The sequence below is a fragment of the Pseudomonas sp. NFPP07 genome (assembly GCF_900115645.1).
GTDB lineage: Bacteria > Pseudomonadota > Gammaproteobacteria > Pseudomonadales > Pseudomonadaceae > Aquipseudomonas > Aquipseudomonas chlororaphis.
In genome coordinates this window covers 89,417-147,087 of sequence record NZ_FOXG01000010.1, presented here as the reverse complement: position 1 = coordinate 147,087, position 57,671 = coordinate 89,417, and the positions used below count along the sequence as shown (strand labels likewise).

Genomic DNA, 57,671 nt, shown 5'->3' with positions numbered 1-57,671 from the left:
ACCTGCTGTTCGCACTGCTGGGCGGTGGACTGGCTGTGCACTTCCAGGCCTTCGCTGATGATCTGCGCCACCGACATCCGCGGGCTGAGGCTGCCGAACGGGTCCTGGAACACCACCTGCATCTGCTTGCGCCACGGCCGCAGTTGCTTCTGGTTGAGGCCGTCGAGGGCCTCGCCCTGGAAGCGGATGCTGCCTTCGGAGTCCAGCAGGCGCAGGATCGCCTGGCCGAGGGTCGACTTGCCCGAGCCGGACTCGCCGACAATGCCCAGGGTCTTGCCCCGTTGCAGGCTCAGGCTGATGCCGTCCACCGCCCGCAGGTAGTGCTTGCGGCGGAACAGCCCGCCGCCGATCTGGAATTGCACGTTGAGGTCATCCACCTGCAACACCACTTCGCGCTCGTCCCGGGGCAGGGCTTCGCCTTCCGGCTCGGCATTGAGCAGCACGCGGCTGTAGGGGTGCTGGGGCGCGGTGAACAGGGTTTCGCACGGCGCCTGCTCGACAATCTGTCCGGCCTTCATCACACAGACGCGCTGGGCGATGCTGCGCACCAGGTTGAGGTCGTGGCTGATCAGCAGCAGCGACATGCCCAGGCGTTGTTGCAGGGATTTGAGCAGCAACAGGATCTTGCGCTGCACCGTTACGTCGAGGGCGGTGGTCGGTTCGTCGGCGATCAGCAGTTCCGGCTCGCAGGCCAGGGCCATGGCGATCATCACCCGCTGGCGCTGGCCGCCGGAAAGCTGGTGCGGGTAGGCCTTGAGCCGTTCCTCGGGTTTCTGGATGCCCACCAGGCGCAGCAGCTCGAGGATCCGCGCCTGGGCCGCCTTGCCGCCCAGGCCCTTGTGCAGCAGCAGGGTTTCGCCGATCTGCTTTTCGATGCTGTGCAGCGGGTTCAGCGAAGTCATCGGCTCCTGGAAGATCATGGCGATGCGGTCGCCACGCAGCTTCTGCAAGGTCCGTGCTTCGGCACCGAGCAATTCCTGGCCACGGTAGCGGATGCTGCCGCTGCTCTGGGTGTCGCAGTCGGGCAGCAGTTGCAGGATCGAATGGGCGGTCACCGACTTGCCCGACCCCGACTCGCCGACCAGGGCCAGGCACTCGCCGGGGCGGATATCCAGGCACAGGTCGCGCACCACTTTCTGACCGTTGAAGGCCACATTGAGGTCGCGGATTTCGATCAGGTTGTCAGTCATTTAACAGTCCGCTTGATTCAGGAGCGTGGATCGAAGGCATCGCGCAACGCCTCACCGATAAACACCAGCAGCGAGAGGATCAGCGCCAGGGTGAAAAACGCCGTCAGGCCCAGCCAGGGCGCTTGCAGGTTCTGCTTGCCCTGGCCGATCAGTTCGCCCAGGGAGGCGCTGCCGGCCGGCATGCCGAAGCCGAGGAAGTCCAGGGCGGTGAGGGTGGAAATCGCCCCGGTGAGAATGAACGGCAGGTAGCTCAGGGTGGCGTTCATCGCGTTGGGCAGGATGTGCCGCACGATCACCTTGCGGTCGTTGAGGCCCAGGGCGCGGGCGGCCTTGACGTATTCCAGGTTGCGCCCGCGCAGGAACTCGGCGCGCACCACGTCCACCAGGGCCAGCCAGGAGAACAGCGCCATGATCCCCAGCAGCCACCAGAAGTTCGGCTCGACGAAACCGGAAAGGATGATCAGCAGGTACAGCACCGGCAGCCCCGACCAGACTTCCAGCAGGCGCTGGCCCAGCAGGTCGACCCAGCCGCCGTAATAGCCCTGCAGGGCGCCGGCGGCGATGCCGATCAGGGCGCTGATAAAGGTCAGGGCCAGGGCGAACAGGATCGACACCCGGGCGCCGTAGATCACCCGGGCCAGCACGTCCCGCGCCTGGTCGTCGGTGCCCAGCCAGTTGACCGCGGTCGGCGGGCTTGGGGCCGGGCGGCTGAGGTCGTAGTTGGGCGTGTCTTCGCTGAACGGGATCGGCGGGAATAGCAGCCAGCCGCCGTCCTGGCGGATCAGCTGCTGCACGTAGTCGCTGCGGTAGTCGGCCTGGAACGGCAGCTGCCCGCCGAACTCCTGCTCGGTGTAGCGCTTGAACACCGGGAAATACAGCGAGCCCTGGTAGCTGACCACCAGCGGTTTGTCGTTGGCGATCAGCTCACCGCCGAGGGTGAGGATGAACAGGCCGATAAACAGCCACAGCGACCACCAGCCACGGCGGTTTTTCTTGAAACGGTCGAAGCGCCGGCGCGCCAGCGGGGAGAGCTTGAGCATCAGGCGTTCCTCGCGGCGAAGTCGATACGCGGGTCGACCAGGGTGTAGCAGAGGTCGCCGATGAGTTTTATCAGCAGGCCGAACAGGGTGAAGATGAACAGCGAGCCGAACACCACCGGATAGTCCCGCGACACCGCGGCCTCGTAGCTCATGCGGCCGAGGCCGTCGAGGGAGAAGATCACCTCGATCAGCAGGGAGCCGGCGAAGAACACGCTGATAAAGGCCTGGGGAATGCCCGAGACCACCAGCAGCATGGCGTTGCGGAACACATGGCCGTAGAGCACCCGGCGTTCGCTCAGGCCCTTGGCCCGGGCGGTGACCACGTACTGGCGGGTGATTTCGTTGAGGAACGAGTTCTTGGTGAGGATGGTCAGGGTGGCGAAACCGCCGATCACCAGGGAGGTCACCGGCAGCACCAGGTGCCAGAAGTAGTCGGTGATCTTACCCAGGGTGCTCAGTTGCTCGAAGTTCTCCGAGACCAGCCCGCGCACCGGGAACCAGTTCAGCGAGGTGCCGCCGGCGAACATCACGATCAGGAACATGGCGAACAGGAAGGCCGGCATGGCGTAGCCGATGATGATCGCGGTGCTGCTCCAGATATCGAAATGGCTGCCGTGGTGCACCGCCTTGCGAATCCCCAAGGGGATCGACACCAGGTAGGTGATCAGCGTGGCCCAGAGCCCGAGGGAAATGGTCACCGGCATTTTCTGCAGGATCAGCTCGGTGACCGTGGCGCCGCGGAAGAAGCTCTTGCCGAAGTCCAGCTGCGCGTAGCTCTTGAGCATCAGCCACAGGCGCTCGTGGGCCGGCTTGTCGAAACCGTACTGTTTCTCGATGTCCTTGATCAGCTGCGGGTCGAGGCCACGGCTGGCCCGTGAGTTGCCGCTGATGCCGTCGCTCGAACCACCGAGGTTGCCGCCACCGCCTATGCCTTGCAGGCGGGCGATGGCCTGTTCCACGGGACCGCCGGGGGCGGCCTGGACGATGGCGAAGTTGACCAGCAGGATGATCAGCAGGGTCGGGATGATCAGCAGCAGGCGCCGCAGGATATACGCCAGCATCAGTGCGGCCCTCCGGGCTTGCCGCGCTGGACGCGCTCGGCCGCCATTTGCTCGTTGGTCAGGGGCGTGCGGCTCATTTCCCACCAGCTTTCGATGGCTTCGTCATTGCTGGCGGGTATGGCCGGCATGCCGAAGCGGTTCCACCACACGGTGGAGGTGCCCGGCGGGTAGTAGTTGGGGATCCAGTAGTAATTCCATTGCAGCACCCGGTCCAGGGCGTGGGCGTAACGCAGCATCTGCGGTTGGCTGGTGGCCTTGACCAGGCCGCTGATCAGGCTGTCCACCGCCGGGTTCTTCAGCACCATCAGGTTGCTGGAGCCGGGGTCGTTGGCCGCCGCCGAGCCGAAGTAGTTGTACAGCTCCAGCCCCGGCGAGGTGGTCACCGGGTAGCCGGTGACGATCATGTCGTAGTCGCGGGCCATCAGCCGGTTGACGTACTGCGAGGCGTCGATGCGGCGGATCTCCAGGGTGATGCCGATCTGCGCCAGGTTGCGCTTGTAGGGCAATAGCAGGCGTTCGATGCCGTTCTGGCTGTTGAGGAAGGTGAAGCGCAGCGGCTCGCCGTCGGCGTTGACCAGCTGGTCGCCGTCGGGTTTCCAGCCGGCCGCTTCGAGCAGGGCCAGGGCTTGCAGCTGTTTATCGCGGATCAGGCCGCTGCCGTCGGTTTTCGGCGCCTCGAAGACCTGGGTGAAGACTTCGTCGGGAATCTGCCCGCGCAGCGGTTCGAGGATCTTCAGTTCTTCGGCATCCGGCAGCGCCCGCGCGGCCAGGGCGCTGTTGGAGAAGAAGCTCTGCTGGCGGATGTACAGGTCGCGCATCATCTGCCGGTTGCTCCACTCGAAGTCCCAGAGCATGGCCAGGGCCTGGCGCACGCGGCGATCCTGGAACATCGGTTTTTGCAGGTTGAACACGAAGCCCTGGGCCGGTTGTGGCGCCTCCTTGGCCAGGTGGGCCTTTTGCAGGCGGCCGTCGCTCAGGGCCGGGCTGTCGTAGCCGATGGAGAAGCCGGTGGCGGAGAACTCGCGGTTGTAGTCGTAGGCGCCGCCGCGCAGCACCTGGCGGGCGACGTCGGTGTCGCCGAAGTACTCGATGCTGAAGCGGTCGAAGTTGTACAGGCCGCGGCTGACCGGCAGGTCCTTGCCCCACCAGTCGGCATCGCGGGTGAAGGTGATGCTGTTGCCGTTATCGACCTTGCTCACCTTGTACGGGCCGCTGCCCAGGGGCGCTTCGTAACCACCGCCGCCGGCGAAGTCGCGACTCTTCCACCAGTGCTCGGGCAGTACCGGCAGGGTCGCGATATCCAGGGGCAGGGTGCGGTTTTCATTGCTCTTGAAGTCGAAGCGGATCACCCGCGGCGACTCGACTTCGACGTCCTTGACGTCGGCGAACTGGGTGCGATAGCGCAGGCTGCCCTGGGTCATCAGCAGGTTGTAGGTATAGCGCACGTCTTCGGCGGTGATCGGCTGGCCGTCGGCGAAGCGCGCCTTGGGGTTGAGGTAGAAACGCAGCCACAGGCCGTCGTCGGCGCGCTCCATCTTTTGTGCCACCAGGCCGTACACGGTGTAGGGCTCGTCCAGCGAGCGCTGGGCCAGGGGCGAGTAGATATAGCCGTCGAGTTGCGAGACGCCGATGCCTTTGTCGATGTAGGGCAGCACGTGGTCGAAGCGGCCGATCTCGATGGCCGAGCGGCGCATGCTTCCGCCCTTGGGCGCCCGTGGGTTGGTGTAGGCGAAGTGGCTGAAGCCGGCGGGGTACTTGGCCGGTTCGCCATAGACGGTCAAGGCGTGTTGCGGTGCGGCGTCGGCACTCGCGGTGCCCAGCAGCAGGGCCAGGGCGGTGAAGATCAGGGAGGGGAAAAGCAGTCGCATTGTCAGCCTTAAGAGCCGGGTGATCGATGATCACGATTTGTACGCTACCGGCGCGCTGCTGACCAGCGCGGGCCGTAGCCCAAACACAACGGCCCACCAAAGGGCGGGCCGTCGTTTACGCAAATCGCGACAGGATCAGTCCTGGCGGCTGGTCACTTCCAGCAGGTGATAACCGAACTGGGTTTTCACCGGGCCTTGCACGACGTTGACCGGGGCGCTGAACACCACGGTGTCGAATTCCTTGACCATCTGGCCTGGGCCGAACGAGCCGAGGTTGCCGCCGTCACGGCTGGATGGGCAAGTGGAGTTCTTCTTGGCGACTTCGGCGAAGTCGGCGCCGGCTTCGATTTCGGCTTTCAGTTCGTTGCACTTGGCTTCGCTGGCAACGAGGATGTGACGGGCAGTGGCTTTGGCCATGGGGAGTTGCTCCTTTCAAGAAAGTGGTGAGCCTACCGGATTGTGTAGCCTAATTCTCGTCAAAGTTCCGTCAAAGCGTTGCAGCAAAGGATGGCCGGCAGCTCCACCTGTAGCCGCTGCCGAGCCCTGGCGAGGCTGCGATCGACCGCCCGGCGGTCGCCTGGCCGGACGAGCGCGCAGCCCAGGCATGCCGCATCCTCAGGTTTACGGGGCTGCACCCCGATCGCAGCCTGCGGCAGCGGCTACAGGCCCAGCTCTTGCCCGCGATATAGGCGATGCGAAAGGTCAGTTACACCTCGTTATCGTTCATCGCGGGCAAGCCTCGTTCCTACGGTGCAGGTTCAGGCGGAAGCCGGAATGGCTTGCCGGCTGTTGCGCAGTTGCCGGGCGGCATTGCGCAGCAGCTGCTCGGTGGCGTCCCAGCCCAGGCAACCGTCCGTCACCGAAACCCCGTAGCGCAGCGTCGGGCTCAGGGGTTGGCAACCCTCGAACAGATGGCTCTCCAGCATCACCCCGACCAGGGACGAATCGCCCTGCAGGCGCTGCTCCAGGACCTCGTCGAACACCGCCGGTTGGCGAAGCGGGTCCTTGCCGCTGTTGGCATGGCTGCAATCGACCATGATCCGCGCCGGGATCTTCAGCTTCTGCAGGTCGTGCTGGACCTGGGCCACGCTCTGGCGATCGTAGTTCGGGCCGCGATGGCCGCCACGCAGCACCAGGTGAGTGTCGGGATTGCCCGGGGTCTGGATCACCGCCGGATGGCCCTGGCTGTCGACGCCGAAGTGGCGGTGCGGGTGCGCTGCCGAGCGCATGGCGTCGCAGGCGATGCCGACGCCGCCGTCGGTGCCGTTCTTGAAGCCCACGGGCATGCCCAGGCCGCTGGCCATTTCCCGGTGGATCTGCGATTCGGTGGTGCGCGCGCCAATGGCGACCCAGCTCAGCAGGTCGTCGAAGTAGCCGGCGGCCATGGGTTGCAGCAGCTCGGTGGCGATCGGCAGGCCCAGGCGGAGGATTTCGCGCATCAGTTCACGGGACAGGGTCAGGCCGCCGGCCATGTCGTCGCTGCCATCCAGGCGCGGGTCGTAGGCCAGGCCTTTCCAGCCGACGGTGGTGCGCGGTTTTTCGACGTAGGCGCGCATCACCAGCAGCAGGTCGTCGCTGACTTCGGCGGCCAGGCTGGCCAGGTTGCTGGCGTATTCCAGGGCGGACTGGGGATCGTGGATCGAGCAGGGGCCGACGACGACCAGCAAACGGGAGTCTTCACCGTTGAGGATGGCGCGCACCGCCTGGCGATGGGCGGCGACTTGCTGGCCGAGGGCCGGGCTGAGCGGCAGTTGCTGCTTGAGCTCCAGCGAGCTGGGCAGGCGCTGGCTCAGGGTTTCGTTGGCGCAGTGGCGGGTGGACAGCGGCAGAGCGGAGACGGACGAGTTCATGTTCAAGGCTTCCTGGGCAGGCGGCGGGTAGTGTCCCGCGCGCGGCCCTACTGGGGTGTTCGACAATTGGCCGGATTGGCTGTGCAGGTGTGTTTGCCACCAGTAGGTGACCGATCGGAGGCGGCAGGCTGTCCCGAACGGAGGCTGCTAAATCGCCAGGTGGTGCAAGTGTCGTAACGGTAATAGGTGGCGTAGTTCATGGTTTCAATCCTCGGTAAGTTCGGTGTGTTACTGAAAGTCGTGGTTAAAAATCGTTGGCCCAGAAAAACAAAACCCCCGGTCGGGAGGCCGACCGGGGGTGAGATTTTCTCTGGTAGGCGACCCGTTCAAGTGGGCGCCGTTTGGGTATCAGGCGCGCCAGTGGCTAAACCAATACCCAAAATAAAAGCTCGCCGGAGCGCAGGCGTTTTTCACCCAGGCAGCCGCACCGACGCGCGAGGCGCTGGCAGTGTGACGATGCATGGAAAGGGTGAGGGACGACATGCTGTTTCTCCGTGAAGTGGGCCGAGCTTACTAGAGGCCGGGGTGGTGGTTCAATCAGAAATTCCTATTACATGACCAGTAAGTGCCTATGAGTTAAGCGCTTTGAAGTTTTATGACAAACTCGCCACGCCCTCATTTGTGCTCATTCAGGATGAATCATGACCTCCCTGACCCTTGCCGCCGCCCAATCGATTTCCGTTGCCGGAGACCTGCCGGGCAATATTGCCCGGCACCAGGCCTTTATCCGCACCGCGGCGGAGCAGGGCGTGCAATTGCTGGTGTTTCCCGAGCTGTCCCTGACCGGTTACGAGCCCACCCTGGCGGCCGAGCTGGCGGTCTTGCCCCAGAGCCCGTTGTTGCAACCGTTGCGCGATCTGGCCCGGGAGCTGGGGGTGACGGCGGTGGTGGGCATGCCCATTCGCCTGTCGGCCGAGGGCCCGCTGTTGATCGGCGCCCTGGTGCTGGCGGCCGATGGGTCGTTGGCGGTCTATAGCAAGCAGCATCTGCATGCCGGCGAGGAGTTGGTGTTCAGCCCAGGCGCGGGTGGCGCGAACCTGAGCTTCGCCGAGGACCGGGTGGCCCTGGCGATGTGCGCCGATTTCTCCCAGGCCAGCCACGCGCGTGCGGCGGCGCAGTCCGGTGCCGGTATTTATGCCGCCGGCGTGCTGATCAGCGAAAACGGCTACGCCGCGGACAGTGCCTTGTTGCAGGGCTATGCCGCGGAGCATGCAATGCCGGTGCTGATGGCCAACCACGGCGGACCGACCGGCGGCTGGGTGTCGGCGGGCCGCAGCGCGATCTGGGGGCCGGATGGCGGGTTGATCGTAGTCGCGGCGGGCACTGGCGATGAGTTGCTGATCGCCCGGCGCGACGCCGGTCGCTGGAGTGGTCAACAAGTGACGGTCGAAGCGCCTTGAACAGTTTCCAACTGCGTCCGGCCAACACCCCGGAGGATCTGCTGTTCGCCCGCGACCTGACCCGCAGCACCATGCTGGGCTACTACATCCGTCACGACCTGTTGTGGCTGGACGAAGCCTTCGATGTGGCCTGGGCCGGGCGGGAGAACCTGCTGATCTGCCAGGGCGCCGAGGTGCTGGGGTTCGTCAGCCTGAGTCGCGATTCCAGGGCCTTGTATATTCGCGAGCTGCATGTGCTCAAGGCGTTTCGCGGGCAAGGTGCCGGGGCCTGGGCCATCGAACAGGTGCGGGCGATGGCGCGCGGCGAACGGCGCGGGCTGCTGCGGCTGACGGTGTTCAAGGACAACCCGGCGCAGGCGCTCTATGGGCGCATGGGGCTGAAGGTGGTCGGGGAAGACGAGTGCTTTCTACGGATGGAGCGAAGCAGCGCCGCGGATGCGTAGCCGCTGGTTTTTGTGCGGGGCGGCGGTCGTCCCGAGCAGTGTGGCGACAGTCGAGGATCAGGCGGGCGCCTGATCGGGACCCTCCGGCTCGGCGAGGATGATGCCGTCTTTCATACCCAGCAATACGGCCACCTTGTGCGCCTCTCCGCGTCGTCCTTTCTTGCGGCCGGCCAATACCTGGTAGGTGGTGGCTGGGTCGACCCCGTGTTCACGGGCGAACTGTTGAACCGATTTACCTTGATGTTCAAGCCAGGCCTTGGCTTGTGCGGCAGTGCGGATACCGGGCATAGTTCAAAACCGTTCAAATTTGTTCAATGCTTGAAGGGTGTAACACCCCTAGGGGTGCATAAAAAAGGATCATACATCCAAATGAGTGGAATCGGTTCGCGGTTAAGACAGGAAAGGGAACGCCTGGGGTTGTCGCAGAAAAAATTTGGTGAAGTTGGCGGCGTGGAAGCCAATGCCCAAGGCAGATATGAAAATGGAGACCGTGTGCCCAAGGCGGATTACTTGTCCCGGGTGGCGGCAAAAGGGGTCGATGTCCTTTATATAGTGACCGGCAGGCGAACCCCGACCAGGGCCGATAACCTCAGCCAGAGCGAAGAGAAAATTCTCGTCAGTTATCGGGCTTTGTACAAGGAAGATCAGGACGCGATCCGGCACCTGACCCATACCCTTGCCGAGCTTTCGGTTTCCAGCCTCATGAAAAGAAAGGCGGACGCCCGAGAGCCTTAGGGCAGGGCGTTCGCAGCGCATCAACCATCCACCGGATACCCCTGGTGAACAAGTGCTTTTTATATGGTGTTTGTCATTAGGTCAGCACGCTGCTTTTTTGCTAAGGTGTCCGGCAACCTATAAGACCAAATCGCGAGGTGTCTGCTTGATTAGGGTGCTAGTAGTCGATGACCATGATCTCGTTCGTACAGGTATTACACGAATGCTGGCTGACATCGATGGCCTGCAAGTGGTCGGTCAGGCCGAGTCAGGGGAGGAATCCCTGATCAAGGCCCGGGAATTGAAACCCGATGTGGTCCTCATGGACGTCAAGATGCCCGGGATCGGCGGTCTTGAAGCCACGCGCAAGTTGTTGCGCAGTCACCCGGATATCAAAGTCGTGGCCGTCACCGTGTGTGAAGAAGATCCGTTCCCGACTCGCTTGCTGCAAGCCGGCGCGGCGGGTTATCTGACCAAGGGCGCGGGTCTCAACGAAATGGTGCAGGCCATCCGTCTGGTGTTTGCCGGCCAGCGTTACATCAGCCCGCAAATTGCCCAGCAACTGGTGTTCAAGTCATTCCAGCCGTCCAGTGATTCACCGTTCGACGCCTTGTCGGAGCGCGAGATCCAGATTGCGCTGATGATTGTCGGCTGCCAGAAAGTGCAGATCATCTCCGACAAGCTGTGCCTGTCTCCGAAAACCGTGAATACCTACCGTTACCGTATCTTCGAGAAGCTCTCGATCAGCAGTGATGTCGAACTGACGTTGCTGGCGGTTCGCCACGGCATGGTCGATGCCAGCGCCTGACAATGACCGACCCGTTTGATCCCAGTGCTTTTCTTTCCACCTGCAGTGGCCGTCCTGGCGTGTATCGCATGTTCGACGGCGATGCACGTCTGCTTTACGTCGGTAAAGCCAAGAACCTGAAGAGCCGCCTGGCCAGCTACTTTCGCAAGACCGGCCTGGCGCCGAAGACCGCTGCCCTGGTGGGGCGCATCGCACAGATCGAAACCACCATCACCGCCAACGAAACCGAAGCCCTGCTGCTGGAGCAGACGCTGATCAAGGAATGGCGGCCGCCGTACAACATCCTGTTGCGCGACGATAAGTCCTATCCCTATGTGTTTCTGTCGGACGGCGAGTTTCCGCGTTTCAGTATCCATCGTGGGGCGAAGAAGCAGAAGGGCAAGTACTTCGGCCCGTACCCCAGCGCCGGGGCGATTCGCGAGAGCCTGAGCCTGTTGCAAAAGACCTTCATGGTCCGCCAGTGCGAGGACAGCTACTACAAGAACCGCACCCGGCCGTGCCTGCAATATCAGATCAAGCGCTGCAAGGCGCCGTGCGTCGGCCTGGTGGAAGCCGAGGTGTACGCCGAGGATGTGCGCCACTCGGTGATGTTCCTCGAAGGCCGCAGCAATGCCCTGACCGATGAACTGTCCGCCGGCATGGAGCAGGCGGCCAGCACCCTGGACTTCGAGAAGGCCGCCGAGCTGCGCGACCAGATTTCCCTGCTGCGGCGGGTGCAGGACCAGCAGAGCATGGAAGGCGGCAGCGGCGACGTCGATGTGGTGGCGGCTTTCGTCAACCCGGGCGGCGCCTGCGTGCACCTGATCAGCGTGCGTGGCGGCCGGGTGCTGGGCAGCAAGAACTTCTTTCCCCAGGTGGGTATCGAGGAAGAGGTGGCCGAGGTCATGTCGGCATTCCTTGGCCAGTACTTTCTCAGCAGCCCGGAGCGCGACCTGCCCAGCGAGTTGATCGTCAACGTGGTCCATGAAGATTTCCCGACCCTGATCACTGCGATCCAGGCCTTGCGCGGCCGTGAGCTGAGCATCAGCCACCGGGTGCGCGGCACGCGGGCGCGCTGGCAGCAACTGGCGGTGACCAACGCCGAGCAGGCCCTGAGCGCGCGGCTGGCCAATCGGCAGCATGTGGCCGCACGTTTCGAAGCCCTGGCCGAAGTGCTGAACCTGGACGAGCCGCCGCAACGCCTGGAGTGTTACGACATCAGCCACTCCAGCGGCGAGGCGACCGTGGCGTCCTGCGTGGTATTTGGCCCGGAAGGTCCGCTGAAGTCCGATTACCGGCGCTACAACATCGAAGGCGTCACCGCCGGCGACGACTATGCGGCGATGCACCAGGCCCTGACCCGACGCTTCAGCAAACTCAAGGACGGCGAGGGCAAACTGCCGGACATCCTGTTGGTGGACGGCGGCAAGGGCCAGCTATCCATGGCCCGCGATGTGCTCAACGAGCTGGCGGTGCCCGACCTGATCCTGCTGGGGGTGGCCAAGGGCGCGACGCGCAAGGCCGGCTTCGAAACCCTCTACCTCAACGATGCGGCCCATGAGTTCACCCTCAAGGGCGACTCACCGGCGCTGCACCTGATCCAGCAGATCCGCGACGAGGCTCACCGTTTCGCCATCACTGGCCACCGCGCGCGTCGCGGCAAGACCCGCCGCACCTCGACCCTCGAAGGCGTGGCCGGCGTCGGCCCCAAGCGCCGCCGCGACCTGCTGAAACACTTTGGCGGATTGCAGGAACTGTCTCGCGCCAGCATTGAGGAGATCGCCAAGGCGCCGGGGATCAGTAAAAAGCTCGCTGAACTGATTTATGCGAACTTGCATAGCGAGTAGGGGAGAGTTCAGGGGCGGAAAGGGTCGGGCTGACCGGGGCACTGTTTCAGACGGGCAATAACATCAGGGGCTGTTTTCGTGATGTCGATCTTAGCGCTCCCATCAAGGTAAATGCCCATTGTTCTCCACCGTTTTGGCGTGATGTAGATGCAACGGGCCGGGGTCGTATCGGCCCACCAATCGAACATCATAAAGAAATCCTTATCGGGGAAAATATGCCCTGCATCACCGGTTGTCTCACCCGGCATCAAGTCTCGTCGAAATATTGAATGCTGCGTATTGAAGACGTATTTGAGTTCTTTTGAGCCATCGTCTGAGTAGTAAATGACGACCCTTGGCAAAGCCAAATACCAGCATGCAATGAGGACGCAAACGAATCCTGTAATCCACCGCCCTAAGTAGCGCTTTTTCTCACTTGCAGACATGTGGTTGAACTCCTTTCGCCCAGTCGCTTATGGGTACTGCCAACACTTTGTCCATAATGATTTTCCCTGTGAGGCCGCCATTTGGATATTCCTTGTATAGGCTCATCCGGATAATAATCGAGACCCTGTCGGGTACATCATCCCATGCGCGCATACCTTCAACACCCTGGGTCCTTTGCGGGCCATCAAATCTCTTAGGGTTTTTGATGAAGCGCCAAGTGTCTGATCCAATTTGCTCTACACCAGCACCGTCCAATAAGACACTCTCAGAAAGCCCACCTGCGACACCAACATATCCGTAGTGGATGTTCGACCAGATATCGTAGAAATATTCATAGGCACCTTGCTTATGCCAAGGGTATTCACCAAAGAGATTTTTCAGCTTTGGCTTGTGGTCCCAAGGCCGGTTCTGCCCCACTCGCTCAGTCCAGATAGCAAAAGCCTTGGCTTTCTTTCCGAGCGCCAAACTGTAGAAGTCTGGGCCGGGACCGAGCCGCATGTAGAACGGAAGCTCAGCGTATTTTCGTGTTTCCATTGCTGGGTCAAAGTTATTCAAATCCTTCATCTGTCGCACAGACGGGCTGTTGATATTGGTATTCATCTCGCCCGCAATGTAGCTCGCCAGTTCCTCCATGCGGTCGGGGTCGGTACAGACCTTCTCCTTCGGCTTCTCTTCAGGCGCCTTAGAGGCCTCATTGGGATCAACCAAGGCATTTGCCGCGGTCGCCTTCTCGGTCAGCTTCGGATCAGCCAACAAGGTCGCCATCTTTTCATCGTCCACCGAGCCATCCGGGCGAAACACGCCGAGTGCTGCGAAGTTGATGATGGCAGCCCCAGGAGCAGGCCCCATGACAAAACCACCGAAAGTATCACCCGACCCCGTGATGATCGTCCCACCGTGACTGGTCGGGCTCCCTAAGTGGGCCATAGGGCGGCCATTCAGGATGATCGAGGGAACCCCCGTGGTGATGACTGCGCCACAACCGCAAGTGTCACCGACTCGGGCTGCTCCCATGAAGTTGATGTTGATGTCACCAGAAGCGGAAGCAATAGGAGTGGTGCCGTGACCGGGAAGAGGGCAGACGTGTTTGTCGCCCAGGCGAGCAGAAGAGAGCATTTTATCGTCCCTGCGTTGACTGATCCGCGAGGCTCTTTGTAGAGCCGCGCAAACCTAGCAAGCGGCGATGGGCAAGGCTTTAGGACGATTCTGAACTTGGATAGAGTCTAGCGAGGTCTGAGAGTCTGGCTGGAAAATCTGCATGGCCACCGCACTACGTCTACATACGACGGTTCCAGCAGACTTGCGAACTGAGTCTGATACTGCGCGCGCAGGCCCCAGGAAGTTGCGCTTTCGAGGGGCTCAACGTGTTGGAACAGTGTTAGACACGCTGTGCGAGAAGCCCGTAGAATGGCCGTGCCTAGCTCATCTGCTGTCTTTTTCGAGTAGATTGCCAACTCACCTCGTAGCCAGTTGTGCCGATGAATATCCCTAATCTGATCACCGTTCTACGCGTTCTGCTCATCCCGATCTTCATTTTGCTGTTTTACCTGCCTTACTCCTGGAGCTACATGGCCGCCAGTTCCGTCTTCGCGTTCGCCGCGGCTACTGACTGGCTCGATGGCTACCTGGCGCGGCGTCTGGAGCAAAGCACACCGTTCGGGGCCTTCCTCGATCCGGTGGCTGACAAGTTGATGGTGGCGGTGGCCCTGGTGCTGCTGGTGCAAGAGCACGGCAACCTGTGGCTTACCCTGCCGGCGGCGGTGATCATTGGACGTGAAATCGTCGTTTCCGCCCTCCGCGAGTGGATGGCCGAACTGGGTGCCCGCGCGCAAGTGGCGGTGTCCAACATGGGCAAATGGAAAACCGCCGCGCAGATGCTGGCGCTGGTGATCCTGCTGGCCAACCCGCCGGCCTTCACCTTCTGGGTGCTGCTGGGTTATGCCTTGTTGCTGATCGCGGGAGGCCTGACCCTGTGGTCCATGCTGCAGTACCTGCGCGCTGCCTGGCCGCACCTGAAGACCGATGTAGAAAAGAAATAAAACTTTTTTGAATCAAGGGGTTGACGCAGTTTCGAATTTCTATAGAATGCACACCACCAAGACGCGGGAATAGCTCAGTTGGTAGAGCACGACCTTGCCAAGGTCGGGGTCGCGAGTTCGAGTCTCGTTTCCCGCTCCAAACATAGCGCTACAGAGCTCCACTGAATTCTGCAGCGATCGAAAAAAGGACCTTCGGGTCCTTTTTTCGTTTGTGCGGTATTCCACTGACGTCGGCTGCGTTCCAGCAGTATCCAGTGGTTTTAAGTGCATTTCTCTGTCTGTTTTCCGTCACCCCTTGGTTCAAGACTCGTTTGGACGTAGCAGCCTTGGCATGACGTGACTTTTTACTAGAGCGGATTTGAGGAAGGGCGCTTTTCCCTCGATAGCCTACGACGATCTTGCTTAGTTGTTCCGAGGCTTTTTGCTTCTTTCCCTTTTGCCACGCTGGAGCGGACCTGACTCGCGGAAGTGGAGATCGGCGACTAAAGGCCCATTACGGCTGTGAGCAGACAGGCTATCATCTCGCCATCAGCTCAAGCGGGGCCCAATTGACCGGGCAGTCGCCTGCACTCCCTTGGGCATTACGACAAGGATAGTTGCGTATGGACGACATCGTTCAGTCTGTCACTCCCCTCGAAGAACAGCCAAAAGAGATTAAGATCCTCGCCACTTTAGTGGCGAAGCTGAACCTCGCAGATTTCCAGAACGCCATCCCGGTGATTCGAGAGCTTCGTATTTCGAATGAGACTAGTTATCGCTTCGTCAGCGCCACCCTCACACTTACTTCATCTCCTGAGATATTCAAGTCGAAGGTTTGGCGAATTGATGAGATCGCTCCTGACACCTTTCGAGTAATACCAGGTATTGATCTGGTTCTGGACGGTCCTCTGTTGACCCGTCTGACAGAAGCCGAGATGTCCACCTTCACGTTTGTTCTTGAGGTCGATGACAAGGAAGCTGAGGGTGGCCGGAGGGAAGTTGCTCGGCTTGAGCAAATTGTCGATCTTCTTCCCAGGAATCAATGGGGCGGCCTCAGGCATATCCCAGATATGACCGCTGCTTTCGTCCAGCCCAATGACGCAGCCGTAGAGCGTCTGCTTAAACAGGCCGCTGAGCTGCTTCGCCTGAGCGATAAGTCATCTGCCCTCAATGGTTATGAAGGTGGCCCCAAGCGTGCCTGGCAGTTGGCTTCGGCAGTCTGGGGGGCAGTGGCACGGATGAAGCTGGACTATGCATTACCGCCAGCGAGCTTCGAACAGTCAGGGCAGAAGGTTCGCAGTCCCAGTCAAATTGCCGATTCCGGCTTGGCCACTTGCCTAGACCTCACTCTGCTCTTCTGTGCGGCATTGGAGCAAGTTGGCCTCAACCCGGTTATTGTCTTCACCCGTGGGCATGCCTTCGCAGGTTTGTGGCTCAAGCCTGAAGAGTTCACGACTACGTTAGTGGATGACGTCACTGCCGTGCGTAAACGTGTGAAACTCCAGGAGCTTGTGCTGTTTGAGACCACGCTGATTACTCACAGTCCAATACCACCATTTTCGTACGCAGTAGAGCAGGGCAGCAAACAGATAGCTGAAGACACCGAAAGCGACTTTGAAATGCTGTTGGATATTCGTCGCGCTCGTTTGCAACGCATCAAGCCGCTAGCCAGTTCAGAGGCGCAGATAGCGCGTGCAGCTATTGCTGAGTCAGATGAAAACTCATTGTTGTTGGTCGAGGAAGGCCTCGACATTTCGGACGATAACGGAGAGGTTCAGGTTGAGGATCTGTCCAAGCTTGACTCGGCAGATCGCCTAGGTCGGTGGCAGCGCAAACTCCTAGATCTTTCACTCCGAAACAACTTGCTCAACTTCAAAATGGGTAAGCGGGCGCTGAAACTTGAGTCTCCTGATCCAGGAGCGCTGGAGGACATTCTCTCCAGTGGACAGGCATTGAAACTGTTGACCAGGCCTGATCTCATGGATGGAGCAGACCCGCGCGAGCGTGCGCTCTATGAGCAGCGCGAACGAGAGGATGTTCGTCGCCGTCATGCTGAGGATGCCCTGAAACGCAAAGAGGTGTTTGTGGCACTGACTGCCACGGAGATGGATGTTCGACTTACCGAACTCTATCGAAGCGCTCGAACCGCGTTACAGGAGGGCGGTTCCAACACCTTGTTCCTGGCCATCGGTTTCCTGAGCTGGACGCGAGAGGATAGGGCTGGCCAGAAGTATCGAGCGCCCTTGGTCTTAGTACCAGTAACCCTGGAGCGCAAGAGCGCTCGTTCCGGTTTCACCATGGTGCTGCATGATGACGAACCACGCTTTAACCCGACGCTGATTGAGATGTTGCGTCAGGACTTCGAGCTTGGTCTTGGATCGCTAGAGCACGAGCTGCCGCGGGATGATTCGGGCCTGGACATCGCAGGCATCTGGAAAAAGGTCGGTCATGCGATCAAGGACATCGCTGGATGGGAACTGAGTGAGGACGTCGTGCTCTCGATGTTCTCTTTCGCCAAGTATCTCATGTGGAAAGATCTTGCCGAGAACGCAGAACACCTTCGGCAGAGTCCTGTTGTCCAGCACCTGCTCGATACGCCGCGAGATTCGTTCATCTCCGACACTCCTTTCCCCGAAGCTGAGTCGCTGGATCGCGACTATGGCCCAACCGATGTGTTCTGCCCGCTGCCATCGGACTCATCCCAGCTTGCTGCAGTGATGGGCGCAGCAAAGGGTAAGGACTTCGTTCTTATAGGCCCGCCGGGTACCGGTAAAAGTCAGACAATTTCCAACATGATCGCTCAGTCGATAGCACAGGGGCGGCGTGTACTTTTTGTGTCAGAGAAAATTGCAGCTCTGGATGTTGTATATAGGCGTCTACGTGAGATTGGTCTCGGTGAGTTTTGCCTCGAGCTTCATTCCAGTAAGGCTCGAAAGACTGATGTTCTGGCTCAATTGCAGTCCGCTTGGGAAGCGAAGGGGCAGGTCGACTCTGCTGCGTGGGAAGTGGAAGCGCAGCGACTCGCCTCGCTTCGAGATGGCCTCAATATTTATGTCGAGCGTCTGCACCGCCGGCATCGCAACGGTTACTCAATTTACGATGCGATTGGTGTGGTTACATCAGGTACTGATGAGCCAGTAGCTCCACTCGGCTGGGCATCCCCTGACGTACATGACCAGAAAGCCATGCTTGAGCTCCGAGAGCTGGGCGACCGTCTTGAGGTTAATGCTCAAGCCGTGGGTTATGGTCAGTTAACTGGCAACGCCTTGTCGGCTGTTGGCCAGGCGGAGTGGTCGCCTCATTGGCAGCAGCAATTCGTACAGGCGGCCCGTGATGTACTTCCCGCTGTCCTTGAAACACAGCGATCTGCCGATCGCTTCGTCGAGTTGTCCGGACTGCCTGCTACGGCATACACACCTTCTACCCTTGAGGGGCTGTCGATACTCTCGCAAGTGCTACCTACGGCTGCCGGCCAGGATTGGCGCTTCGCTTTGCGGCCAGATGCCCGCTCATTGTCTCAGCGGCTGAGTGACGGTTGCGCCTGGGTCGAACAGCATCGTGACATCAATGCCAGGCTCTCACCTATTTGGTCTTCCCGCGTTGTTTCTGAAGTCAAACGTGGTATCGACCTTCTGAAGCAACGTCGCGCGACCTTTGCAGAGCTGGGCCCAGCCTGGCCGCAAACCGTCACAGAGGTACTCCATCAAGCGTTGGAGATGCTGAGTCGGATTGACGGTCTCAAGCAGCAGCTAACAGTTAAATATGGAGACGCAATTGAGGCTCTAGATGTAGAGCTCCTGCAGCGCGAGTGGAAAGAAGCAGAGGAGGCTTTCTGGCCTAAGTCTTGGTTCGGCAAGCGCAGGATTACCGGAGTAATGACCTCGACTCAGACCGCCACCGATGAAGCAGATATTGGTAAGGATCTCACCACATGGACTGAGATCCGCTCGGTACGCAGAGCGATTGATGAACTGGAACCGGGTCATGAGTGCGTTGCTGTTTGGCAAGGTGCGAAATCCGAAGCGGCCCACCTCGCAGCGGCAATCAAACTACAGGAGGCCATCAGGCATCAGAAAGATGATGACACTTGGGTGAATGAGGAGTTCCAGCTGATTGAGCAAGGCCACCTTGGTGAAGCTTTGAAGGCAGAGCTCGCCCGGCTGCGTACCATCACTCGTTTCGACATTGATCTCGGCGAGCTGGCAGATCTGAGTGCTGATACTGCTGAACTTTGGAAAGGCCTGCACTCCGACACCGAGTTGCTGGCTGCAGCGCTACGCTTCCAAGCTGAACGACGTGACATTGAGGAGCGTGGCCGTCTGGTTGATGATCACCCTCAAGTGGAGGAAGGGGGCTGCGGATCCTCTTTGAAAGGCGACCTCGAGTTACTGAAACAAAGGTCGGCGATTGAACGAGAGCTGTCGGAACTGGTCGACCTGCGTGAAGTTATTCCACTCTGGAACGATTTGCAGACAAAGGTCGAGCCTGCTCGACAGGCGATTGAGTTCCAGGGCCGGCTGGCCATCGCGATTGCCAAACTAGCGCTCAATCCTGAGCAAGTCGCTGGCTATAAATCGCCGCTTCACACTCTGCTGGGGGATGGCAACGCATTACTAGAGCCAGAGGGTGCCATTGCTATTGCGGGCGTCAGTCTTCGCGAGAAGCTTGAGCAGTTAGGCGGCCGGTCAGAACACTTGATGGCAGTAGGGCACTTCACTGAGTCGGGTATCAACGAAGCAGTTGATCTGGGGCTGAGTGAGCTCAAGCAAAACTGCGAAATTGTTGTCTCGTCCGAATCACGACTCAAAGCATGGTGTGCCTGGCGGAAAGTTCGCGACGAGGCATATGCCGTTGGCTTGGCACCGATTGTTCAAGCGATGGAAACCGGTGCTATCTCCTCAGGCAAAGTCCGTCGCGTGCTGGAAGTTAACTATGCTCGCTGGTGGCTGAACACCACGGTGGACAACGAGGAAGTGATCCGGACATTCGTCAGCGTCGAGCACGAGCAGCGCATTCGCGATTTCCGGACATTGGATGATAAGTTCACAGCGTTGACCAAGGATTGGCTTCGTGCTCGTTTGTGCGCGGATCTTCCAAGCCAAGACAGCGTGAGTCGTTCTTCGGAATGGGGGCTGTTGCGTCACGAGATGGGCAAGAAGACGAAGCACATCCCATTGCGCGAGCTAATGAATCGTGCACCGGAGGCGCTGACCAAGCTGACGCCGTGCTTGCTGATGAGTCCGCTATCCATCGCCCAATACCTGCCTCCTGCTTCCAGTCCATTTGACCTCGTGATCTTCGATGAGGCCTCTCAGATTCCTGTTTGGGACGCTATCGGTGCAATGGCTCGAGGGCGTCAGGTGGTGATGGTAGGTGATCCCAAGCAACTTCCTCCGACGTCCTTCTTTGACCGAGCTGAGTCGACGGCTGATGACGAGGATGTTGAGGCTGATTTGGAGAGCATCCTGGACGAGTGTATTAGTGCGAATCTCCCAATGCGTAATCTCAACTGGCACTACCGTAGTCGTCATGAAAGCCTGATTGCCTTCTCGAATCAGCGCTACTACCAGTCTAAGTTGGTGACCTTCCCGTCGCCGTTTACAGCTGATAAAGCGGTAAGGCTTTGCTCAGTTGCGGGTGTCTATGACAAAGGCGGGTCGAGAACAAACTTGATTGAAGCACGAGCTTTGGTTGCCGATCTGATCACTCGTCTTCAGTCACCAACGTTCCGTGAAAGCAGACGGACCGTGGGGGTTGTAACCTTCAATGGCGAGCAGCAGAAACTCATCATGGACATGCTGGATGAGGCATGCCGAAAGGATCCTTCGCTGGACTCTTACTTCTCTGAGTCCGAGCTTGAACCAGTGTTTGTCAAGAACCTGGAAAGCGTTCAGGGTGATGAGCGAGACATCATCTACTTTTCGACCACGTACGGGAAAGATGCTGCGGGCGTTCTGTCCATGAACTTCGGGCCGATGAATCGTCCCGGTGGCGAGCGTCGCTTGAACGTAGCCATCACTCGCGCCCGTCAGGAGCTGGTGGTGTTCTCTACCTTACGTCCAGAGCACATTGATCTGGCTCGCACACAGGCGGTAGGTGTGCGTGACTTGAAACACTTCCTGGAATTCGCTGAGCGTGGTCCTCGAGCCCTGGCGGAGGCGAATTTTGGGAGTGTTGGTGGCTTTGATAGTCCGTTCGAGGAAGCAGTCGCAGCCGCGCTTGCAAAGAAGGGCTGGCAAGTACATACGCAGATTGGCGTATCTTCGTTCCGTATTGACTTGGGTATCGTTCATCCAGACGCACCTGGTCGGTTCCTTGCTGGAGTGGAGTGTGATGGCGCCACCTATCACCGTAGTGCCACAGCTCGAGATCGTGACAAGCTCCGTGAATTCGTGCTGCGGGGGTTGGGTTGGGAGATCGTACGGATTTGGTCAACGGATTGGTGGGTTGATGCCGTCGGGACGGCTGAGAAGGTTCATCAGCGCTTGAATGAAATCCTGGCTGAATCGCGTGCCAAGCAGGCGGTCATTGATGCTGCGCAAGAGGCAGAGCGACTGAAAATAGACGCAGCTGTTGCCAAGGTCATTGAGGTTGTAGATCAGGTAAGTATTGTAATGGCGGAAGAGACCACCCCCGTTGCCAATGACCTTGAAGGCGCACTACCGGAGTTGAAATATGCCAAGGCGGCGACATTGAGCGTTGCTGAAGAAGTGGTTGCGTTTACCCCTGTGCAGAATTATCCGCTATACAGGGAAACAGACCCAAGCCAAGCAGTCGAAGGTGTCGATCCAGATCGTTTCTTTGATCCGAGCTACACGCCCACGCTGGAGCAGATGATTGCTTACGTGGTGTCTGAAGAAGGGCCGGTACTGGACACTGAGCTAGCGAGGCGTATTGCTCGGGCACATGGTTGGGTTCGCACGGGCTCACGTATACGTGATCGCGTTGATCAGATCGCTCGTGCGCGGTTCAGATCGCACGAGGAAGAGCAGATTGGGTCCTTTTTCTGGCCTGCTCATCTCGAAACAGACAACAGTGTCGTGTTCCGTAGAGCGGGTGACGATGACTCCACTCGAGGGCTTGCTGAGATTTGCCTTCCAGAGTTGTCTGCTCTCGCTGAAGAGATGGCTCTAAGAGGCCATGAGGGCGAAACGTTGGTCTATGCAGTTGCTAAAGAGGCGGGTGTTAGCAAACTTGCTCATGCAGGCCGATTGAGGATCGAGAAAGCGATTCGCCAAAAACGCGAATACTAATAGCACTCATTGTAAGAGGGGGCGCGCTGCGAGGGGCCCCTCCATTTGCTTGATCAAACTAGGGAGAGTAGAGATGGGGTGGAAAGGGACTGTGCGTTCACTGCAGGCATCAGCACGACGAGCTGAGCGCAACGCTCATCGTCGGCAGCGTGAACTGGAGCGGCAAAGCAAAGAGTTCTCTCGCATGGAGGCTCTTGAGCAAGCAGCGCACGAAGTTGAGGTGTATGAAAATCACCTTGAGGTTCTCCTCTCCATGCACAAGGAATGTGGCGAGCCCATCAAATGGAAGCAACTTCTCTCCAAGCCCGAGCCTAAGAAACCTCAGAAGAACGGCACGTTCGAGCAAGCTGCTATACATGCCAGCGCAACCTATCGACCGAATTTCTGGGCTCGCCTGTTCAAGTTGGATACTCGTCAGCGAGAAGCACTTGTCATAAAGATCGGGACTGCCCAGATGGAGGACGAGAATCGGTACCAAGCAGAGTTGGAAGAGTGGAAAGTCGCTCACTCTGATTGGGCGGAGGAGCGAGATCTCGCCAAGCGTATCCTGGAGAGTGATCGTCAGGCGAAGCTTGATGCCATCGAAGCGTTCGAGCCCTTCGCAGAAATCTCACATCTCGGATCAGCCATTCAGATGATTGTCCATGAAAGCGGCATCCTGGAGGCCCAGTTGTCGATTCATGGTTCCCACGTGATTCCGACGGAGGTCAAATCCCTGCTTAAGAGTGGCAAGCTGTCGACCAAGACCATGCCCTTAGGCCGGTTTAACGAACTTCACCAAGACTATGTCTGCAGCTGCGCTTTGCGTGTGGGGCGCGAACTTCTGGCAATCCTGCCGGACGATTTGGTGATCGTTACTGCATTGGACAACGTGCTCAATAGCTCAACGGGCCACATGGAGGAGCAGCCAGTCCTCAGCGTGGCGTTCTCTCGTTCCACTATTGATACTCTCAACGTGGAGGCTATTGACCCTTCCGATGCCATGAAAAACTTCGTGCACAACATGACGTTTAAAAAGACGGCTGGTTTCTCCCCGGTGAGTGCTCTCGAGTCGGGGCGGTTTGCCACGAAGGTTATTTCGTAGCCTCCAACTGCTAGTGCGAGAGCCGACCTTTCTTGGGGGGCAACATAGAGTAGGGGCTAGGTTCTTACTCTATGTTGCCCCTTTTGTCTTGAGGTATGGATGTCTTCATGACGGAGAGGGATGAAACAGATGTATTGCTTACTAGTTGTTGCTGGTCGGCCCGCGATAAAGAGTCACTTTGCTGCTAACTGCTTCCTGTCACCCCGAACTTAGACGGTGCTGCTTGGGTTGATTCAGTTTTGGGTTGGGCCCTTCCATTCGTTCTCTGTTTGAACTGTTTTTCAGGGAGACGTACAGCCAACACATGTTGTGTGGTTAAACGCGTACCCACTTAACTACTGGTCCTGATAGGAATAGGCAATGCTCAAAGACAAACCGGCATAGGTGACCGGGTTTTCCCTGGATAGCATGGCCGCCTCGTCCCTATTTATCGGAGCTCGCCATGAACAGCATAAAAACCCTATTCATCACGGGTGTCAGCAGCGGCTTTGGCAATGCGCTGGCGCGGCAAGCGCTTGCCGCGGGGCATCGGGTTATCGGCACTGTGCGCAATGAAGCGGCCTTGCAGGCGTTTCAGGCGCTTTCCGCGGATCGTGCCCATGGGGTGATTCTGGATGTCACTGACTTCGAGCGGATCGACAGCGTGGTCGCTGCTGTCGAAGCCGTTCATGGCCCGGTCGATGTCTTGGTCAACAACGCCGGCTATGGTCATGAGGGCATCTTCGAAGAGTCGCCGCTGGAGGAGCTGCGTCGCCAGTTCGACGTCAATGTGTTCGGCGCGGTCGCGGTAACCAAGGCGTTCCTGCCTTATTTTCGCAAGCGGCGTGCCGGTCACATTCTCAATATCACCTCCATGGGCGGCACAGTCACTATGCCGGGTATCGCCTACTACTGCGGGAGCAAGTTTGCGCTCGAAGGCATCTCCGATACGCTGAGCAAAGAATTGCGGCCGTTCAATATCTTCGTGACCGCCGTGGCGCCAGGCTCGTTTCGCACGGACTGGGCCGGTCGTTCGATGCAGCGCACTCCACGGAGCATTGCCGACTATGACGCCAGTTTCGACCCGTTGCGCAAAGCCCGCGAAGAGAAGAGCGGCAGGCAGCTGGGCAACCCGCAGAAAGCCGCGCAGGCGATGCTGCAGGTCATCGCCAGTCCGACGCCACCCGCACACCTGCTGCTGGGCAGCGATGCCTTGAGCCTGGTGCGTTCCAGACTGGAGCAGGCGGCCAATGAGATCGATCAATGGGAAGCGCTGAGCCGTTCGACCGATGGCTGAACGGTCAGCCAAGGGGGCGTCAATGAATCAGGCCGATTCACAGACTACGCGCATGGTGCAGTTGATGGAAAAGCTGGCTCCGATCGAGGGCTACAACCTCAGCGCTTTGGAGGATATCCGTTTCCTGCGTTCGAACCGGCCCCTGACTCGCACTCCGGTTTTGTATGACCCGGGCATCGTCATCCTGTGCCAAGGGCGCAAGCGTGGCTATCTGGGTGATGACGTCTACGTCTATGACGCCCAGCATTACCTGGTGGTGTCGGTCCCCGTGCCGTTCACCATGGAGACTGACGCCAGTGAGGCAGAGCCTATGTTGGCGGTCTACATGCGTCTCGACTTGCAGGTGGCCAGCGAGTTGATGCTGCAAATGGATGAAGTCCTCGGGCCCAGCGACGCCCAGCCCAAGGGGATGTATGCCTCGCCGATGGACGATCTGCTGCGCGCCTCGATACTGCGTTTTCTCGAGGCGATGAGTACTCCAGGTGACGCGCAGATACTCGGGCCATCGCTGGTGCGGGAAATCTATTACCGCATCCTGACGGGCGAGCAGGGCGGCTCGATGCATGTCGCGCTCAATCGCCAGGGGCACTTCGGCAAGGTCACTCGCGCGATCCGCAAGATCCACAGTTGCTACCAGGAGCGCCTGGACGTGGAGTCCCTGGCCCAGGAAGCGAGCATGAGCGTGCCCAGCTTTCACCTGCACTTTCGCAGCGTGACGAACGCCTCTCCGATGCAGTACCTGAAGTCGACGCGCTTGCACCAGGCGCGACTGCTGATGCTGCGCAACGCCATGAGCGCTTCGACGGCGGCCTTCAACGTAGGCTACGAAAGCGCCTCGCAATTCAGCCGCGAGTTCAAACGCTTCTTCGGCCGAACGCCCCAGGCGGAGATCGAATGGATGAAGGCGACCTATGCGTTGCCTGCGCCGTCCACGCCATCTGTCTATGTCTCGTCGCATTAGTTTTCGCACCTGCCTGAGCAAGTCTGTGGCGCGCGTTTTGCTTCGCGCTTGAACGTCATCCCACAGGAGTTCAGCGGCATGGATTTGAAGCGCTCTACGCAACAACCTTTGGATGTTGCCCCAGGCGTAGCGGCGGGCGGCGTTATTGGCGTGCGGCCCACACCAGAGCCAGGTTATCGCCCGCTGCTGGAGGGCGAGGTGATTCAACCGACCGATGAGGCCGGCAACGACCCCCAGTCCTGGACGCCCGTGCCCAGCCATTGGGTCAGCCAGGTGCATTGCCTGGCGGTGTACGGTCAGGTACGTCGGCCGACAACCAGCCAGGGCTGTTGCTAACCTGCCGCCAGCGGCGCTGGCCGCCGCCGGGATACCCTGCAAGCTTTATCTGGATCGAGTCTCTATGAAGGGTGGGACTCATCCATCTGCCATCTTTGTAGCCGAGCAGTCCTGCTCACGGCTTGAACTCCCCATTTCAGAGCATTCGTGCACGCTTCCATGGCCCGGGCGGCGGGGGAGATTGCGCTGTCTTGAGGCGTGGGCCTCCACCTGCGCACGATTGCGAGTCTGGAGAAAACTGACGAGTCGAACAGCTTCTTTTACTGGTCAGACCTGTAAGACCTTGTTTTTCGATCGGTAAATAATAAATCCATGATTTTCCGCGGGAAGTGGCATGGGGGCTGCTTTGCACGATGCATTCTTCAAGTGACTTCGCTGTGGTTCGGTCGCCCGATATTCATCCGGGCAGAAGTCGACCTGAGTCGCTGAAGAGGGGGGCAGTCCGCGGGTCGACAGCGTTGTCGAGCCGCGAGGGACTCGGTTGATTCTTGACGGAGAAACATCATGAACCACGACTCAAATGCTGTGAGCGCAGTCAAACCGCCGGCCAGGGCCTGGTATGGATCACTCTTTTCGCAGGTGTTGCTGGCCCTGCTGCTGGGGATTGTGCTCGGCGTACTGGTGCCTGATTTCGCGGTAAAGCTGAAAGTGCTCAGCGACGGTTTTCTCAAGCTGATTTCGATGATCGTCGCACCCATCGTCTTTTGTGTAGTGGTGCACGGGATCGCCGGTACGGGCGACCTGAAAAACGTCGGGCGGGTAGGGGGCGTGGCGCTGATCTACTTCGAGATCATGACCACCATCGCCCTGGCTCTCGGCATCCTGCTGGCGTTCGTATTCGGGCCCGGGCATGGCATGAACATCGACACCACGACCCTGGATGCCGGGGCCATGAGCAGCTATTCGGAGAATGCCCACAAGCTCCAGGGCAGCGGCATCGGTTCGTTCATCCTGAACATCATTCCCACGACCTCAATCGATGCATTGGCCCGCAACGATGTATTGCAGGTGCTGTTCTTTGCCTTGCTGTTCGGCATCAGCCTGGCATTGGTGGGGGGTAAAAGCGCGGAGCGCGTGACCTCGTTCATCGACGATATTTCCAAGGTGCTGTTCAAGGCCATGGGCCTGATCGTGCGGCTGGCGCCCTTGGGCGTGCTAGGGGCGGTGGCCTACACCGTTGGCAAGTACGGCGTCGGTTCGATGAAGCAGCTGATTTCCCTGGTCGTGCTGTTCTACGCCTCGATCCTGATATTCGTGTTCGTGATCCTGGGGGCGGTGTTGCGTTATGCCGGGATCAACGTGTTCAAGTTCATTGCCTACCTGCGCGAGGAGCTGACCATCGTGCTGGCCACCGCCTCCTCGGACTCGGTGCTACCGCAGATCATGCGCAAGCTGGAAGTCCTGGGCGTGAAAAAATCAGTGGTGGGGCTGGTGGTGCCCACCGGCTATTCGTTCAACCTCGATGCCTTCTCGATCTACCTGACCCTGGCGGTGGTCTTTATTGCCCAGGCCACCAATACCCCCTTGTCGATAGGTGACCTGCTGCTGGTGCTCGGGGTGTCGCTCGTGACATCCAAGGGCGCGCACGGCGTGCCGGGCTCGGCCATCGTGATCCTGGCGGCGACCCTGAGCGCAGTCCCAAGCATTCCGGTGATCGGCCTGGTGCTGGTGTTGTCGATTGACTGGTTCATCGGCATGGCACGCGCGGCGGGCAACCTGATTGGCAATTGCGTGGCCACCGTGGTGGTGGCCGATAAGGTCGGCGACCTGGACCGCGAACAGGCTCAACGGGTATTGAACAACCGTCAGCAATACGAGTTGTCCTGAGGCCAGGAGCTTGCAACGGGGGGCGGTGCCTTGAAGGCGCAATCTCCAACGCAGTGCTGGCCATGGCCAGGGCCGAGGGATCGGCCCCGGCTGCTGCTTCTGCGGCGTGACACAGCAGTGGCCGCATCGACTAGAGGAGCTTGTCTTGCGCCTGTGCCTGCCAATCTTGCAGGCCGGCGATTGCGTGACGCTCGAAGATCTTGCGAAACCAGACACTGAACGTGTGTGGGGCAACGCTGATGCGCTGCGACAGTTCGGCCAGGCTCAGCCATTGCCAGGCCTGGGCCTCGTCGGGATTGGCGGCCGGGTCTTGAGAGTAGATACCGGCAAACACATGGTCATATTCATGTTCGATCAATTGATTGGAGACCGGCTCGCGATAGAGCAGATGCGCCACGGCGCGGAGCTCGCACGCTATGCCCATTTCCTCACGCAACCGGCGTCTGGCGGCGCTGCAGGTTTCCTCGCCTTGGCGGGGATGGCCGCAGCAGGTATTGGTCCATAAACCTTGAGAGTGATACTTGGTGAGCGCTCGCTGCTGCAACAGCAAACGGCCCTGTTGATCGAAGATGAAAATCGAGAATGCCCGGTGCAAGAGCCCTTCTTGATGGACGAAGAGCTTTTCGGCAAAGCCCGTCGGGCGATCATCCTGATCCACCAGGATAAGGGTTTCTTCCATGATGGTTGCGAAACTCCCTGGTCGGTGTCTAGGTTAAATGGCGTTGTATCGAGGCTTGTGGGAGATGGTTTTCGACTCACAAACCGGTGTGTTCAGGCATGGATTGATTGGTGGGAACATTAGTTGGGTATTCTGGTTTGGCAAGAGGACGTCTTATGACTTTTGGCTGTACTCGGTGTCCTGCCTGGAGTCGAGCATGAACGCCGGGCATGCCAATTGCTGGCACAAAACGGGTAGGCGATACCGGGATGGCGCCTCTTCTTCGATGAGGGCCATCCACAGCTTCCGTGGCCGAACTCAGCCAGGTAATGCGAATACCGCTTCGACCTCGATATTGACCTCTGGCGAGAACAATCCGGCCACCCTCTCCAGCGAACACCGAGCAAGGTGAAGATGGGCCGATATCCTTCCCACATCGAGCCATTCGAAGGTACCCCTCGAGTTCCTTCCGGGACCGTGGCCAGCCGCAACGCGGTCGCGGCATAGATCACCACCCGTGGCATGAGGGCGTAACCCAGGCCCCAACGCCCCGCAACGAGGCTGCCGTAGATCTGCCCCAGCAAGCCTGCCGACAGGAATATCAAGCCAACGCGAATTGGGCTGACCAATTCAGATAAATCATGGAGGGGGTGAGAGGCAGTACTGCTCATTGTGCGGTATTCGTCTGTCAGCCCCTGCCTTCGATGGTCTAGGATGGGCTATTTGCTGTCGGCAAAGCCACCAAGACCTAGAGTTGCAGTTGAGTTCACGACATTTTCGACCGCGCCGCAGTGACCGCCTGCGGATCGCCACCTGCCGCAAATCCCGCAAGTACCTCAAGGAAGGTTCCCCCATGCTACTGAGGTCCCTCGCAGCTATCGGCATTCTGTTGCTGGGTTTTCTTTCACCGATATTTCCGGCTCACGCGCAAGACATCGCGTTGTCCGGTCGGATGACCACCAGCAGTCACCCCTGGCTGGATGCCAGGACGCGGCAGTGGCTGGAAGGGCGGGGGCCGCTCACGGTGGGGGTCGTGCGTCTCGATTATCCGCCCCTGTCAGTGCTCTATGGCGACCGCTACCAGGGCATCACCGCCGACTATCTGGCCCTGATGTTCGAGCGGCCGCCCAAGGTGCGCGCCTACTCGTCGCGGGCCTCCGCGCTGGCGGCCTTGCGCAGTGGCGAGATCGACCTGCTGGGCGTGGGCAGCGATGTCGAAGGCCGGGAAAATGGCCTGCTGCTCAGCGAGGCTTATCTGCCCGACCGGCCGGTGCTGGTGACGTCGCAGGCCCAGCCCTTCGATCCCGACCAGGCCGGTAGCGTTCTGGGAATGACCGTCGGCTATCTTCAGCAACAGGCGGTACGGGAGGTCTATCCCCATAGCAAGGTCGAGCTTTTCGACTCGCCCCAACGCGCGCTCGAAGCGCTGGTACTGGGAGATGTCGACGCAGTGTTGGGGGATGCGCTGTCCTCGCATTACCTGATTCAAACCCATTACCTGCTGGGCCTGCGCATCGACAACTTCGCTCCTGTCGACAGCCAGGGTTTCCGCTTCCTTCTGCGTCCGGGCGACGAGCCGCTGAGGGGCATCATCGACCGGGCGATCCCCAGGATATCCAAGCGCTATGGGGACGACATCCTGCGCAGCTGGAGCGCCGGCCGCCGCTTGAGCATCGACGAAGCGCGGGTGAAGCTGGCGCCCGCGGAACAGCGCTGGCTGGACAGCCACCCGCAGGTCCCCGTGGCCATCAATTACTCGCTTGGGGCGCTGGGCGAGCTGGGACGGGATCGCGACGTCACCGGCATTGGCCGCGACTACCTGGAGTTGATCAGCCAGCGCAGCGGCCTGAAGTTCTCCTACCTGGGCACGCCAAACACCCTTGAAACCAACAAGCTCATCGCCGAGGGGCGCGTGCTGTTGACCCCGGCCATGCCTCAGTCCGAGCTGTTCGAGACGCCACTGGATGTCTTGCCGCCGTACCTGCGCAGCTCCACCGTGCTGATGACCGCGGCCGGTGCTGGCCGCCACGCCGGCAGGCGTTTCACCGGGCTTGCCGATCTGAATGGGAAGACGCTGGCGACGGGTGAAGGCTACTTTTTCATCGATACCATAAGACGTGACTATCCGGCGATTCAGCTCAAGGTATACCCCACGTTCCTCGAGGCCATGCGCTCGGTCGATTCTGGGCAGAACGAGGTGTACCTGAGCAGCGACTACACCGGCCGCTATCTGTCGGCCCAGTACTTCGACAATCGCATCCAGGTCACCGGGATCCTGCAAAGCACCTCCACGCCCATTGGCATCGGGGTGGCGAAGAACCAGCCGGAGTTGCGCAGCATCCTGGAGAAGGCGCAGCTGGCAATCACGCCTGAAGAGGTCGCGGAAATAGTCAAAGCCTGGGAGCCGCGTTTCTCCAGGGGCGGGAGCGACTTCTGGCGTGACCATCGCGACAAGATTCTCCAGCTGGGCAGCCTCTTCGCGATCCTGATCGCCATCTCGCTGATCTGGGCCTTCTACCTGCGACGCCAGGTCCGCAGGACCCGGGCGGCCGAGGAACGGGCCGAGGCCGCCAACCAGGCCAAGAGCGTCTTCCTGTCGACGATGAGCCATGAGATACGCACGCCGCTGAACGCGATCATCGGCCTGCAGGAACTCGCCCTGCGCAGAGCGAACCAGGGGGAGGCCGACAGCGTATCCCTGTCCGTGGCCCAGGAAGCGGCCCAGGGGCTCCTGTTGCTGCTGGGCAATGTGCTGGATATTTCTCGCATCGAGTCTGGAAAGATCGATTCGTTTCCTGAGCCGGTGCTCATCAAAAACCAGATTGAAGGCGTCGTATCGGTTGTCGCGGGCATGGCGCGACAAAAAGGCCTGACCCTGGACGTCAAGATGGAAGGCGACCTGCAGGCATGGGTGCTGCTGGACCCGCTGCATTTCAAGCAGGTGCTGTTCAACCTGCTCAGCAACGCCATCAAATTCACCGAGCGCGGAGGCGTCACCCTGCAGGCCCGCGCCCGCCGTGAGGGGGACAGCTTGCGCCTGGACCTCGATGTCATCGATACGGGCATCGGTATTGGCGCCGAAGACATGGGCAAGCTGTTCAAGCCCTTCTCCCAGGTGGGCGTACCAGGCACTGGGCAGATGTCCGGAAGTGGCCTGGGGCTGAACATCAGCCGCCGCCTGGTGCAACTGATGGGGGGCACGATCAACCCGCGTAGCGAACCTGGCAAAGGATCCTGCTTCAGCCTCGAATTGAGCCTGCCCATCTGCGACCCTCCAGCCGCTGTCGAGGGCGAAGCTGCGCAGCAGGAGCCGCCCGTTTCTGCCCAAGTGCAGCCATTGTCCATCTTGCTGGCCGAAGATAACGCCTTCAATCGCGTCACCCTCAACACCCAGCTTGAGACCCTGGGGCATCGAGTCGTGGTCGCGGAAGACGGGCAGGAAGCCTTCAAACGCTGGCTGAGCGCGGACTTCGACATCGTGCTCACGGACGGCATGATGCCCAGAATGGACGGCTTCGAACTCGCCAGGCGGATCCGCTGGGAGGAGTCCCACAGCGGCCTGCGACGCTGTCGCATCATTGCCCTGACGGCCAGCATCGAGGCGAGTGCGGTGGAGCGCTGCAAGGCCGCTGGCATGGACGAGATTCTGTTCAAGCCCGCGACACTGGAAACGCTTCGGCAGGCTATCGCGTCCAGCCCGGCAGGCGGAACCGGCCCCGAGCAGCCCCGATAAGCCGAAGCCGCCCTTTGCACGCCGGGTATCGGCCGCCCCCGCAAGTGCGGCCGATTCGATGAACCCGGGAGCAGGGTCCCCGGGATCGCTCCTTATGGATGAACGGGGTAGTCGATGTATCCGCGCTGGTCGCCGCCAAAGAAAGTGCTTGGGTCGGGTGCGTTCAGCGCCAGCCCGTCGCGGATCCGCCGGGGCAGGTCGGGGTTGGCCAGGAAGGGGCGGCCAAAGGCAATGAGGTCGGCGCGGTTGGCGGCCAGGGCCTGCTCCGCCGATTGCGGATCGTAGCCGCCGGCGAGCATCAGCACGCCTTTCCACTCCGTGCGCAGTTGCCCGATGATCGCGTCCCAGCGCGGGTCGAAGTTCTCGTCCTTGACGGTGCCGACCACAGCCGGTTCCACAAGGTGCAGGTAGGCCAGGGGCCAGCGGTTCAGGGAGCGGACGATATGGCCGAAGGTGGCCTCGGGCGTTGCGTCGCCCATGCCCATGAAGCGCCCCATGGGAGTGAGGCGTACCGCCACTCGTTCGGCGCCCACCTCATCGGCGACGGCCTCCACGACTTCCAGCAACAGCCGGGCGCGATTTTCCACGCTGCCGCCGTACTGGTCCTCGCGCTGGTTGCTGTTGCTGTTGATGAACTGGTCGAGCAGGTAGCCGTTGCCCGCGTGGATTTCCACGCCGTCCATGCCGGCCTTCAGGGCGTTACGCGCCGCGCGCCGATAGTCGTCGACGATCTGCGCGATCTCCGCCACTTGCAGGGCGCGCGGCACCGGCACATCGCCCCAGACGCCGTTGCCCTCGTTGTCGACGATAAAGGTCTTGCCTGGAACCGGCAGTGCGCTGGGCGCCACCGGCAGGGCGTTGTCAGGCTGGAAGCTCGGGTGAGAGACACGCCCCACATGCCATAGCTGCATGAAAATCAGCCCGCCGGCTTCGTGCACCTGGGTGCTCACCTGACGCCAGGCCGCCACCTGGGCATCGCTGTAGATTCCCGGGGTCCAGGCGTAGCCCTGGCCCTGGCGGGAAATCTGCGTGGCCTCGGTAACGATCAGCGCGGCACTCGCGCGTTGCCGGTAATACTCGGCGTTCATGGCGGTCGGCAGGTCGCCCGGCTGGCCGGCGCGGGAGCGGGTCAGAGGGGCCATGGCCACGCGGTGAGCCAGGGTGTAGGGGCCGACCGCAAGGGGTTGGAACAGGTGCTGAGTCATGGGGTATTTCCTTATGAGGGCATCGATCGGGATGCGGTGGGTGCTCAGGCGGACGGTGCCTGGTTGAACAACAGGTGATTGCCGAATGCGTGTCTTTGCTGGGCACTAACCTAATCCGCCGGGCCGTGGTTGATAATCCAGCCGCCGCTCTACGCTGCATTGCGTGAAACGCAACGCCCTGAAGGGCAACGGATGCATGGCGCGGCGAGCGGGCAGCCGACGGTGAGCGCGGCGATTGGCCCGCTCGATCCTCGAGACATTGGCAGCGTGCGAAAGGACCGCCACCGAAGTGGCGGCCGGACTCCAGGCTAGGCCGGCTGCTCGGAGCGGGTCAGGGGCAGGTTCAGCCAGCGCCGGCCGGTGGCATTGGCCACGGCATTGCCGATGGCGGCGGCCATGGGGCCCTGGACGATCTCGGCGGCGCCGAGGAACGGCTGTCCCGGCTGATCGAGCAAATGCACCTCGACCTGCCGGGGCAACTGCGGAAAACGCAGGATCGGATAACCGCTCCAGTCGTAGCTGCGCACACCGCCCGGGTCGTAGCCGACCTTTTCGAACAGGGTCCAGCTGGCGGACTGCACGATGCCGCCTTCCACCTGGTTGCGCAGGCCATCGGGGTTGACGATCTGGCCCACGTCCACCGCTGTGACCACTCGATCGAGCTGGACCTCGCCGGTCTGTGGATGCACCCGCAGCAGGACGGCGATGGCGCAGTAGCCCATGATGTTTTTGTAGCGGGCAAACGCGAAGCCGATGCCCGCGCCGGGCTCCTGGCCCTTGTGCGGCCAGCCGCTGGCGTCCCGCACCCGTTCGACCACCGCCCGTGCCCGCGGGTCGCTCAGGTGGGCGAGGCGCAAGGCCACCGGATCGGCGCCGGCCCGGGCGGCCAGTTCATCGATGCAGGCTTCGATGGCGAAGATATTGATGTGGGCCCCCAGCGAGCGCATGGCGGAGGTGCGAAACGGCATGCGGGTGACGAAATTCATGTCGATGCGGGTGGACGCCAGGGTGTACAGCGGCACGGCATTGCGATCGCCATCCCCTTCGGGCTGGGCGATGGGAATCGACGGCGCGGAAACGAATGGCCGGGCCAGCAGCCGCGCGGGAATCAAGCGGCCGGCATTGACGATGCGTTCGTTGTGCGGCGTGGTCCACAGCTCATAGGCCCAGTCCTGCAATCGGCCCTGGGCGTCGAGGCTGGCCTGGACCTCGGTGAGCATGGCGCTGCTGTAGGGCTCCCAGAGGTTTTCCTGCTCGCGCATCCACTGCACCCGCACCGGCGTGCCGACGAGCCGCATTGCGATCAGCGCGGCATCGGCCGCCGCGTCGTCCGCGCCGTTGTGGCCGTAGCACCCGGAGCCCTCGGTATGGATGCAGCGCACCCGCTCTGGTGCCAGCCCGACCATCTCGGCAATCCCCGCGCGCAGCGGGTAGACCCCCTGGGTGTGGGTCCAGACCGTGAGCACGCCGTCCTTGAACCAGGCCACGGCGCAGGACGGGCCGATGGAGCCGTGCATCAGGTACTGCTTGCTGAACCGCGCGCGATAGCGGGTGCTGGCGCCGGCCGCCGGGTTGCCTTCATGGCTGATCGGGTAGCGGCGCGCGGGCAGGCGGGTCAGTAGCGCGTGGATGTCCCGGGCTTCGGGGATCGCTTCTCCGGCGCTCCAGCGAGCCAGCTCATAGCCGCTGCGCATCGCCTTGATGGCTTGCCACTCATCCCGGGCGACCACCGCCAGGTAGTTGCCGTCCTGCACCACCCGCACCACGCCGGGCAGGGCCTTGATCGCCTCGGCATCGAAGGCTTCCAGGGCGCAGCCAGGGCGGGGCGGGCGGATCACCCGGGCATGCAGCATGCCCGGCAGGCGCAGGTCCTGGACGAACGCGGCGCCGCCACTGACCTTGGCCGGGATGTCCAGGCGAGGCAGCGAATGGCCGATCAGCTTGAACGCGGACGGCGGCATCGAGGGCGATTGCGCCTGCGCATAGTGGTGCAGGTCCACGCCCTTGACCGCCTCGGCATAGGGCATGCGCTGCCCGGCCGGGCTCTGGATCACACCATCGTGCGTCGTCAGCAGCGCGGCGTCGACGGCCCAACTGCGTGCCGCCGACGCCAGCAGCAATTGCCGGACCTGGGCCGCGGCGTTGAACAGGGCCGTGCCGCTGTCGAAAATGCTGTGGCTGCCGGCGGTGTAGCCTTCGTTGGGCGTCAGGGCGGTGTCCGCGGTAAGCAGCGTGATCGCGCCTGGCGCGAGGTCCAGGCGTTCGGCAGCAATCTGCAACAGCGCGGTTTTCACCCCCGTCCCCAATTCGGCCTTGCCGGTGTACACGGTGACGCCTTCGGCCGCGACGCGGATCCAGGCATCGAGGTAGGGATTGGTGCGCAGGCTGCCCGGGAGATCGGGCGCCAGCACCAGTGTGCCGAGGGTATCGACTTCGCTGTCGGCCAGCGCCTGGCGCGCCGCCGGGACCAGGGTGAACGCCAGTATCAGCGCACCACCACGCAGGAACGCGCGGCGTCCCTGGTCGACTTCATCGTGCCGGGTCATGGGGCGCTCCGCTCTTGCCTGGCCACGCGACCGATGGCGTCGATGATCCGCAGGTGGGTGCCGCAGCGGCACAGGTTGCTCGCCATATGCTCGCCAATGGTGGCTTCGTCCGGATGAGGGTCGCGCTCCAGGAGCGCCTGGGCGCGCATCAGCATGCCGGCGATGCAGTAGCCGCACTGGGCGGCCTGGGCCTCGATAAAGGCTTTTTGCAAAGGCCCCGGACGCACCGCCGTACCCAGGCTCTCCACCGTGCGGATGGCCTTGCCCTCCAGGCCGCTGCAGGGTGTCAGGCAGGAGAAGACCGGCTGGTCATCCACCAGCACCGTGCAGGCTCCGCATTGTCCCAGGCCGCAACCGTACTTGGCGCCATTGAGCCCCAGGTGATTGCGCAGCGCATACAGCAACGGCATGTCGGGCTCCAGCTCCAGCGCATGGGGCGAGCCGTTGACGTTGAGGGTCATGTGGGTCATTGCGCCTCCTGGCGTAATTCGTGAAGGGTGGAGGAAAGGTCGGCCCACGGCTGGCCCGGGCTGGCCTGTTCGCGCAGGAACGAGGCCAGCGCCGCCAGCTGCTGGTTGTCCAGGCTGGCGGCGAAGGGCGGCATGACCGGGCCGGGCAACCCCGGGGTGGCGGGCACGCCTTCGAGCACGGTCTTGAGAAAGTTGCGCGCGCTTGAGGCATGCAGCGCCGACGTCCGCGCCAGGGCCGGGCGCCCATCGATCTGGCGCATCGGCGCGGCCGGGCCATGGCAACCGGCGCAGGCACTCTGGAACAGCTGGGCGCCAGGCGCCTGCTCGACCACCTCGGCAGGGCGCGCGGTGGCTGAAGCGGGTGCGGCGGGAGCGGGGTCCTTGAGGCTCAGCAGGTAGTCGGCAATGGCCTCGGCGTCGCTGCCCGGCATGGTGCCCAGGCTGAGGCTGACCGGTCGCATCGGCCCGGCGGCGGTGCCATGGTCCTCGACCACCTCAGCCCGCAGGTAGCCGGCCAATTGCTCGCGGCTCCAGGGCGCGTTCCGGTCGGCCAGGCCCAGCAGGGACGGCGCCTGCCAGCCGTCCACCATCCCGCCGGCAAGATGCTGGGCGGACTGCTCGGCGCCCAGCGGGTTGAGCGGAGAATGGCAGCCGGCGCAATGGCCGGGGCCTTCGACCAGATAGCGGCCACGGTTCCAGGTTGCGGATTGCTGTGCCACGGGCGCCAAGGGCTCCGCGTGCAGGAACAGCAGGTTCCAGAACGACACCAGCGGGCGGATGTTCATCGGGAAATTCATCCGGTTCTGCATGGCCGGCGAATGCACGGCGGGGCCGCTCATCAGATAGGCGTAGAGGTCCGTGATGTCCCCGTCCGTCATGCGTCGGTAGTAGGCGTAAGGGAAGGCCGGATACAGCAAATGCCCGTCGCGGGCGACCCCTTCGCGCATCGCCCGCTCGAAGGCCGGCAATGACCATTGGCCAATCCCGGTCTCGGCGTCCGGGGTGATGTTGGTGCTGTAGAGCGTGCCAAAGGGCGTCACCAGCGCCAGCCCGCCGGCCAGGTAGCGGCCGCCGGGGCGGGTGTGGCACACCGCGCAATCGCCGGCTTCGGCGACCCGCGCGCCGCGTTGCACCTGGGCGGCGTCGAAGCGTTGTGGCGGTTCGGCCGGCGCGATCGCCGGGCGCCACATCAACAGCGCGGCGCCTATTGCGCCTGCCGTGGCGAGAACCACAGCGCCCAGCCACAACTGCCTGGCGTTCATCGGGTCACCCTTCATTGGTCCGTGGAATCCGCGTGGGCGGACAGTGATGCAGTCGGGGTCATGGAAGTCTCCTTGAGCCGCTGAGGAGAGCGGTGACGGACCGCCCGGTGGCAAGTGCCCAAGGGTAGAGAAGGGCTAGGGATGGCGGTATTGGCAAACCGCGCAAAGGCCTTTTGCGCCATCGGCAACGCCGGGATCGTTGCGTGATGCGCATCGCTCAATTGCCCCGGCGGTGGATTCTCCCGATTGAGCGTCGCGCCTAGCCTTGGCGAAACTTTTCTCCACGCGAACGAGGTTTCATCATGCCTACCGGCAACTTTGCAACGACGGCCAGCACGGCGGTGAAGGGCGAGCGGCCCGCCACCCTCTCTGGCGCCCTGGTGGCCTTGCTGGCCTTCTGTTGTGGCGCGGTCGTCGCCAACCTTTACTACGCCCAGCCGATCGTCGAGCTGATCGCCCCGCAGATCGGCCTGTCGAACGCCCATGCCAGCCTGATTGTCTCGCTGACCCAACTCGGCTACGCCGCGGGCCTGCTGCTGTTGGTGCCCCTGGCCGACCTGATGGAAAACCGTCGCCTGGTGGTGGGGTTCACGCTCGCCGTGAGCCTGTGCCTGATCGCCGCGGGCTTTACTGAGTCGCCTTCGCTGTTCCTGGCGCTGTCGTTGCTCATCGGCCTGACTTCGGTGGCGGTGCAGATTCTGGTGCCGTTGGCCGCGCACATGGCGCCCGAGGAAAGCCGTGGGCGGGTGGTTGGCAACATCATGAGCGGGCTGCTGCTGGGCATTCTGTTGTCGCGCCCGCTGTCGAGCCTGCTGGCCCAGGCGTTCGGCTGGCGCGGCGTGTTCTTCAGCGCCGCGGGCCTGATGGCGGTGATCGCCTGCGTCATGGCCGTTGCCCTGCCACGGCGCATGCCGACGCATCAGTCTTCCTATGGCGAGTTGATCGGCTCGGTCTTCGCCCTTGCGCGCCGCCATGCCGGCCTGCGTGAGCGCTCCTTGTACCAGGGCTTGTTGTTCGCCAGCTTCAGCCTGTTCTGGACCATCGTGCCCATCGAGCTGATTCGCCAGCACGGCTTCAGCCAGGCACAGGTGGCGGTGTTCGCCCTGGTGGGCGCGGTGGGGGCGATTGCGGCGCCGATCGCCGGCCGGCTGGCCGACGCCGGGCATGGCCAGCGCGGCACTTTCGTGGCCTTGTTGCTGGCGCCGCTGTCCCTGCTGATAGGTGCGCTGCCGGGCAGTGGCTACCTGTGGTTGGTGGTGTGCGCGGTGCTGCTGGATTTTGCCGTGCAGTTGAACATGGTGCTTGGCCAGCGTGAGGTGTACGCCATTGACCCCCACAGCCGGGCGCGCCTGAATGCGGTGTACATGACCAGCATCTTCGTCGGCGGCGCCCTGGGTTCGCTGGTGGCCAGCCCGTTGTATGAGCAGGTGGGGTGGAGCCTGTCGGCGACCTCGATTGCCGCGGTCCCTGGCTTGGCGCTGCTGCTGTTTCTGATCCGTCACTACCGCCAGGGCTGAGGATCCGGGGCGAAGGTGCAAGCGCAGGCCGCGGCGCTTGAGCACAAGCGTACAAGACACTCGATGCGTGCTCAGGCATAGTCCCTGGCGTGATTTTTCGCTCTCGGAATCGGCTTATGGACAAGTTGCTGGCGCTGAAAATGTTCGTTGAAACCGTGCGCTGTGGCGGCTATTCATCGGCGGCGCGCAAGCTCGGCCTGTCGACGTCTTCGGTGACGCGGCAGGTGGCGGGGCTGGAAAGCGAACTGGGCGCCAGCCTGCTCAATCGCACCACGCGCAACACCAGTGTCACGCTCGCCGGGCAGGCCTATTTCGACAAGGCTGTGGCGATTCTCGAAGCCATCGACGAAGCCGACGCCAGCGTCGCCGACCGTGGCAGCGAGGCCCAGGGGCATCTGCGGGCCAGCGTTCCGGTGGAGTTCGGCCGGCGCATCATCGCCCCGCACCTGGGGCGCCTGCTCGAACGCCATCCGGGGCTGGAGATCAGCCTGTCGTTGAGCGACCGGGTCAGCGACCTGATCAGCGAGCGCATCGATGTCTCGGTGCGCCTCGGTTCCTCGGTGGTCAGCGATGACATCGTCAGCAAGAAGATCGGCGACTTCCAGCGTTGGGTCGTGGCCAGCCCCGACTACCTGGCACGCACCGGCCTGCCGCGCCAGCCGAGCGACCTGCTGCAACACCAGTGCCTGCGCTTCGACTATGGCGGCGTGCACCAGGACTGGACCTTCCAGGGTGACGAAAACCCCCAGCGCCTGGGGGTGCAAGGGCGGTTGCAGAGCAACAACGCCGACATCCTGCGCGAGGCGGCGCTGGCCGGTGGCGGCGTGGCGCTGCTGGCCGACTGGCTGGTGCGCGACGATGTCGGCCAGGGCCGCCTGACCCGCGTGCTGGAGCAGTACGAGGTCAATCCCGGCACCGCCAGCACCTGCATCAACGCGCTGTACCTGCCCAACCATCGCGGCTCCAGTCGCATCAATGTGTTTATCGAGTTCCTCGAGGAAATCCTCGCCGCCTGAGCCTCGCTCGGGTCTTGAGCAAGACAGCGTTGCGCGCCCTGTGGCTACTCGTCCGGCAGGTGTGCGCCTAGAGTCTGGCCATCATGGGTAGAAGCAAGGTGGTCGCTATGGGTAACGTCATTCATCTGGCGTACGACTTTATCAATCCCTGGTGCTGGATCGGCGAGCTGAACCTGCGCCAGGCCATGGCGGCCGCGCACCGGCCTCGGCCGATCGTCTATGTGCCGAGCCGCTGCGCGTTCGACCTTCCCGCCAGCCGCATCGAGCAGGGCGAGTACGCCCGGCGCCGGTTCGGCAGCCTGTCGCGCAGCCGGCTGTTCGAAGCGCAGATCACCCGGGCCGGCCAGGCGCTGGGGCTGCGTTTCGCCTTCGAGCGAATCGAGCGCCTGGTCGACAGCGACCCGGCGCACAGCCTGATGCTCGAGCGGGCCGCGCGCGGTGGCGATTGCGCCGCGCTGTTCGCGCGGATCTTCCGTGCCTATTTCTGCGAGGGTCGCGATATTGGCGATGCGCGGGTGCTCGCGGAGCTGGGCGGGGACAGCAAGCGCGAACAGCAGCGGCTGCTCGACTACCTGCGCAGCGGCGCAGGATCGGCCGCGCTGCAGCGCCACAAATGCGATGCCGCGGACTGGTCGGGCGGGGTGCTGCCGGCCTTTCGCATCGGCGACATCCGGGTCTCGGGCGCCCAGCCCGGCGCCTTGCTGGCGCGGGTGTTGCGGGACGCGACAGTGCCAGAGGCGCAGGTGGCCCATGCCTTGGGTTAGCGGCGATCTGGCCGCTGCCAGCGGGCCTCCCCGGCGCACGGCCCGAGCCGGTTCGGCCCGCCGCGCAGGATCAGAACGGCCCGAGCTTGAGCGGGTACTGAATGACGATGTACAGCCGGTCGATGTCGTCGCCGGCCTGGGCCGCGTTGGCCCGGTGGCTGACGTGGGACAGTTGCAGCGACAGGTCCTTGGCCGGGCCCGACTGCACGATGTAGTGCAGGTCCAGGTCGCGTTCCCAATGGCGTCCGCCCCGGCCCTGTTGCGGGCTGTAGGTGCCGCTGGCGCTGTCGAAGGGGTTGTAGGCGCCGCCCTGGGGCGCGTGGCTGCCGTCGATGCCGCGACCGCTCACATAGCGCGCCATGAAACTCAGGCCGGGAATGCCCAGGGCGCCCAGGTCGAGGTCGTAGCGCGCTTGCCAGGAGCGTTCGCCGGGGCCGTTGAAGTCGGCGTACTTGATCGAGTTGGCGAGGTAGATGGAGTCGCCGCCGACGAAGTCGAAGGGCGTGTCGCCGTGGATTTTCTGATAGGCCAGGGTGAATGCCTGGGCGTCGATCCGGTACTTGCCGGAAAGGCTGTAGGCCGTGGTGTCGATGGCGCCGGCCGCGGCCTGGCCCTGGTCGCGGGTGCGGTACAGGTTGCCGTCGAGGAACAGTTGGCCAAGGCTGGTATGCAGGTTGGCGTAGTACTGGCGCCAGGTGTCGCTCAGCTCCGAGGCGTAGAGGGCGCCGCCCAGCGCCTGGCCGGCGAACAGGTCGGCGCCGATGAAGTCGATGCTGGCGTGGCGGGTCGTCGCCCCGTAGCCGGAAAAGTCACCCTTGGCGGTCGAGGCGTCCTGGTTCTTGAAGGCGTTGAAGTGACCGGCCTGCAGCTCGACCCCCTCGAACTCCCGGCTGGAAAGCAGCAGGCCGCTGGCGTATTCCGGTTGCAGGCGTTTGTCGGCGGTGTCGAACACCGGGGTCGCCACGCTCATTTCACCGAGCGCCAGGGTGGTTCGCGAGGTCTTGAATTTCAGCGCGCCGCCGGCGCTGGAGTAGCTGTCTTCGCTGCGCCCGTCATGATCCAGCGGCAACAGGCCGGTCCCGGAATGCCCCTTGCCGCCGTCCAGTTTCAAGCCCAGGAAGCCATGGGCATCGACGCCCACGCCAACAGTGCCAGGCGTGAAGCCGGACTCGAACGAGGCGATGAAGCCCTGGGCCCATTCCTGCTTGTAGCTCTTGCCGGCCGGGGTCGGGGAGCGATAGTCGTTGTTGAGGTAGAAGTTGCGGCTGAGTACTTCAAGGCTCGCCCCCTCAAGGAAACCGGGGGTGTCCTGCGCGCTCTGTGCCGCCAGCGCCGGGGCGCCGCCGCCGAGCAAGGCGAGCAGCCACAGCGGCTTCAGGCGCAGGCGCATCGGCCCTGGGGCGGTGAGGTGTTTCGAGGCAAGCAGCATGCTGATTTCCCGCGTCAAGGTGGGTGGCCCAGGACGCGGCTGGCCGCGGTTCCGGCAACTGCCGGCACGCCTTCGGTCAACCCGCGTCCGCTCGGCGTGGCCATCGGATCGAGGCGAGGCATGGTTGCCTATTACAGAGCGCGGGGATTGTACGGCTGTGCTGCATTCGGCCGTTTGCGCGGGCGGGCAGGTGACAGGTGCCGTTCGCAGTGGGCGCTGCGGCAGTTTTTGAATTGTCCCCTTTTTTGGAATCAATGATTCTCAGTTTTGCTGGATTGTCCCTTTTTGTTTTGACCCCTAAATTAGCCACCAAGCCGGCCGCACAGCCTCCCGCAGCGGAACCCGCGCCGAGCTCCCGAATTGTGCAACTCAACGCTTGAACCTACTCGACAGCAAAAGGAACGCGCCATGTCTATCCGTGAACTGCTCAACCCAAACAACTCCGCCCTGATCCTGATCGACCACCAGCCGCAGATGTCCTTCGGCGTGCAGTCGATCGACCGCCAGACCCTGAAGAACAACACCGTGGGCCTGGCCAAGGCGGCGAAGATCTTCAACGTGCCGACCATTTTCACCTCGGTGGAAACCGAAAGCTTCAGCGGCTACATCTGGCCGGAACTGCTCAGCGTGTTCCCCGACCATCAGCCGATCGAGCGCACCTCGATGAACTCCTGGGAAGACAAGAAGCTGGTGGACGCGGTGAAGGCCACCGGGCGCAAGAAGCTGATCATGGCCGCACTGTGGACCGAGGTCTGCCTGAATTTCCCGGCCCTGGAAGCCCTGGCCGAAGGTTATGAGGTGTACATCGTCACCGACGCTTCCGGCGGCACCAGCCAGGAAGCCCACGACATGTCGGTGCAGCGCATGATCCAGGCCGGCGCGGTGCCGGTGACCTGGCAGCAAGTACTGCTCGAGTTCCAGCGCGACTGGGCGCACAAGGACACCTACGACGCGGTGATGGACCTGGTGCGCGAACACAGCGGTGCCTACGGCATGGGCGTGGACTATGCCTACACCATGGTGCACAAGGCGCCGCAGCGTCAGGTCAAGTAAGCCTGTCGCCAACGACCATCGGCCGACGCAACCTGCTTGCCTCGGCCGATGGTCGTTAGCGGTAAAAAACATCCGGACTGCACAGCGTTCCCACGACTCAAGGACCGTCATGAAACAGACCCTCGATTCCTCCCGTAGCGCGGCCTCCCTTTCGCCCTGGAGCCCGCTCAAGCATGGCCTGTTTCGCGGGCTGTGGCTGGCCAGCATCGCCTCGAACATCGGCACCTGGATGCACGAGGTGGGCGCCGGCTGGCTGATGACCTCGCTGTCGGCCAGCCCGATGACGGTGGCGCTGGTGCAGGTGGCCGCCGCGGCGCCGATGTTTTTCCTCGCGCTGCCGGCGGGGGCGCTGGCCGATATCGTCGACAAGCGCCGCTACCTGTTGCTGGTGCAGGGCTGGATGGCCAGCGTCGCCATGCTCCTGGCGTTCCTGACCCTCAGCGGCCTGATGACGGTGCCCTTGTTGCTGCTGTTGACCCTGGCCATGGGCATCGGCACGGCCCTGATGATGCCGGCCTGGTCGGCCCTGACCCCGGAACTGGTGCCCGCCGGCGAATTGCCCGCGGCCATCGCCTTGAGCAGCGTTGGGACCAACGTGGCGCGCGCCGTGGGCCCGGCCATCGCCGGCGTCCTGGTGAGCCTGGCCGGGCCCTGGGCGACCTTCGCGGTGAATGCGCTGTCGTTCTTTGCGGTGATCGCCGTGCTCGCCTGCTGGCGGCGCGAGCCGAAGGTCGCGGTGTTGCCGGCGGAGCGGCTGTTCAGTGCGATCCGCGTGGGCTGGCGCTACGCCCGCAGTTCCCACCCTCTGCAACGGGTGCTGATTCGTACCCTGGGGTTTTTCTTCGGTGCCAGCGCCGGCATGTCCTTGCTGCCGTTGATCGTGCGCGGCGAGTTGCAGGGCAGCGCGACCCAGTTCGGCGTGTTGCTCGGCAGCGTCGGCCTCGGCGCGGTGCTGGGGGCGATGCTGTTGCCAAAGCTGCGCCAGCGCCTGGCGGTGGATCGCCTGGTGGCGCTGGCCAGCGTGACCTACGCCCTGGTGCTGTTCGCCCTGGCCTGGCTGCGCGACTTCTATCTGTTGATCCCGGTGATGCTGATCAGCGGCGGCGCCTGGATCGCCGTGCTCTCGAGTTTCCAGGTGGCGGCCCAGACCTCGGTGCCGGCCTGGGTGCGGGCACGAGCGCTGGCGGTGTATATCCTGATGTTCTTCGGCAGCATGGCCCTGGGCGGGTTGCTCTGGGGCTGGGTGGCCAGCCTGTTGTCCATGAGCGTTGCCCTGAGCCTGGCGGCAGCGGTGCTGCTGGCCGGGGTCGGGCTGACCTGGCGGGTCGGCTTGCCCCAGCGCAGCGCCGAAGACTTGGCGCCGTCGCTGCACTGGCCGCAACCGCTGCTCAGTGACGACCAGGACCTGGAACGCGGGCCGGTGATGATCAGCCTGGAATACGACATCGCCCCCGAACACGCCCAGGCCTTCCAGCAGGCGATGAACCCGGTGCGGCGCATGCGCCAGCGCAACGGTTCGTTTTCCTGGTGCCTGCTGCAGGACAGCGAAAACCCGCGCCTGTGGTGCGAGATGTTCTTCGACGAATCCTGGGTCGGCCACCTGCGTCACCATGAGCGGGTGACCCGCGCCGAGCTGAAGATCGAGGCCGCCGCCCGCCGCTTCCAGAGCGACGGGGTGAAGATCCGGATCCGTCATTTGCTCAAGGGGCAGGGCTGAAGGGGCGCCTGGTGGTCGGATGCGGGCTTTCACGTACCTGTAGCCGCTGCCGCAGGCTGCGATAGGACCGAAGGTCCTCCAGCGGTCTCAAGACCCAGCGCCCGCTATGCGGTCGATCGCAGCCTGCGGCAGCGGCTACAGGGATTGGGGCGTTCTCAGGTTGTGCATTTGGCCTTTGTAGGAGCAGCCGGTCGACGCTCGATTGCTCGCGAAAAAAGCTCGCGGTTTGAGCGGTTTTTCTCTTTGATTTGTAGGGTATTTCCGAGAGAATCGCGGGGTTACATTTCTGTGGTTTTGGCGTCTTGTGTCTGCTGAATGTTCGGGGCTAGGCTGCCCCGGTCGCTGCAAAATCAGCGGCCGGGACTGCAAGCCCGAACAAGCAAGAAGCGCTGGACGCACACCCAGGATCGTTGAGATGTCATCGCGATTTATGGTGGCTGCGTGCGGGAGACTTTCGGGTCTGCCGGGTTTGCTTCTTCTTCCCGGTCTTGCAGACCTGCACGTAGCCGCCACCCATCATCTGCAAGTGATGCTGGCGGTCTTCATCAAAGAAGGAGCCGCGTCATGAAAAAGATCGTCCCCGATCCGCCCATTCTTTCGCCCAGCCGCGAGCGGATCGTCCAACTGGAAATCCCCAATCAAACCCTCCGTCAGGCGCTGGAACGCAGCGATGGCGGCGAGCCTTTGCACCGTAGCTTGCAGGAAACCGGCAGCAGCTCTTTCGGCTGTCGCGACGGCAACGGCCGTCCGCTATTCGCCGTTCGCCCTGGCGTCAGCGCCGAGGAGGCGTTGTTGCATGTGTCGTTGTTGCTCAAGTGCGCCGAGGAGACGGCGGATGAGATCACCAGTGCCAGCGGCATCGAGCGGGGCTTGATCTGGTCGATGATCCATTCGGTGGAGATGGCGCGGGCGGTGGTGGATGCGTTGCTGGATGGCGCGCGAAGCCAGGGAGCAGCGCAGACGTTTTGAGGCGGGAGCGCATCGCATGCCGGCCGAACGGCCGCAGAGGGGCAGGGGAAAAAGGCGAACGCCCCTTGCGCAACTCGGTCAGGCTGGTTGACGCGAACGAATAGGCGCTAGCGGCTGTCAGCCGCTGCAGTCGAGGGCTTCCACTGGCCCCTGGCCGCCTGTCAACGTCGAAAAAAGGCCCGGAGGCGCAAGCCCCCGGGCCGGTGCCGGTCACGGCATTTCCGGCAGTTCCTGCGCCCGCAGATCGAACACCAGCACTTCGGCATCCACGCCGTTGCTCAAGGTCAGCGCCTGCTCCTGGCGCACCCGCACGCCATCGCCTTCCTGCAAGAGCAGGCCGTTGAGGTCGACCGAGCCGCGGGCCACATGCACGTAGGCGTAGCGGTCGGCGTCGAGCTTGAGGGTGGCGCTTTCCTGGCCGTCGATCAGCCCGGCATACACCCGCGCATCCTGGCGCACCTGCAGCGAACCGTCGGCCCCCTCGGGGGAGATGATCAGTTGCAGGCGGCCGCGTTTTTGCTGCGGGCTGAAATGCTCTTGCTGGTAACGCGGCTTGGCGCCGCTGACGTTCGGCACTATCCAGATCTGCAGGAAGTGCACCGGCTGGGTGGCCGAGTGGTTGTACTCGCTGTGCGCCACGCCGCTGCCGGCGCTCATCAGTTGCACGTCGCCAGGACGGATCACCGAACCGGTGCCCAGGGTGTCCCTGTGTTCCAGGGCGCCTTCGAGCACGTAGGAGAAAATCTCCATGTCCCGGTGCGGGTGTTGGCCGAAGCCTTTGCCGGCGGCGACCCGGTCGTCGTTGATCACCAGCAGGTCGGAAAAACCCTGTTCCTGTGGGTTGCGATAGTTGGCGAAGGAAAAGGTGTGGAACGACTTCAACCAACCGTGGTTGGCGGCGCCGCGATCAGAGGCTTTGCGAAGGGTCAGCATGAGGGAATCTCCTGTCGGAACGGGAATTCGTCCGGTTGAGGAGAAGGCTAATGTTTACTCTGTGGCGCAATAAGTAGATGGAAACTGAAATACTGTCCCGTTCAGGTTGACAATTTTGTGCGCTGAATCACGTATTCTTGTCCGACGAGCGCGCGCCGTCCGGGCATAATGTCCAGGGTCGGCGTTACGCTTCCAACCCTTTGATATCAGTGATATTTACCCATGAAGACCGTGGCAATGGTGTTGTTTCCGGACTTTCTCCTGCTCGACATGGCCGGGCCCATGGAGGTGTTTTCCATCGCCAACCGTTATCTGGAGCCGAAGGACCATTACCAGCTCTCGACGATCGGCACCGAGCACGGTCCGTTGCGCGCCTCCAACGGCGTCAAGGTGCAGGCCGATCTGCATATCGACCAGGCGCACGACAGCTATGACCTGCTGCTGGTGCCCGGGGGGCCGGGGGCCTATAACGAAAAGCACCTCCCTTTGCTCGACTGGCTGGCGGCGGCCGTACGCCGCTCGGCGGTCTATGGCTCGATCTGCACCGGGGCCTTCATCCTCGGGCATGCCGGGTTGCTCGACGGGTTTCGGGTGACGACCCACTGGCACTACACGGAACGCCTGATCCGGGCCTTCCCCGAGGCGACGGTGGAGACCGACCAGATCTTTGTCGAGGATCGCAACCTGATTACCTCGGGCGGGGTCACCGCCGGCATCGACCTGGCGCTGGCGGTGGTTGCCCGGGACCACGGCAAGAAAGTCGCCCAGGACGTGGCCAAGGTGTTGCTGGTGGTGATGAAGCGCCAGGGCGGGCAGGCGCAGTTCAGCCCATTGATGGCCACGGTGGCGCCGCAGGAGACGCCGGTGACCCGGGTGCAGAACCATGTGCTCGAACACCTGGACGAAGCCTTCAGCATCGAGCGCATGGCCAGCCTGGCGAACATGAGTACGCGGCATTTCGCCCGGGTGTTTGCCCGGGAGGTGAACATGACGCCCATGGAGTTCCTGCAAAGCGCGCGCATCGACCGCGCCAGGAACCTGCTGGAGACCAGCGACCTGCCGCTCAAGACCGTGGCCTACAAAAGCGGCTTCGGCAGCGTGCGGCACATGCGCTTCCTGTTCGGCGAAAAGCTCGGTCTGACCCCCACCCAGTACCGCGAACAGTTCAGCTAGCGCCGGCTTGTCCGTCTGGCGCACCGGGATGGCCGTGACGCTCCCTCCAGGGCGGTTGTACCGTCATCGCTGCCTGCCAAGATACCGGGGAGTTCCTGGATATGGAGGTGCGGGAGCTTGGCGCCGGCCAGGTTTCCAGCATGTGGATGGGCATGAACAGCATCAGAGATTTGAACGGCGATGGGCTGCTGCGGTTCGGCCCCTACGCCTTCCACCTGCGGCAGCGGCTGGTCCTCGACGGCGACCGGCCGTTACGCATGGGCGGGCGTGCCCTGGACATCCTGCGGGTGCTGGTCGAGCGCGCCGGCCAGGTGGTGGGCAAGGATGAATTGATCGCCTGCGTCTGGCCGGACTCGGTGGTCGAGGACATCAACCTGCGCGTGCACATCGCCGCCCTGCGGCGCGCCCTCGGCGACGGCCAGGACGGGCAGCGCTACATCGTCAACATTCCACAGCGCGGTTATTGCTTCACCGCCCCGGTGCTGCGCGAGGCGCAAGCAGAGCCGCTCGCGCTCGTGAACCTGCAGAGGCCCCAGCACAACCTGCCGGCACGGCTGACCCCGGTCATCGGTCGCGACCCGGTGGTCGGCAGCCTGGTCCGGCAGTTGCCGGTGCGCCGGTTCATGACCCTGGTCGGTCCGGCGGGGATCGGCAAGACCACGGTCGCGCTGCGGGTCGCCGAGCTGCTGTTGCAGCACTACCGCGATGGCGTGTGGTTCATCGACCTGGCGAGCATCGACGACCCGGCGCAACTGGTCGAGCACGTCAGGCACAGCCTCGAACTGGACGCCGGCCTGGAGGCGCTGGCAACCCGGCATGCCTTGCTGGTGCTGGACAATTGCGAGCACCTGCTCGAACGCTGCCAGACAGTGGTGGAGCAGTTACTGGCCTCGGCGCCACGGCTGTCGATCCTGGCCACCAGCCGCGAGCCGCTGCGGGCTTCGGGGGAGACCGTGCATGGCCTGGCGGCCTTGTCGGTGCCGCCGGCCTCGTCGTTGCACAGCGTGGCGGAAGTCATGAGCCATTCGGCGGTGCAGCTGTTCGTCAGCTGTGCCCGGGCGCGCCAGCAAGGCTTTGCCTTGCGGGAACAGGACCTGAGGGCGGTGCGCGAGATCTGCCGGCGGCTCGATGGCTTGCCATTGGCCATCGAACTGGCGGCGGCGCAGATCGACGCGTTGGCGCTGGTGGGGCTGCAAGCGCAGCTGGACAACTGCTTTCAACTGTTGACCCAGGGCCGGCGCACGGCCGTGGCCCGGCACCAGACGCTCAAGTCCGCCCTGGACTGGAGCTATCAACGGCTGAGCCCGCTGGAGCAGACCCTGTTGCAGCGCCTGGCGGTGTTCGACACGGCCTTCACCGTGCGGGCCGCCACCGACGTCATCAGCTGTGCGGTGTTGCGGCCCGAGTGCGTGGCCGAGGTGATGGCGCAGCTGGCGCGCAAATCGCTGCTGGCGGTGGAGCAGGGCCAGGGCACGGCGCATTACCGCTTTCTCGACACCACCCGCGCCTACGCGCTGCAAAAGCTGGAACACAGCGGGCAACTGCGGGTGTTCGAAAGGCGGCATGCCCACGCCATCGGCAAGGCCCGCTGGCTGTCAGTCAGGCACCTGTCGTTGCAGCTCATCGAGCAGTTCCCGGACGCGGGTTAGGTCCGGCGTGGCAAAACCCTCGGTGAAGCGGGCATAGAGCGGTTCGAGCAGCTCATGGGCGCGCCGGGCCTGGCCCTGGCGCTGCCAGAGCCGGGCCAGCGAGGTGGCGCTGCGCAATTCCCAGGTCAGCGCGCCCTGGGCCCTGGCCACAGCCAACGCCTGGTGCAGCACCGCCTCGGCGGCGTCAGGCGCATTGTCGGTCAGCAGCGCCTCGGCCCTGGCGCGCAGGATCTCCGCCGTGCTCCAGCCGGCCGTGCCGCTTTCGGCCCGTTGCAGCAAGGCGTTGTCGATGAAAGCGCCGTCCAGGGTCACCATGATTTCGCCGATCAGCCCGGTGCCGGATTGCGGCGGCGAGAACTCCGGGGCGCCTTCGATGACCTGCGCGTAGTGCCGGCCCCAGGTGTAGAACAGCAGCACCGAATGCTTCTGCGCCTGCTCCAGCAGCAGGCGCAGGAGTTCGCGGGCAGTCGCGGCGTCACCGTTGTAGTGGGCGATCAGGCAGCCGGCCAGGGCCAGGGTGTAGCAGATGGACGTGCCGTGGTTGATCTGCAGGGCGATGTCCAGGGCCTGGCGCGCGGTGCGCCAGGCTTTTTCCGGGTGGCCTTGCAGCCAGAGGATCCGCGCTAGGATCGTCAGGGCGGCGACGCTCTGGTCGTACTGCACGCCGAAGCCGCGGGTGAAGCGGTTCATATGCCCGCTCTGGGCCATCAGCTGGATGACTTGCTCGGCCTTGTCCCGGGCCTGCGGCTGATCGCCGGCAAAGTGCAGGGCCAGCACCTGCAGGCGCTGGGTGCTGAGGGACATCGCGGCAGGGCCGGCATCGCGCAGCGCCAGGTGGTCGAACTGCCGGCTTTGCTCCAGGGCCAGTTGGTAGTGACCGCAACTGAGGTTGACCGCCATGTGCCCGGACACCGCCTTGAGCTGGGCGGCCACGTCGTCGGTGCTTTCGGCCAGGGCCCTGGCCGCGACGAAGGCCTCGATGGCCTCGGCGCTGTTGCCCTGGGTGTGGTAGCAGGCGCTGCCGAGGGCCAGCTTGAGGGCCTGGGTCAGGCGCGGGCAGGCCTCGCCCGCCGCGTGAAGCAGGGCCAGGGCCTGGCGCACATAGCCGCCGTGTTCCTTGAGCAGCGACAGCTCCTGCCACAGCGGTGCGGAGGCCGCGGCCAGGTGGATCGCCAGCTGTTGCGGACCCTGGGCATTCAAGCCCCAGTCGAGCGCCACCCGGATGTCTTCCAGGCTGCGGGCGTGACGCTCGATCCAGAGCGTCGAGGGCGTCTGCTCCCAGTCGTCCCGGGCCTGATGCATCAAGGCCAGGCAACGTTCGGCGTGCCGCCTGCGGGTAGCCGGCAGTTCGGCGGCCTGCTCGAGTTTTTCCAGGGCATAGCTGCGGGTGGTGTCCAGCAGGCGATAGAACACTTCCTCGTCGCCGACCTCCACGTTCAGCAGGGACTTGGCCACCAACTGGGTGATCGCGGTAAAAACCACGCTGGCTTCGATGTGCGCGTCGACGATCACCGCTGCGGCCGATGGCAGGGTGAAGCCGCCCCTGAACACGCCCAGCCGGCGCAGGCAGGTCTGCTCGCAGGCGCTGAGCAGGTCGAAGCTCCAGTCCAGGGTGGCGCGCAGGGTCTGATGACGGCCCGGGGTGACCTGGCAGCCCTGGGTCAGCAGGCGAAAACTGCCGTGCAACTGGCTGAGCAGGCCCGCGAGCCCCAGGTTGCCGACCTGGGCGGCGGCCAGTTCGATGGCCAGGGGAATGCCGTCCAGGCGCCGGCAGATCTCGATCGCCAGGGGCAGTTCGTCCTGGCTCAGTTCGAAGCTGTCGTGGCTGGCCATCGCCCGCTCGACGAACAATTGCAGGGCCGAGAAGGTCAGGGCCTGGTCGCGGTCCAGCACCGCGATGGGCGGTGGGCAATCCAGGGATTCCAGGCGCTGCACGAATTCGCCCTCGGCGCGCAGGCTCTCGCGGCTGGTGGCCAGGACATGCACCTGAGGCGCCGCGCGCAGGATGCTTTCGCAGAGCGGTGCGATGGCATCGAGCAGGTGCTCGCAGTTGTCGATCACCAGCAGCATCTGCCGCTCGCGCAGGAAGTTCGCCAGGCTGGCCAGCGGTTCGTCGTCGTGCAGCGCCAGGTCGAGCAGGGTCGCCAGGTGGCTGGTGATCATCCGCGGGTCGTTGAGCGGGGCCAGGTCCAGCAGGCGGATGCCGTCCCGGTACTGGCCGATCAGCTGTTCGGCGACCCGCAGGGCCACGGTGGTCTTGCCGATGCCGCCGGGGCCGACCAGGGTGATGAAGCGCTGGCGCGCCAGTTGCGTCATCACATTGTCCACCAGGGCCTGGCGCCCGATCAGGCGGGTGCGGCGCACCGGCAGGTTATGCCCGCCCGGCTCGACCGAAGGGTCCTTGGGGCCTTGCTCGAAGCGCTCGGGGGCGAAGGGTTCCAGGGAGAAGGGCGCGACGAAGCTGTAGCCGCGCTGGGCCACGGTGACGATGTAGCGCTGGCCGGCCTGGCCGTCGCCCAGGGCCTTGCGCAGCGCCGCCATGTGCACCCGCAGGTTGGTGTCTTCGACCACGCTCCTGGGCCAGACCCGGGCGATCAGTTGCTGCTTGCTGACCACCTCGCCGGCGTGCTCCAGCAGGATCAGCAGGATGTCCATGGAGCGGCGGCCCAGGCGCAAGGGCCGCTCGGCTTCCAGTATCAGGCGTTGCCCCGGGTAGATCCGGTAGGGGCCGAAATGCACAGCCTGTTCGGGGGGTAGGGTCAACGGCTCACTCCTGTTGCTGTTTTTTTTATCCTCCCCGTGGCACCTGCGCGGGGCGGGCGGACGAAGGGCACGGCCTTCTATCCCGCGGTTTTCGAGCATGTTCCTCAGGTTTCCCGAACAACGCAACGCAACGCGGACGGGCGTGCCTCGAGTGCGCTAGCCGCAGCAATCTTCTTGCCAGTGATGGGCCCCGTATTTATTGGCCGCTGCCTTGGCGACGAGCGGGCAGGGGCGGTGCCTGGGCCCTTGAAAATTAACAACGTTTAACTCGCCCTGGGTCCGCCCTACGGCCAAAACTCCAGACCTTCACGGTCGCCAACCGCAGCGACGGTCGGGTGTGCCGCGCGCAGGAAAAAGGGATGAACACCTCTGGAGGATGCCGGAATGAGCAAGGTGGTGGTGGTCTATCACAGTGGCTATGGCCATACCCGGGTCATGGCCGAAGCCGTGGCCCAGGGGGTGGAGAGCCACTTGGGCAGCGCCTGCCGGCTGATTCCGGTGGAGGAGGTGCACGAGCAGTGGGAGTGCCTGCACCAGGCCGATGCCATCATCTTCGGCGCGCCGACCTACATGGGCAGCGCCTCGGCGCCCTTCAAGGGGTTCATGGAGGCCAGCGCGGCGTTCTACCTGGCCCAGCCCTGGCGCGACAAGCTCGCCGCCGGCTTCACCAATTCCGGTTGCCTGTGTGGCGACAAGCTCAACACCCTGGTGCAGATGGCGGTCTTCGCGGCCCAGCACTCGATGATCTGGGTCGGCCTCGACCTGCTGCCGGCGCGCTCCAGCCGCGGGGTGTTCGATGGCCAGTTGAATCGCCTCGGCAGTTCCCTGGGCGCCATGGCCCAGTCGAATGTCGAACAGTCCCCCGAACACGCGCCGCCCCTGGAAGACCGCCGCACCGCCGTGCACCTGGGCGAGCGGGTGGCGCGCCTGGCCGAGCGTATGGCCCATCCATCGATTTGAGTCACCCCACCCCCTGAAGGAGCAAAAACGCCATGAGTACATTCACCACCCGCGACGGTACCGAGATCTATTACAAGGACTGGGGCAGCGGCCAACCCGTCGTCTTCAGCCATGGCTGGCCGCTGAATGCCGACAGCTGGGAGTCGCAGATGATCTTCCTGGCATCCAGGGGCTACCGGGTCATCGCCCATGACCGCCGCGGGCATGGCCGTTCCAGCCAGCCCTGGTCCGGCAACGAGATGGACACCTACGCCGACGACCTGGCGCAGTTGATCGAACACCTGGACCTGCAAGACGCGGTGCTGTTCGGCTTCTCCACCGGCGGTGGCGAAGTGGCGCGCTACATCGGTCGCCACGGCACGGCGCGGGTCGCCAAGGCCGGGCTGATTTCCGCGGTGCCGCCGCTGATGCTCAGGACCGCGGCCAACCCCGGCGGCCTGCCGATCGAGGTCTTCGACGGCCTGCGCGAAGCGTCCCTGGCCGACCGTTCGCAGCTGTACAAAGACGTCGCCAGCGGGCCGTTCTTCGGCTTCAACCAGCCTGGCGCCAAGCCGTCCCAGGGCATGATCGACTGGTTCTGGATGCAGGGCATGACGGCGGGCCACAAGAACGCCTATGACTGCATCAAGGCCTTCTCCGAAACCGACTTCACCGAAGACCTGAAGAAGTTCGACGTGCCGACCCTGGTGGTGCACGGCGACGCCGACCAGATCGTGCCGATCGAAGCCGCCGGCATCGCCTCGGCCAGGCTGGTCAAGGGCGCGAAGCTGCTGGTCTACCCAGGCGCGCCCCATGGCCTGACCGACACCCACAAGGATCAGCTCAACGCCGACCTGCTGGCGTTCATCGAGGCCTGAGTGGTTCGGCGACCTGCGCCTGATCCATAAAAAAACGCCGGGAGGTTTTGCCCCCCGGCGTTTTTTATTTTCACGATGATTCCAGTACCGAAGTTTGCTGGACTACGCCGCAGTCTGATACAGCAGGTTTGTCAATTGCTTGGACGAGTTCAACCTATGCCGGTGCTTTGCGAAACCTGACCTGACTGCCGACCGCCTGACGCCTATTCGGCCCTTGGAATCCTCTCAAAATCCCCATCGACTTTAAGTAAAGTCCCGCAGACGTTGGGGGTGCGGCATTGCTAATGTCCTGCCAGCCATTTGCTCCGGGTCATTGAAAGGCCCGCTGTCTCGCTTAAGGAAAAGCTAAATGTTTGCGCCCGCCAACACCGCGCACTTCACGCTGTCGATCCCAGCCGTCCGCCATGACTTCAAGGTACTGGCTTTCGACGGCACCGAAGCCCTCAGCACCCTCTATGGGATCCGCGTCGAGCTGGTCAGCGAGAACCCTGACGTCGACCTGGAGAGCCTGCTCAATCAGCCGGCCTTCCTTCGGTTCGGGCTGAATGGCGAAGGCCTTCATGGGCATATCGAAGACCTGTACGTGGGCGAGGCAGGCAAGCGCCTGACGCGCTATCACCTGACCCTGGTGCCGGTGCTGCACTACCTGCAATTCAGCTGCAACCAGCGGATCTTCCAGCACCTGACAGTGCCGCAAATCATCGCCCAGGTGCTGGGTGGCCACGGCATCCAGGCCGACGTCTACAGCTTCAATGTCAGTACCAGTCCGGAGCGCGAATACTGTACCCAGTACGGGGAAAGCGATTTCGATTTTGTCCAGAGGCTGTGCGCCGAGGACGGCATCGCCTGGCACCACCAGCACTCGGCGGAGGGCCATCGGCTGGTGTTCACCGATGACCAGACCTGTTTCCCCCTGTTGGGGGATACACCCTATCAGCAGGACACCGGCACGGCAGCGGACCATCCGGTGGTCAGCCGGTTCTCCCAGCGCTTCAGCACTCGTACCAGCACCGTGACGCGTCGCGACTACGATCTGAAACGTCCGAGTCTGCTGCTCGAAAGCCAATTCACCGCGGACTTCCAGCCGGTGCTTGAGGACTACAGTTACCCCGCACCGATCACCACGCTGGAGCGCGGCAGAGTGTTGGCCAGGCAGGCCCTGGAGCGGCACCGTGTCGATTACCAGTTGGCCGAAGGCCAAAGCGATCAGCCGACGCTGCGCAGCGGACACTTCTTCAATCTGACCGAACACCCGCGCAACAGCTGCAACGACTTGTGGTTGTTGCTGAGCGTCACGCATTGCGGCCGACAACCGCAGTCACTCGAAGAGTCCGTCACCAGCGACACCCAACCCGAAGACGGCTTCACCCAGGGCTATCGCAACAGCTTCACTGCGATTCCGTGGGACGTATTTTTCCGTCCGCCGCTGCTGACGCGCCGGCCCCTGCTGGGCTGCCAGACCGCCCGGGTCACCGGCCCGGCTGGCGAGGAAATCTTCTGCGATGAGTTTGGCAGGGTGAAGGTCGAACTCCATTGGGACCGACGGGAGCTGGGCAGCGACAAAAGCAGCTGCTGGCTACGGGTTTCTTCAAGTTGGGCGGGGGAGAACTTTGGTGCAGTGACCATCCCGCGAATCGGCATGGAAGTGGTGGTGACTTTCCTCGAAGGCAACCCGGACAATCCTTTAATTACGGGCGTTGTGCCGAACAAGACCACACCCGTGCCTTACGCGTTACCGGCGAACAAAAGCAAGACCGTGTTACGCAGTCGCAGCACGCCAGACAGTGGCGGCTACAACGAACTGTCGATCGAGGACCGTGCCGGGCAGGAAAAAATCTACCTGCGCGCGCAACGTGATATCGAGCAGCTGATCCTCAATGACAGCGACACCCAAATCGGCAACAACCGGCGCGAACAGATCATCCGGGACAGCCATAGCCTGATCGGCAACGACCGCTTTGATCAGGTGGACAGCAACAGCTCCAGCCTGGTCAAGGGTGACGAACTGCACACTACCCAAGGCGTACGGAACACGCAGATTGGCGGCAATGAACTGCTCTCCATCTCGGGCAATGGCAGCATCACCGTAGGCGGAACCTGGGTCGTGCAAGCGGGGCCCCAGGCCCGTGTCACCGCCACCCATGTGGTGGTTGATGCGAGTACAAGCCTGACGCTTAAAGCAGGCGGCCAGCACATCGTCATTACCCCTGGGGGGATCTTCAGCAGCGTGCCGATCGTTCAGGGCGGAGCCCCGGTGGCAGGGATTGCGCCGCAACAGACCCTACAGGCACTGGCCGAGGAGCCGCAGACCAGCGTTGCCAATTCGTTGGCGCTCGTTGCCGCCGCCAGGCAACGCGCTGCGGACTTCTGCCCACTCTGCGAAGCCTGCCGCGACGGACAGTGCGCTATTGGAGAGGTTGCATGAGTACGCCCGAACAATGGATGCGCGTCCAGGGTGAGCTCGGCCAGCGCCTCTACCTGATACTGGATTCCGTTGGTCAGCTGGATGAGCGCAATGCGCTGCTCAACGAGAGGGATGACGACCAGTACAGCAATCTGTACAGCGGTACGCCCGCCAGCGCGCTGGCAGCAATAGGCCCATACCTTTTTCAGCTCGATACGCTGGATCATCCAGCGATCCAGGTCTTGCTCAAAACGCCGGAGCGTCATTGGGGCTGGCTGGCCAGCAGCGCAAGCGGCGATCTGGATCAACTGGCCCGCCATTGGCGCGCCCGCCTGGTAACGGGGGAGCGGCCGAACCAGGCCCTCTATCGTTTTCATGACAATCGTGTCCTGGGGCGAGCCTTGGCACACCTGCGCCCCGAACAACGCAGCGAATTCCTCGGGCCGATAGTCAGCGTGTGTTACTGGCAGGATGGGCAATGGGCGGCCGCCTACAATCCCGCCCCGGGCGAATACCCGGTACCACCCGCCCCGGCGTGGCTCGATGTCCCGCCGACCGCGGACACGGCGGCAGGCATACGATTCGATAACGCCCGGCGCTACCTGATGGTTGAGCAGATGGAGCGGCTGGCCGAACTTGCCAGGCAACAGGATGCGGACACTTGGCTACAGGCTCAGTTAGAGTTGGCCCGCGCGTGGGGCTGGCAGGCGCCTGAGCAAGTCCGGTTCCTGCTCGTTCAACGTTTGCAAGCACCGGGGGAAGCACTGCCCAGGTCCTGGTTACCTCAACTCGACGAAACACCCCTGACGCATTTTCAGCGTGTATATCAGCAAGTGCAGTTTTGGCAAGGAGATGCCGCCGTATGAACCGAACCCTTCAACGCCTGATTCTTGTCAGCAGCCTGGCGCTGGTACAGGGCTGCGCCGCCCTGGGCAAGTCCAACAGCTTCACCCTCACGGCTGACCTGCCACCGGACTTCGCCTATGTCGCGTCGGTGTATTACGTGCCCGCCAAAGGGCAAACCTGCACCGTGCCGAGGGCAGACAATCGGGTGCCGCAGTTCAACCGTGAGTGGCGCACCGAATACAAGCCGGATGCGCAAATCGAGATACGTCGAACTCGTAAGGGTTGCGAACTGGTGATCGATTACGTCGAGCTGGAAATCAACGCGACCTATGGGCCGGACCGGAGTGACTTTGGGCGTGAGTATGC

The 57,671-nt window shown here is 62.7% G+C and carries 42 protein-coding genes, 1 tRNA gene and 1 pseudogene (1 of these 44 cut by a window edge); 27 read left to right on the top strand and 17 right to left on the bottom strand.

The features are described 5' to 3' along the window. From BM019_RS24815 to BM019_RS24790, 6 genes are all read right to left on the bottom strand, one after another. On the bottom strand, positions 1-1,190 hold the 5' portion of the coding sequence (locus BM019_RS24815) for an ABC transporter ATP-binding protein (protein WP_092421070.1). 385 nt of this gene lie to the left of the window's left edge; 1,190 of the gene's 1,575 nt are visible here — the first part of the coding sequence; it begins with the start codon at positions 1,188-1,190; the stop codon falls past the left edge of the window. A gap of 17 nt (positions 1,191-1,207) precedes the next feature. After that, the gene (locus tag BM019_RS24810) at positions 1,208-2,230 is read right to left on the bottom strand and encodes an ABC transporter permease (RefSeq protein ID WP_092421067.1); all 1,023 of its coding nucleotides are present in this window, start codon (positions 2,228-2,230) and stop codon (positions 1,208-1,210) included. Beyond that, entirely contained in the window at positions 2,230-3,291 is a 1,062-nt protein-coding gene (yejB, locus tag BM019_RS24805) for a microcin C ABC transporter permease YejB (protein WP_092421064.1), read from the bottom strand. Before yejB ends, BM019_RS24810 begins: the two co-directional genes overlap by 1 nt. After that, entirely contained in the window at positions 3,291-5,159 is a 1,869-nt protein-coding gene (locus tag BM019_RS24800; RefSeq protein WP_092421061.1) for an extracellular solute-binding protein, read from the bottom strand. The genes yejB and BM019_RS24800 overlap by 1 nt, the downstream gene beginning before the upstream one ends. 135 nt (positions 5,160-5,294) lie before the next feature. Beyond that, positions 5,295-5,576: a peptidylprolyl isomerase gene (locus tag BM019_RS24795; protein ID WP_007924449.1), complete on the bottom strand. Its 282-nt coding sequence runs from the start codon at positions 5,574-5,576 to the stop codon at positions 5,295-5,297. Positions 5,577-5,917: 341 nt separating this feature from the next. After that, the gene (locus BM019_RS24790) at positions 5,918-7,009 is read right to left on the bottom strand and encodes a 3-deoxy-7-phosphoheptulonate synthase (protein ID WP_092421058.1); all 1,092 of its coding nucleotides are present in this window, start codon (positions 7,007-7,009) and stop codon (positions 5,918-5,920) included. 641 nt (positions 7,010-7,650) lie between these two features. On the opposite strand from BM019_RS24790, the gene BM019_RS24785 reads away from it, so the two are divergent. Beyond that, positions 7,651-8,409: a carbon-nitrogen hydrolase family protein gene (locus BM019_RS24785; RefSeq protein WP_092421055.1), complete on the top strand. Its 759-nt coding sequence runs from the start codon at positions 7,651-7,653 to the stop codon at positions 8,407-8,409. Beyond that, the gene (locus BM019_RS24780; protein ID WP_092421052.1) at positions 8,406-8,852 is read left to right on the top strand and encodes a GNAT family N-acetyltransferase; all 447 of its coding nucleotides are present in this window, start codon (positions 8,406-8,408) and stop codon (positions 8,850-8,852) included. Before BM019_RS24785 ends, BM019_RS24780 begins: the two co-directional genes overlap by 4 nt. A 57-nt stretch (positions 8,853-8,909) precedes the next feature. Here the strand turns inward: BM019_RS24780 and BM019_RS24775 are convergent, their stop codons facing one another. Next, complete coding sequence (locus tag BM019_RS24775; RefSeq protein ID WP_009044411.1) at positions 8,910-9,140, bottom strand: DNA-binding protein; 231 nt, start codon at positions 9,138-9,140, stop codon at positions 8,910-8,912. Between the two features lie 81 nt (positions 9,141-9,221). Here BM019_RS24775 and BM019_RS24770 point away from each other — a divergent pair, with 81 nt between their 5' ends. From BM019_RS24770 to uvrC, 3 genes are all read left to right on the top strand, one after another. Next, on the top strand, positions 9,222-9,587 hold the full coding sequence (locus BM019_RS24770) for a helix-turn-helix domain-containing protein (protein ID WP_009044410.1): 366 nt from the start codon (positions 9,222-9,224) through the stop codon (positions 9,585-9,587). Positions 9,588-9,732: 145 nt separating this feature from the next. Further along, positions 9,733-10,374 (top strand): response regulator transcription factor GacA, encoded by a 642-nt coding sequence (gene uvrY, locus BM019_RS24765; RefSeq protein WP_009044409.1) that lies wholly within the window; start codon positions 9,733-9,735, stop codon positions 10,372-10,374. A gap of 2 nt (positions 10,375-10,376) precedes the next feature. Continuing rightward, positions 10,377-12,200, top strand: coding sequence for an excinuclease ABC subunit UvrC (gene uvrC, locus BM019_RS24760; protein WP_009044408.1), 1,824 nt, complete (start codon positions 10,377-10,379; stop codon positions 12,198-12,200). 8 nt (positions 12,201-12,208) lie between these two features. On the opposite strand, the gene BM019_RS24755 is transcribed toward uvrC, so the two are convergent. Further along, a complete protein-coding gene (locus tag BM019_RS24755) occupies positions 12,209-12,625 on the bottom strand; it encodes a hypothetical protein (protein WP_037004821.1) in 417 nt (138 codons plus the stop codon). Next, entirely contained in the window at positions 12,612-13,742 is a 1,131-nt protein-coding gene (locus BM019_RS24750; protein ID WP_092421049.1) for a polymorphic toxin type 44 domain-containing protein, read from the bottom strand. Before BM019_RS24750 ends, BM019_RS24755 begins: the two co-directional genes overlap by 14 nt. Positions 13,743-14,104: 362 nt before the next feature. On the opposite strand from BM019_RS24750, the gene pgsA reads away from it, so the two are divergent. The 8 genes from pgsA (at position 14,105) to dctA (ending at position 27,381) form a co-directional block, all read left to right on the top strand. Next, a complete protein-coding gene (gene pgsA / locus BM019_RS24745) occupies positions 14,105-14,665 on the top strand; it encodes a CDP-diacylglycerol--glycerol-3-phosphate 3-phosphatidyltransferase (RefSeq protein ID WP_007924430.1) in 561 nt (186 codons plus the stop codon). Positions 14,666-14,728: 63 nt separating this feature from the next. Beyond that, a tRNA-Gly gene (locus tag BM019_RS24740) sits at positions 14,729-14,804 on the top strand. A gap of 463 nt (positions 14,805-15,267) precedes the next feature. After that, the gene (locus BM019_RS24735; protein WP_092421046.1) at positions 15,268-21,897 is read left to right on the top strand and encodes a DUF3320 domain-containing protein; all 6,630 of its coding nucleotides are present in this window, start codon (positions 15,268-15,270) and stop codon (positions 21,895-21,897) included. 91 nt (positions 21,898-21,988) lie between these two features. Further along, positions 21,989-22,981 (top strand): hypothetical protein, encoded by a 993-nt coding sequence (locus BM019_RS24730; RefSeq protein WP_345788668.1) that lies wholly within the window; start codon positions 21,989-21,991, stop codon positions 22,979-22,981. 442 nt (positions 22,982-23,423) lie between these two features. Then, a complete protein-coding gene (locus BM019_RS24725) occupies positions 23,424-24,257 on the top strand; it encodes an oxidoreductase (RefSeq protein ID WP_092421040.1) in 834 nt (277 codons plus the stop codon). 22 nt (positions 24,258-24,279) lie between these two features. Beyond that, positions 24,280-25,218, top strand: a complete 939-nt coding sequence (locus BM019_RS24720; protein ID WP_092421037.1) for an AraC family transcriptional regulator — start codon at positions 24,280-24,282, stop codon at positions 25,216-25,218. Between the two features lie 78 nt (positions 25,219-25,296). Next, the gene (locus BM019_RS30625; RefSeq protein WP_124298114.1) at positions 25,297-25,554 is read left to right on the top strand and encodes a hypothetical protein; all 258 of its coding nucleotides are present in this window, start codon (positions 25,297-25,299) and stop codon (positions 25,552-25,554) included. Positions 25,555-26,058: 504 nt separating this feature from the next. Then, positions 26,059-27,381: a C4-dicarboxylate transporter DctA gene (gene dctA / locus BM019_RS24715; RefSeq protein ID WP_092421034.1), complete on the top strand. Its 1,323-nt coding sequence runs from the start codon at positions 26,059-26,061 to the stop codon at positions 27,379-27,381. Between the two features lie 130 nt (positions 27,382-27,511). Here the strand turns inward: dctA and idi are convergent, their stop codons facing one another. After that, on the bottom strand, positions 27,512-28,060 hold the full coding sequence (gene idi / locus BM019_RS24710; protein ID WP_092421031.1) for an isopentenyl-diphosphate Delta-isomerase: 549 nt from the start codon (positions 28,058-28,060) through the stop codon (positions 27,512-27,514). Between the two features lie 832 nt (positions 28,061-28,892). Here idi and BM019_RS24700 point away from each other — a divergent pair. Further along, positions 28,893-31,772: an ATP-binding protein gene (locus BM019_RS24700; RefSeq protein ID WP_092421028.1), complete on the top strand. Its 2,880-nt coding sequence runs from the start codon at positions 28,893-28,895 to the stop codon at positions 31,770-31,772. A 92-nt stretch (positions 31,773-31,864) separates the two neighbouring features. Here the strand turns inward: BM019_RS24700 and BM019_RS24695 are convergent, their stop codons facing one another. The 4 genes from BM019_RS24695 to BM019_RS24680 all read right to left on the bottom strand — a co-directional run bounded on the left by BM019_RS24695 (position 31,865) and on the right by BM019_RS24680 (position 37,255). Further along, positions 31,865-32,977, bottom strand: coding sequence for an alkene reductase (locus BM019_RS24695; protein WP_092421025.1), 1,113 nt, complete (start codon positions 32,975-32,977; stop codon positions 31,865-31,867). A 308-nt stretch (positions 32,978-33,285) separates the two neighbouring features. After that, positions 33,286-35,523, bottom strand: a complete 2,238-nt coding sequence (locus BM019_RS24690) for a xanthine dehydrogenase family protein molybdopterin-binding subunit (protein WP_092421022.1) — start codon at positions 35,521-35,523, stop codon at positions 33,286-33,288. Continuing rightward, the gene (locus BM019_RS24685) at positions 35,520-35,993 is read right to left on the bottom strand and encodes a (2Fe-2S)-binding protein (protein ID WP_062822763.1); all 474 of its coding nucleotides are present in this window, start codon (positions 35,991-35,993) and stop codon (positions 35,520-35,522) included. Before BM019_RS24685 ends, BM019_RS24690 begins: the two co-directional genes overlap by 4 nt. Then, complete coding sequence (locus BM019_RS24680; protein WP_092421019.1) at positions 35,990-37,255, bottom strand: cytochrome c; 1,266 nt, start codon at positions 37,253-37,255, stop codon at positions 35,990-35,992. Before BM019_RS24680 ends, BM019_RS24685 begins: the two co-directional genes overlap by 4 nt. A 302-nt stretch (positions 37,256-37,557) precedes the next feature. Here BM019_RS24680 and BM019_RS24675 point away from each other — a divergent pair, with 302 nt between their 5' ends. From BM019_RS24675 to BM019_RS24665, 3 genes are all read left to right on the top strand, one after another. Continuing rightward, entirely contained in the window at positions 37,558-38,772 is a 1,215-nt protein-coding gene (locus BM019_RS24675) for an MFS transporter (RefSeq protein WP_092421016.1), read from the top strand. A gap of 116 nt (positions 38,773-38,888) precedes the next feature. Continuing rightward, the gene (locus BM019_RS24670) at positions 38,889-39,788 is read left to right on the top strand and encodes a LysR family transcriptional regulator (protein ID WP_085534390.1); all 900 of its coding nucleotides are present in this window, start codon (positions 38,889-38,891) and stop codon (positions 39,786-39,788) included. Between the two features lie 107 nt (positions 39,789-39,895). Next, positions 39,896-40,552: a DsbA family protein gene (locus BM019_RS24665; RefSeq protein ID WP_092421013.1), complete on the top strand. Its 657-nt coding sequence runs from the start codon at positions 39,896-39,898 to the stop codon at positions 40,550-40,552. Positions 40,553-40,622: 70 nt separating this feature from the next. Here the strand turns inward: BM019_RS24665 and BM019_RS24660 are convergent, their stop codons facing one another. Further along, the gene (locus tag BM019_RS24660; RefSeq protein ID WP_092421010.1) at positions 40,623-41,981 is read right to left on the bottom strand and encodes an OprD family porin; all 1,359 of its coding nucleotides are present in this window, start codon (positions 41,979-41,981) and stop codon (positions 40,623-40,625) included. Between the two features lie 408 nt (positions 41,982-42,389). On the opposite strand from BM019_RS24660, the gene BM019_RS24655 reads away from it, so the two are divergent. From BM019_RS24655 to BM019_RS24645, 3 genes are all read left to right on the top strand, one after another. Beyond that, on the top strand, positions 42,390-43,034 hold the full coding sequence (locus BM019_RS24655; RefSeq protein WP_092421007.1) for a hydrolase: 645 nt from the start codon (positions 42,390-42,392) through the stop codon (positions 43,032-43,034). A 109-nt stretch (positions 43,035-43,143) separates the two neighbouring features. Continuing rightward, entirely contained in the window at positions 43,144-44,751 is a 1,608-nt protein-coding gene (locus tag BM019_RS24650; RefSeq protein WP_062822756.1) for an MFS transporter, read from the top strand. A 564-nt stretch (positions 44,752-45,315) separates the two neighbouring features. After that, positions 45,316-45,720: a DUF3077 domain-containing protein gene (locus BM019_RS24645; RefSeq protein ID WP_092421004.1), complete on the top strand. Its 405-nt coding sequence runs from the start codon at positions 45,316-45,318 to the stop codon at positions 45,718-45,720. Positions 45,721-45,930: 210 nt separating this feature from the next. Here the strand turns inward: BM019_RS24645 and BM019_RS24640 are convergent, their stop codons facing one another. Continuing rightward, on the bottom strand, positions 45,931-46,653 hold the full coding sequence (locus BM019_RS24640; RefSeq protein WP_092421001.1) for a pirin family protein: 723 nt from the start codon (positions 46,651-46,653) through the stop codon (positions 45,931-45,933). Positions 46,654-46,875: 222 nt separating this feature from the next. Between BM019_RS24640 and BM019_RS24635 the strand changes: the two genes are divergently transcribed. After that, positions 46,876-47,826 (top strand): GlxA family transcriptional regulator, encoded by a 951-nt coding sequence (locus BM019_RS24635; RefSeq protein ID WP_092420999.1) that lies wholly within the window; start codon positions 46,876-46,878, stop codon positions 47,824-47,826. A 152-nt stretch (positions 47,827-47,978) separates the two neighbouring features. Continuing rightward, entirely contained in the window at positions 47,979-49,475 is a 1,497-nt protein-coding gene (locus BM019_RS24630) for an ATP-binding protein (RefSeq protein ID WP_092421280.1), read from the top strand. Here BM019_RS24630 and BM019_RS24625 read toward each other — a convergent pair. Next, a complete protein-coding gene (locus tag BM019_RS24625) occupies positions 49,422-52,238 on the bottom strand; it encodes an ATP-binding protein (RefSeq protein WP_092420996.1) in 2,817 nt (938 codons plus the stop codon). The two genes, BM019_RS24630 and BM019_RS24625, sit on opposite strands and share 54 nt — an antisense overlap. Positions 52,239-52,622: 384 nt before the next feature. Here BM019_RS24625 and BM019_RS24620 point away from each other — a divergent pair, with 384 nt between their 5' ends. The 5 genes and pseudogenes from BM019_RS24620 to BM019_RS24600 all read left to right on the top strand — a co-directional run. Then, positions 52,623-53,198 carry a flavodoxin family protein gene (locus BM019_RS24620; protein WP_092420993.1) on the top strand — a complete coding sequence of 192 codons (576 nt, stop codon included), beginning with the start codon at positions 52,623-52,625 and terminating at the stop codon, positions 53,196-53,198. A gap of 32 nt (positions 53,199-53,230) precedes the next feature. Next, positions 53,231-54,055 (top strand): alpha/beta fold hydrolase, encoded by an 825-nt coding sequence (locus BM019_RS24615; RefSeq protein WP_092420990.1) that lies wholly within the window; start codon positions 53,231-53,233, stop codon positions 54,053-54,055. 349 nt (positions 54,056-54,404) lie between these two features. Continuing rightward, the gene (locus BM019_RS24610) at positions 54,405-56,480 is read left to right on the top strand and encodes a type VI secretion system Vgr family protein (protein ID WP_092420987.1); all 2,076 of its coding nucleotides are present in this window, start codon (positions 54,405-54,407) and stop codon (positions 56,478-56,480) included. Then, positions 56,477-57,325 (top strand): DUF4123 domain-containing protein, encoded by an 849-nt coding sequence (locus BM019_RS24605; protein ID WP_092420984.1) that lies wholly within the window; start codon positions 56,477-56,479, stop codon positions 57,323-57,325. Before BM019_RS24610 ends, BM019_RS24605 begins: the two co-directional genes overlap by 4 nt. After that, positions 57,322-57,671 (top strand): annotated as a pseudogene (locus tag BM019_RS24600) (hypothetical protein); the annotation flags it as partial. The gene BM019_RS24605 and the pseudogene BM019_RS24600, both read left to right, overlap by 4 nt.

Coding starts and splice junctions, on each gene's coding strand:
- BM019_RS24810 (WP_092421067.1), bottom strand. CDS start 2,230: ATGCTCAAGCTCTCCCCGCTGGCGCGCCGGCGCTTCGACCGTTTCAAG.
- yejB (WP_092421064.1), bottom strand. CDS start 3,291: ATGCTGGCGTATATCCTGCGGCGCCTGCTGCTGATCATCCCGACCCTG.
- BM019_RS24800 (WP_092421061.1), bottom strand. CDS start 5,159: ATGCGACTGCTTTTCCCCTCCCTGATCTTCACCGCCCTGGCCCTGCTG.
- BM019_RS24795 (WP_007924449.1), bottom strand. CDS start 5,576: ATGGCCAAAGCCACTGCCCGTCACATCCTCGTTGCCAGCGAAGCCAAG.
- BM019_RS24790 (WP_092421058.1), bottom strand. CDS start 7,009: ATGAACTCGTCCGTCTCCGCTCTGCCGCTGTCCACCCGCCACTGCGCC.
- BM019_RS24785 (WP_092421055.1), top strand. CDS start 7,651: ATGACCTCCCTGACCCTTGCCGCCGCCCAATCGATTTCCGTTGCCGGA.
- BM019_RS24775 (WP_009044411.1), bottom strand. CDS start 9,140: ATGCCCGGTATCCGCACTGCCGCACAAGCCAAGGCCTGGCTTGAACAT.
- BM019_RS24770 (WP_009044410.1), top strand. CDS start 9,222: ATGAGTGGAATCGGTTCGCGGTTAAGACAGGAAAGGGAACGCCTGGGG.
- uvrC (WP_009044408.1), top strand. CDS start 10,377: ATGACCGACCCGTTTGATCCCAGTGCTTTTCTTTCCACCTGCAGTGGC.
- BM019_RS24755 (WP_037004821.1), bottom strand. CDS start 12,625: ATGTCTGCAAGTGAGAAAAAGCGCTACTTAGGGCGGTGGATTACAGGA.
- BM019_RS24750 (WP_092421049.1), bottom strand. CDS start 13,742: ATGCTCTCTTCTGCTCGCCTGGGCGACAAACACGTCTGCCCTCTTCCC.
- pgsA (WP_007924430.1), top strand. CDS start 14,105: ATGAATATCCCTAATCTGATCACCGTTCTACGCGTTCTGCTCATCCCG.
- BM019_RS24735 (WP_092421046.1), top strand. CDS start 15,268: ATGGACGACATCGTTCAGTCTGTCACTCCCCTCGAAGAACAGCCAAAA.
- BM019_RS24725 (WP_092421040.1), top strand. CDS start 23,424: ATGAACAGCATAAAAACCCTATTCATCACGGGTGTCAGCAGCGGCTTT.
- BM019_RS24720 (WP_092421037.1), top strand. CDS start 24,280: ATGAATCAGGCCGATTCACAGACTACGCGCATGGTGCAGTTGATGGAA.
- BM019_RS30625 (WP_124298114.1), top strand. CDS start 25,297: ATGGATTTGAAGCGCTCTACGCAACAACCTTTGGATGTTGCCCCAGGC.
- dctA (WP_092421034.1), top strand. CDS start 26,059: ATGAACCACGACTCAAATGCTGTGAGCGCAGTCAAACCGCCGGCCAGG.
- idi (WP_092421031.1), bottom strand. CDS start 28,060: ATGGAAGAAACCCTTATCCTGGTGGATCAGGATGATCGCCCGACGGGC.
- BM019_RS24700 (WP_092421028.1), top strand. CDS start 28,893: ATGCTACTGAGGTCCCTCGCAGCTATCGGCATTCTGTTGCTGGGTTTT.
- BM019_RS24695 (WP_092421025.1), bottom strand. CDS start 32,977: ATGACTCAGCACCTGTTCCAACCCCTTGCGGTCGGCCCCTACACCCTG.
- BM019_RS24690 (WP_092421022.1), bottom strand. CDS start 35,523: ATGACCCGGCACGATGAAGTCGACCAGGGACGCCGCGCGTTCCTGCGT.
- BM019_RS24685 (WP_062822763.1), bottom strand. CDS start 35,993: ATGACCCACATGACCCTCAACGTCAACGGCTCGCCCCATGCGCTGGAG.
- BM019_RS24680 (WP_092421019.1), bottom strand. CDS start 37,255: ATGAACGCCAGGCAGTTGTGGCTGGGCGCTGTGGTTCTCGCCACGGCA.
- BM019_RS24675 (WP_092421016.1), top strand. CDS start 37,558: ATGCCTACCGGCAACTTTGCAACGACGGCCAGCACGGCGGTGAAGGGC.
- BM019_RS24670 (WP_085534390.1), top strand. CDS start 38,889: ATGGACAAGTTGCTGGCGCTGAAAATGTTCGTTGAAACCGTGCGCTGT.
- BM019_RS24665 (WP_092421013.1), top strand. CDS start 39,896: ATGGGTAACGTCATTCATCTGGCGTACGACTTTATCAATCCCTGGTGC.
- BM019_RS24660 (WP_092421010.1), bottom strand. CDS start 41,981: ATGCTGCTTGCCTCGAAACACCTCACCGCCCCAGGGCCGATGCGCCTG.
- BM019_RS24655 (WP_092421007.1), top strand. CDS start 42,390: ATGTCTATCCGTGAACTGCTCAACCCAAACAACTCCGCCCTGATCCTG.
- BM019_RS24650 (WP_062822756.1), top strand. CDS start 43,144: ATGAAACAGACCCTCGATTCCTCCCGTAGCGCGGCCTCCCTTTCGCCC.
- BM019_RS24645 (WP_092421004.1), top strand. CDS start 45,316: ATGAAAAAGATCGTCCCCGATCCGCCCATTCTTTCGCCCAGCCGCGAG.
- BM019_RS24640 (WP_092421001.1), bottom strand. CDS start 46,653: ATGCTGACCCTTCGCAAAGCCTCTGATCGCGGCGCCGCCAACCACGGT.
- BM019_RS24635 (WP_092420999.1), top strand. CDS start 46,876: ATGAAGACCGTGGCAATGGTGTTGTTTCCGGACTTTCTCCTGCTCGAC.
- BM019_RS24630 (WP_092421280.1), top strand. CDS start 47,979: ATGAACAGCATCAGAGATTTGAACGGCGATGGGCTGCTGCGGTTCGGC.
- BM019_RS24620 (WP_092420993.1), top strand. CDS start 52,623: ATGAGCAAGGTGGTGGTGGTCTATCACAGTGGCTATGGCCATACCCGG.
- BM019_RS24615 (WP_092420990.1), top strand. CDS start 53,231: ATGAGTACATTCACCACCCGCGACGGTACCGAGATCTATTACAAGGAC.
- BM019_RS24610 (WP_092420987.1), top strand. CDS start 54,405: ATGTTTGCGCCCGCCAACACCGCGCACTTCACGCTGTCGATCCCAGCC.
- BM019_RS24605 (WP_092420984.1), top strand. CDS start 56,477: ATGAGTACGCCCGAACAATGGATGCGCGTCCAGGGTGAGCTCGGCCAG.